This window comes from Curtobacterium sp. MCBA15_009, assembly GCF_001864895.1.
GTDB lineage: Bacteria > Actinomycetota > Actinomycetes > Actinomycetales > Microbacteriaceae > Curtobacterium.
Genome location: NZ_MJGO01000002.1, coordinates 1 through 55,356, shown reverse-complemented (window position 1 = coordinate 55,356; position 55,356 = coordinate 1). Strand labels below are relative to the sequence as shown.

The window sequence follows — 55,356 nt, the reverse complement described above, 5'->3', positions numbered from 1 at the left end:
CCGCCGCTCACCCACCGGAACTTCGGCTGCTTGACGTTCGGCGACCAGTAGTACAGCACCGCCACGACGAGGATCGCGATGACGAGCATGATCGGCCACTGCACGACGAGCAGCACCGTGGCGGCGACGCCGCCGAGGCCGATGAGGTCGCCGAAGCTGCGGGCGAGGGGTCCGCTCACGAGTGCGAGCAGACCGAGCACGAGCAGGACGACGGTGGTCACGGTGACGCCGAGCATGGTCGGGCGGAGCTTCCAGATCGGCCGGCCCTCGCGGACGTTGTAGATCCGGTTCATCGAACGGCCGAAGGCGCCGACGTAGCCGGAGGCCGACCAGAGCGCGCCGAGCAGACCGACGATGAACGTGACGGGTGCGGCGGGCGAGCGGACGAGGCCCTCCACCGGCTCCCGCAGCAGCTCGGCGACGTCCTTCGAGCCGACGTTGCCGATGATCGTCAACAGGGAGTCGACCGTGTCCTTCGGGTTCGACACCAGGCCGAGGATCGACACGACGGCCAGCAACCCGGGGAACAGCGCGAGCACCGAGTAGTACGTCAGGCTCGCGGCGAGGTCGGTGCACTGGTCGCTCGAGAACTCGCGGAGCGTCTTCTTCAACGTGTAGACGAGCGTCGGCTTCTTGAGGTCGGTGGGGCTGTCGGCCTTGCGGGGGTCGTCGGCCGGGGGCTTCTGCTGGTCGTCGCTCATCGTCTCAACCCTTCCGTGCGGCGAGGCGCTTCGCAGCCTGCTTCGACCGCTTCACCGCCGCCTTGCGGTTCTTGTCGGCCCGCCGCTGCACGGCGCTGATGCCGACCTGCTGCTTCACCCGTGCCTTGTGCGCCGGGTCCTGCTCGAGGGCTTCCTCGGCGGCCTTCCGCCGCGCCTTGCGGCCCTTCCGGCCGCCCTGCGCCTGCTCCTTCGCCGATGGGGCGTCGCCACGCGTGCCGAACGGCAGCAGCGCGGTGAACGCGGAGCTCGCGGGCGGGGTCGCCAGGTGCCCGGCGGGGCTGTTGCGCATCGAGATGCCGACGATGATCGCCGCGACCCCGGTGAGACCGGTGATGCCCATCGCCACGAGGGGCGTCGGGTCGCGGTGCCACCGCTGCTTGGTCTTCGCGACCGCGAGCCGGGTCCGGGCGGGCAGGTTCGCACGCCGCTTGAGTTCCGTCACGGTGTCCGTGATGCCCTCACGGGTGCGGACGTTGGCGAGTTCGAGCTCGGGCAGACTGTCCTTGGCCATTCACCATTTCCTACACGTCCGCAGCCGGGATCGTGCACAGCAGCACCTGGTTACCGTGCCGGTCATGCTCATCCGGGACGCCGCCGAGGGGATCCACCGCCTCGAGGTCGCACACACCAACACGTACCTCGTCGAGACCGGCGACCGACTGCTCGTCGTCGACGCCGGGCTGCCCGCCGCGTGGCCGCACCTGCAGCTCGCGGTGCACGACCTCGGGTACACGCCCGACCGCGTCGAGGGGCTCCTGCTCACGCACGGCCACTTCGACCACGTCGGCACCGCGGCGCGGATGCACCGGGACTGGGGCACGCCCGTCCACGTACACCCGGGCGACCGGGAGCTCGCCGCCCACCCGTACTCCTACCGCCCGCAGACGAACCGCCTCGGCTTCGTCGCACGGCACCCGGGCGGGTTGCGGCCGCTCGGGCGGATGCTGCTCGCCGGCGCCGCCACCGTGTCCGGCATCGACGACACCCTGCCCCTGGAGTCCCGCGCCGACGTCCCCGGCACCCCGTGGATCATCGAGACGCCGGGGCACACCGACGGGCACGTCGCGCTGCACTTCGCCGACCGCGACGCGGTGATCGCGGGCGACGCGCTCGTCACCCTCGACCCCTACACCGGCGGCATCGGGCCGCGCATCGTGGCGCCGGCGGCGACCTCGGACGTCGACACCGCCGTCGCCTCGCTCGACCGGCTCGCGGACACCGAGGCGAAGCACGTGCTGCCCGGCCACGGCCCCGGCTGGTCGCTCGGCGCGCGTCGCGCCGTGGCGCAGGCTCGGCGAGCGGCCGGCGTGGCCTGACGCGTCCGCGGGGTGGACGGACCCTGCGGCGCGGCGGACGGGAGGCACGGGTCGGGCCGGCACCGTGCCTCCCGTCCTGCACGGGGGCGCGACCGGACGCTGCCGGCGTTCAGCAGGGACCGGCGGCGGCTGCGCTCAGCTCGGGACGACGACGTCCTCGGGTCGGCCCGAGGCGGCGGAGCGGCCCGCCGCCTCCATGAGGGCGAGGCTCCGCAGGTTGTCGCGGCCGCTCGTCTCCGGCGCGGGACCGCCCTGCACCGAGCGCGCGAACGCCTGCAACCCGCCCTGGCGGTCGGTGTGCGCGAGGGTGGGCAGCTCGACCGGCTCGGCGTCGTCGTCCTGCGTGCGGCGGACCGTCACGCGGTCGCCCGCCACGGCGTTCGGGGCACCGGAACGGCTGGTGAACCAGAGTTCGCCGTCCTCGCCCTGGATGCTCCACTCCCCCGCCCAGGCGGTGCGCGGCGCGCGGCTCAGCCAGCTGCCGCGGTAGCTCACGACCAGTCCGTCGTCGAGCTCGATGACCATCGACGCGACGGCCTCGTCCTGGTACTTGCTGTACGACGGGTACGAGGACTTCGCGTAGACCCGCACCGCCTCGCGCCCGGTGACCATCCGGAGCAGGTCGAAGTGGTGGATCGCCATGTCGTTGATCATCGCGTGCGGGAACCGGTAGTGCGGGTGCTCCTCGAACGCCAGGTCGTTGTCCCACTGGCGGAAGTCGATCGTGATCGCGGAGAGCTCGCCGACGGCGTCCGCCTCGAGCATCTCCTGCACGACGCGGGGCGCCGGGTACCAGCGGTAGTTCTGGCTCACCTGGAGCACGAGGCCGAGCTCCTCGGCACGGCGGACCGCGGTGACGGCCTCGTCCGTGGTGTTCGCGAACGGCTTCTCGACCAGGACGTGCTTGCCGGCCTCGAGGGCCTCGAGCGCGAGCGGTACGTGCGTGACGGCGGGCGCGGTGATGACGACGGCGTCGGCCTCGACCGCGGCGAGGGCCTCGGTGAGCGAGGCGAACGCGGCCGACGCGGGCAGCCCGAGGTCCTGGCGGACGGCCTCGAGTGTCGGGGCCGTCGGGTCGACGATCCCGACCACCTCCACTTCGGAGACCTCTGGGATGGCGGTGCGGGCCCAGTTGCCGCCCCACCCTCCGAGACCGACGTGGATGATCCGGACCGTCATGCGCGCACTCCTTCGTGACTGCCGTCGTGGCTGGTGTCGCACCACGGACGCCGCGGTGCGTGCGTCCAGTCTGTCAGGCGCCGGTGACGGGCGGGGGGGGGCGTGGGTGCGGGCGGGCGTGGGTGGGCGGGCCCGGGTCGCCGCGGTCCACCGGGATCGCGCCCCCGGACACGCGTCGCGCCCCGGTGAGCCGGGGCGCGACGACCGCTGCGGGGCGCGGACGGCGGCCGTCGCGCAACGGTCAGCCCGAACCTCGGGCGGGGCGCACGCCGCGGGGCCCGTCGCGCGACGGCCCGCCCGGCCGTCGCCGGCCTCAGTGCGTGAACGCGTACGCGATGAGCGCCATCGTCACAATGAACCCGGCCAGGTAGTTGATCCAGAGGAACCGCTTCCACCCGGCGTTCGCGGCCTCGGCACCGTCGTCCGTCACGTTCCACCACGGCAGCACGTTGAGCGCGTAGGGCACGACGACGACCGCGGCGATCGGCCCGGGGAACGCCGAGAACAGCAGCGCGACGCCGGCCACCACGTAGGCCACGAAGGCCAGGCGGACCGTGGCCCGCGCCCCGATCACGGTCGCGACGGAGCCGATCCCGCCGGCGCGGTCGGCCAGGACGTCCTGCACGGCGCCGAACGCGTGCGAGGCGACGCCCCACAGGAAGAACGCCACGCACACGGCGACGAGCTGCCCGGTCCAGTGCGGGCCGGCGAGTGCCAGGCCGTAGACCGCCGGCGACACGAAGTGGGTGGACGACGTCAGGGAGTCGAGGAACGGCTTCTCCTTGAACCGCAGCCCCGGTGCCGAGTACGCGATGACCGCGAACACGCTGATCGCCAGCACGAGCCACGACCACGGGCCGTTGCCGCTCACCGCGCCGAGCACCACGAGCGCGACGAGGAAGGGGACGTTCGTGACGACGACGGCCCACAGCGTCGTGCGGTGCACGCTCTTGTCGAGCAGCGCCCCCTCGACGCCGCCCTTGCGCGGGTTGCGCAGGTCGGACTCGTAGTCGAAGACGTCGTTGATGCCGTACATCGCCAGGTTGTAGGGCACCAGGAAGTACACGACGCCGACCAGGAACGCGACGAGCGAGAACCCGCCACCGCCGTCGACCCCCACCCCGCTGCCGAGCAGGTACGCGGCGCCGAACGGGTAGGCGGTGTTCACCCAGCTGATCGGCCGCGACGACACGAACAGCGCACGCAGGGTCGACGGCCTGGAGGCGGTGCTGGCGTTCACGGGTGGTCCTCCGGTCGTGCGGTGGTCGGCTCGGGCGCGGGGCGCGCCGCGGTCGCGTCGGGCGGTCGGGTCGCGTCCCGTCCGCCGGAGCGGTCGAACAGCACCCAGAGGCTGGGCAGCAGCACGACCGCCGACATCGCGTAGGCGAGGTCCTCGACCGGGATCACCCCGATCTTCGCACCGCTGATGAGTCCGGCGTCGTAGTCGACGATGCCGAGCCCGACGATGACGTTGTCGAAGACGATCGTCATGACGAGCAGGGCGGCACCGGCGACGAGCGAGGTGGTCACCGCGACGCGGCGACCGTGACCCGGTCGGCGTCCAGCCGCCCGGGCACGACGTGCGGCGACGGCCCCGGCGGCCACGGCCACGACGGCGGTGACGGCGAAGAAGGGCAGCGCGAGCAGCGCGTACGCGCCGGTGCCGGTCACGGGCGCCGCCGTTCCGCAGCCCGGGCGACGACCGGCCGGACGAACCCGACCAGGTCCATCGTCGAGTAGCAGAGCAGCAGCAGGAAGAAGAGCTCCTCGAGCGGGACCTCGGGCGCCAGGAGCACCCCGGTGAGCAGGTCCTGCGGTCCGATGAAGAAGATGCCGGCCGCGACCCCGGCCACGTCCCACACCATGAAGAACGCGACGCCGACGACCATCACGGCAGCCGCCCGCCAGGGTGCCCGCCAGAAGAACAGCCGGAAGCGGGCGTCGAGCACGGTCATGCCGACCAGGGACACCACGAGGCCGGCGAGGTACACCCCCGGCATCAGGCGGCGCCGGTCCGGTCCCTCGGCGCCCGGAGCGGTGTCGGCAGCGGTTCGGTGCTCGTGTCGCCGTGGATGCGCTTGAGCAGCACCTCGGCGCTGATCAGGCACATCGGCAGGCCGATGCCCGGGATCGTCGAGGCGCCGACGTAGTACAGCCCCTGCACCTTCGTCGAGGCGTTCTTCTCGCGGAAGAACGCGCTCTGCTTCAGGGTGTGCGCCGGGCCGAGCATCGAGCCGTTCCAGGCGTTCAGGTCGTCGGCGAAGTCGCGCGGACCGATCGTCCGGCGCACCCGGATCCGGTCGCGCAGGTCCGGGACGCCGGCGCGTTCGGCGACGACGTCGATCGCGCGGTCGGCGATCCGCTCGACCTCGAAGTCGCCGGCGCCGTCGACGCCGCCCTTGCCGATCGACAGGTCGGCCGGCAGCGGCACGAGGATGAACAGGTTGCTCGAGCCGCGGGGCGCGACGGACGGGTCCGTCTCCGAGGGGGCGCAGACGTAGATCGACGCCGGGTCCGGCACGTGCCGGTCCTTCCCGAAGATGGCGCCGAAGTTCGCCTTCCAGTCCTCGGTGAAGACGAGCGTGTGGTGCAGCAGCCCCGGCGTCGGCCCGTCGATGCCGAGGTACACGAGCACGGCGCTCGGCCCCGGGTCGCGGGTCTTCCAGTGCTCGGCGCCGTGGGTGCGGTGCTCGCGGTCGAGCAGCTGCATCTCGGTGTGCTGCAGGTCGGCGGCGCTCACCACGAGGTCCGCCGGGGCGGTGTGCTGCACGCCGTCGCGGTCGCGGTGCACGACCCCGGTGGCGACGCCGTCCTCGACGACGATCCGCTCGACCTTCGCGCCGGCGATGACCCGGGCGCCCTCGGCCCGGGCGACGCGCTCGACGGCGCCGATGACCTCGGTGATGCCGCCCTTCGGGTACAGCACCCCGTCGGCGAGGTCGAGGTGGCTCATCAGGTGGTACATGCTCGGTGCGGCGTACGGGCTGGTGCCCAGGAAGACCGCGGGGTAGCCGAGGATCTGCCAGAGGCGCCGGTCCTTGACCGCCGAGGCGGCGCGGGACGACAACGGCTGCAGCAGGAGCCGGGCGAGCTTCGGCAGACGACGGAGCACGTCGGGGGCCGCGAGCTTCGTGAGGTCCTGGAACGTCGTGTACAGGAACCGGCGGATCGCCATCGCGTAGGTGTCCTCGGCCGAGGCGAGGTACTTCCGGATCCGCGCGCCGGCGCCCGGCTCGACGGACTCGAAGAGCGCGATGTTCGCCTCGCGGTCCGCCCGCAGGTCGATCGGCTCGTCGTGGCCCTCGGTGTAGACGCGGTAGCCCGGGTCGAGCTCCACCAGGTCGAGCTCGGCGTCGGCCGAGGTGCCGAGCAGCCGGAAGAAGTGGTCGAACACCTCGGGCATGAGGTACCACGACGGCCCGGTGTCGAACCGGAAGCCGTCGCGCTCCCACGACCCGGCGCGGCCGCCGAGCTGGGTGCGCTGTTCGAGCACCGTGACGGCGAAGCCGTCACGGGCGAGCAGGGCAGCGGCCGCCAGGCCGCTGATGCCGCCGCCGATCACGACGGCGCGGCGGGCGGGCACCTTGCGCCGGGTCGGGGACGCGGCCGTGTCCGGACGGGAGGCGCGGGGCGGGGTCACGCCGTGCCTCCCGTCCGACGGCTGGACGCCTTCGACCGCACGGGCGCACGTCCGGCGAGCACCTGCGCGGCCAGGCGGGCCTTCACCGGGTTCGGGACGCGCACGCGCGTCGTCACCAGGCGGTGCGCCGGCGTTCGTGCGATGCGGTCGTTGAGCTCCTGGAACAGGGCGTGCGCGAGGCCGACCGCGTTCCGGGCGTCGGCCGGCAGCAGCCGGATGGTCCGGGCGGCGTGGTCGAGGTCGTCCTGGACATCGGCCACCAGACGCTCCTTCGTGGTCTCGTCGAACGAGCGGATGTCGACCCCCGGGAAGTAGGAGCGACCGAGCACCTCGAAGTCGGCGTGCAGGTCGCGCAGGAAGTTCACCTTCTGGAACGCGGCCCCGAGGGCACGGGCCCCGGCGACGAGCTCGGCCTGGTCGAAGGTCGGTCGCCCGGCGCGGTACACGAAGGCGCGCAGGCACATGAGCCCGACGACCTCGGCCGAGCCGTACACGTAGGCGTCGAACGAGGCGTCGTCGTGCTCGGTGCGCTCGAGGTCCATCCGCATCGACGCGAAGAACGGCTTCGTGAGCTCCGCGCCGAACCCGGTGACCCGGGCGGTGCGGGCGAACGCGTGCACGACCGGGTTCACCGAGAAGCCGAGGGCGATCGCCCGCTCGGTGTCGGCCTCGAGCTCGTCGAGCACCGTGCGGGCGAGGTCGCGGTCGAGACCGGCCTCGGTCGCCGGGCCGTCGACGACCTCGTCCGCGACGCGGACCAGGGCGTAGACGTTGCGGATGTGCTCCCGCGTGTCCTTCACGAGCAGCCGGCTGGCCAGGCCGAACGACGTCGAGTACCGGTCGATGACGACGCCCGAGGCGGCCTCGGCCGTCGCGTCGTACAGGGGCAGGCGGCGCGACGGCGACGTGACGGTCGTCACCGGGCGCGTTCCACGAGTTCGGTCACGAGGCCCTCCAGGCGGTCGGCGAGGTCGTACGGCAGCCCGGACAGCTCGGCACGTGCGAGTGCGACGTGCTCGGCGATCCGGGACTCCGCGGCGGATCGGGCACCGCAGGTGACCAGGGTCGCACGGAGTTCGGCCGCGCGCTCCTCGGTCAGGTCGGGGTCGCCCAGGTACGGCGCCAGGTCCGGCCAGCAGTCGGTCGTCGCGGCGTAGGCGATGAGCATCGTGCGCTTGCCCTCGCGCAGGTCGCCGAGGACGCTCTTGCCGGTCGTCGTCTCGTCCCCGAAGACCCCGAGCAGGTCGTCCACGATCTGGTACGCGATGCCGATCTCGCGGCCGAAGGCGCCGAGCGCGGCGACGACGGACTCGTCGGCACCGGCGAGCACGGCGCCGGACTGCAGCGGGGCCTCGAACGAGTACACGCTCGTCTTCGCGCGCTCCATCTGCAGGACCTCGTCCACCGTCGGCATCACGCCGAGTGCGAGGTCGACGTCGGTCATCTCGCCGGCGGCACTGGCGAAGACGGCCTCGTCGAGGAGCTCGAGCAGGCGTGCGCGGCGGTGCCCCTCGGCGCCCGAGGCCTCGATGAAGCGGGGCGCGGCGGCGAGCGCGAGGTCGCCGGCGATGACCGCGGCGCTCATCCCCCGGTGCTCGGCGGTGGGCAGCGGCAGCCCACCCGTCGTGCCGGTGTCGCGGAAGGACCCGGCGACGTTCGGCTGCCCGCGGCGGGACCAGTCGCGGTCGATGACGTCGTCGTGCACGACGAGGGCGGTGTGCAGGAGTTCGTAGGCGGCGGCGACGTTCGCGGCGGCGGGCACGTCGGTGCCGCCCATGCCGGCGTACGCGGTGAGGACCATGCGCGGCCGGAAGCGCTTGCCGCCCATGCTCGCCTTGCGGAGCACGCGCCAGAGTTCCTCGGACGGTCGGCCGTAGCGCTCGGCGCGGGCCGACGACACAGCGAAGAAGCGCTCGAGGCATTCGTCGACGAGCGCGAGGTCGATGTGTGCGACGGTGGTCGCTTCCTCGCTCATCGGTCTAATCTATCGGTGCAGATGAATGCTTTCCCGGAAACCGTGGTCCTGCTGGCCGACGACCGTACCCCGGTCGGCACGGCGGACAAGTTCACGGTGCACACAGACCACACGCCCCTCCACCTGGCCTTCTCGTGCCACGTGCGGAACACCGACGGGGACGTCCTGGTGACCCGGCGAGCCCTGTCGAAGAAGACGTGGCCGGGCGTGTGGACCAACACGTTCTGCGGCCACCCCGGACCCGACGAGTCGTTCGAGGACGCCATCGCCCGCCGTGCCTCGCGCGAGCTCGGCATCACCGTGCGCGACGTCGAGGTCGTGCTGCCGGACTTCCGGTACCGCGCGGTCGACGCGTCCGGCATCGTCGAGAACGAGGTCTGCCCCGTCTTCCGTGCCGTGACCGACGACACCCCGGCCCCCGCCGACGACGAGGTCGCCGAGTGGGCGTGGGTCTCCGAGGACTCCCTGCACGAGGCCGTCGCCGGCGCACCGTTCGCCTGGAGCCCGTGGCTCGGGTGGCAGCTCGCCGAGCTCCGGACGGCCGGTCTGCGCGTCACGCGCTGAGGCCGACCGGTAGCCGCCGGGGCCGGTCGGACGGACCGGCTTGTCCCGTGCACACGGCAGGCGTACGCTCGTCCGTCGGCAGCCCCTCCGGGCACGGCCGGACGAGACGAGAAGGGCAGGTGAGGCGCGATGTCGGGTGACCATCCTCGATCGGGCCGACCGCCCCTGGTGGTCGTCGCGCCCGTTCGCTGACCCGCCCTGCCCCGGTGCTGACCGGGGCACCACCGCGCCTGCCTGCTCCCGACCCGAGGAGCACGCACATGGCACTGATCGACAACGCGATCTACGTCCGGGGACGCCGCGTGGAGTCGCCGGCGTCGCCGTCGCGACCCGTCGGCGGCGACCTGACGTGGATCGGCCTGCTCCGTCCCGACGCACGTGAGCTCGACGCCGTCGCCGCGGAGTTCGACCTGCACGAGAACGCCGTCGAGGACGCCGCGAAGGGACACCAGCGGGCGAAGCTCGAGCGCTACGGCGACACCCTGTTCGTCGTGCTCCGGCCCGCCTGGTACGAGCCGACCGCGGGTGCGGTCGCGTTCGGCGAGGTGCACCTGTTCGTCGGCGACCGGTTCGTGGTGAGCGTCCGGCACGCCGACCGGCCGGACCTGGGGGCGCTCCGGGCCCGTGTCGAGCAGGACCCCGACTTCCTCGCGCGGGGATCCGAGGCGGTCACCGCCGCGGTGCTCGACGAGGTCGTCGACGGCTACGCCCCCGTCGTCGAGGTGCTGCAGGACCAGATCGACACCATCGAGGACCAGCTGTTCGCTGGCCAGGTCGACCCGGGCGTCTCGAAGCGCATCTACCAGGTGCTCAGCGAGGTGCTGTCCTTCCAGCGCGCGACGAAGCCGGTGCCCTCGATGGTCCGCGGGCTGCTGCGCGGTGCCGACAAGTACGGCGTCGACGACGAGGTCCAGCACCGCCTGCGGAACGTGCTCGACCACGCGCTGCGCGTCTCCGAACGGATCGACTCGTTCCGCGCCCTGCTCGAGAACGCCCTGACCCTGCACGCCACGCTGGTGTCCCAGGAGCAGAACGAGGCGATGCGCCGGATGACGAGCGCGAGCCTGGCGCAGGGCGAGGAGAGCCGCCAGCTCGCCCGCGCCGCGCACCGGCAGGGCGAGGAGGTCAAGAAGATCTCGTCGTGGGCGGCGATCCTGTTCGCGCCCGGGCTGATCGCCGGTGTCTACGGCATGAACTTCGACCACATGCCGGAGCTGCACTGGCGGTACGGGTACCCGGTGGCGATCGTCGGCATGCTGGCGCTGATGGGCGTCCTCTGGCTGGTGTTCCGAAAGCGCAACTGGCTCTGACGAACCGGACACACCGCCCGGCCCGTGGTGAGCGTCATCGCCATGAGGCCCAGTCGGATCCGCGGCGTCGCCACACGCCGTCGGCCGCCGCGCCGTGCTGCCTGCACGCACCGGAAGCCGCGGCGGACGGCGTCCGGCTGGCGCGCAGGGCACGGGCGTGCATAATGATCTGGCTCGGAATGTGAACGTGCACATCGATGTGCCACGGCCCCGAGCGGAAACGAGCAGCAATGGCGTCATCGCGGACACAACAACCGCGTTCGCCCAGCATCCGTGACGTCGCACGGGTCGCGGGCGTCTCGCACCAGACCGTCTCGCGGGTGCTGAACAACTCGGACGCGATCCGGGCGGAGACCCGCGACAAGGTCGTCGCAGCGATGGAGCAGCTGCAGTACCGCCCGAACCGTGCGGCACGGGCCCTGGTGACGAGTCGCACCCACACGATCGGCGTCCTGACGGCACGGCGGGCCCACTACGGACCGGCCGTCGCCCTGCAGGCGATCGAGGACGCCGCGATGCTCCGTGGGTACTCCGTCACGACGGCCAACATCGCCGAGGCGACCGACGCCGCCGTGCGCGAGGGCCTCGGGCACCTGCTCGACCTGGACGTCGAGGGCATCGTGGTGATCGCCCCCCAGCAGCGCGTGTTCGACCTCATCGCGGAGCTCGGCATCCGCACCCCGTACGTCACCATGCGCGCCAGCGTCGGCGAGGACCCGACGGCGCTCTGGGTCGACCAGATGGAGGGCGCCCGGCTCGCGACCGCGCACCTGCTCGACCTCGGGCACGAGTACGTCCGGCACATCGCGGGGCCGCAGGACTGGATCGAGGCGGACGCACGGATGCAGGGGTTCCTGCGCGAGATGTCCGACCGGGACATGGCGGTCGCCCCGCCGATCCTGGGCGACTGGACCGCCGACTTCGGCTACCACGCAGGCCGGGAGCTGCTGCGGTGGCGGGACTGCACGGCGATCTTCTGCTCGAACGACCAGATGGCACTCGGGGTCATGCACGCGGCGCGGTCGTACGGGCTGGACGTGCCCGGCGACCTGTCTGTGGTGGGCTACGACGACATCCCCGAGGCGAAGCACTTCTGGCCACCGCTCACGACGGTGCAGGTCGACTTCGCCGAACTCGGGCGGCGGTGCGTGGACCTGCTCCTGCCGAGCGAGGGCGAGCTGCTCCGCCCGATCGACATCGTCCCGCAGCTCGTCGTGCGCGCGTCCACGGGGGCTCCGCGCAGCCGCTGACGCGCGGGCCCCTGGGTGCAGTTCCGCGCGTGGCAAGCAGGTTCGCGCGTGGGCAGCGGTTCCGCGCGTGGGCAGCAGGTTCGCGCGTGGGAGGCCAGAACTTCCGGCTGCCCACGCGCGGATCAGCCTCCGACGTGCGATCCGCCACCTTCCGCCGCACACCTACGGCAGGTTGCAGTTCCGCGCACGGAGAGCACTTCCGCGCGTAGGAGGCCAGAACTTCCGGCTGCCGACGCGCGGTTCGCCTCCCCACGTGCGGAACACCCTCCGACGCGCGGAACAGCACCCTCCACGCCCGAAGACCGCCACCACACCCCCAGCCCGGGGGACGCGCCCTCCGGATCACGCAGGCCGTTACAGAACTGCGACCAATCCGAATTGACAGCCGCACCGGGGCTGTGCGTAAATTGCCTCCGTCCTGCCGATGTGACCGTTCACATGAGCGTCACACCAGCCGGACACCGGACGCGACAACGAAGTCCACACAGGCCCCCTGTGCCGACTCGCTGCCGCAGCAGAACCACTCGAACAACTGCCGCGTCGAGGCGGCAGAAGGAGATGCACTGTGGCGTCAACCCCGATCGGTACCGGTCTCGAGACCCGGTCGATCACCGCACCCGAGACGATCCTCGAGATGCGATCCATCACCAAGGAGTTCCCTGGTGTCAAGGCACTCTCGGATGTCTCCCTCCAGGTCCGCGCCGGCGAGATCCACGCGATCTGCGGCGAGAACGGCGCCGGCAAGTCGACCCTGATGAAGGTCCTGTCGGGCGTCTACCCGTACGGCACCTACAGCGGCGAGATCGTCTACGAGGGCGAAGAGGTCCGCTTCGCGAACATCAAGCAGTCCGAGCAGGCCGGCATCGTCATCATCCACCAGGAGCTCGCGCTCGTGCCGGAGCTGTCGATCACCGAGAACCTGTTCCTCGGCAACGAGCCGAGCCGCGGCGGCGTCATCAACTGGACCGCCGCGCAGCTCCGCGCGCAGGACCTGCTCGCCCGCGTCGGCCTGAACGACGACCCGGACACCCAGATCAAGAACATCGGTGTCGGCAAGCAGCAGCTCGTCGAGATCGCGAAGGCCCTGCACAAGGACGTCAAGCTCCTCATCCTCGACGAGCCGACCGCCGCGCTCAACGAGAACGACTCGCAGCACCTGCTCGACCTGATCGTCGGCCTGAAGGCCAAGGGCATCGCGAGCATCATCATCAGCCACAAGCTGAACGAGATCGAGCAGATCGCCGACGAGATCACGATCATCCGCGACGGCAAGACCATCGAGACGCTCAACGTCAAGGCGGACGGCGTCAACGAGGACCGCATCATCCGCGGCATGGTCGGCCGTTCGCTCGAGTCGCGCTTCCCCGACCGCACGCCGAAGATCGGCGAGACCTTCTTCGAGGTCCGCAACTGGACCGTGCAGCACCCGCTCGACTCGTCGCGCCTGGTCTGCAAGGCGTCGAACTTCCACGTCCGCCGCGGTGAGATCGTCGGCTTCGCCGGGCTCATGGGCGCCGGCCGCACCGAGCTCGCGATGAGCCTGTTCGGTCGCTCCTACGGCACCTGGCTCGACGGCCAGATCATCAAGGACGGCCGCGAGATCAAGGTCACGAACGTCCAGCAGGCGATCGAGAACGGCATCGGCTACGTCTCCGAGGACCGCAAGGCGCTCGGCCTCAACCTGCTCGACACCGTGAAGCGCTCGACGGTCGCCGCCGACCTGCAGAAGATCTCGAAGGTCGGCGTCGTCGACTCGCTCGAGGAGTACTCGGTCGCCGAGAAGTACCGCAAGATGCTCCGCACCAAGGTGCCGAGCGTCGAGGACAACGTCGGCAAGCTCTCCGGTGGCAACCAGCAGAAGGTCGTCCTGTCGAAGTGGATGTTCACCGACCCGGACATCCTCATCCTCGACGAGCCGACCCGCGGCATCGACGTCGGCGCCAAGTTCGAGATCTACGGGATCATCCAGCAGCTCGCGGCCGAGGGGAAGGGCATCATCCTCATCTCCTCCGAGCTCCCCGAGCTGCTCGGACTGTCCGACCGGATCTACACCATCTTCGAGGGTCAGATCACCGCTGACCTGCCGGCCGACCAGGCCGATCCCGAATCGCTCATGCGCAGCATGACCTCCGCGCGGAAGGGCGCCAACGCCTCATGAACAACCTGAAACTGCTCTTCGGCAAGGGCAACAGCATCGGCCAGTACGGCATGGTCATCGCGCTCATCGCGATCGTGATCTTCTTCTCGATCACGACGAAGGGGCTCATCCTCGAGCCCACGAACGTGATCAACCTGTTCCTGCAGTACTCGTACATCCTGATCCTGGCGCTCGGCATGGTCATGGTGATCATCGCCGGCCACATCGACCTGTCGGTCGGTTCGGTCGCCGCCGTGGTCGGCATCGTCGTGGCGCAGTCCATGGCCGTGTGGGACTTCCCGGTGTGGGCCGCGATCATCCTGGGCCTGGTCTGCGGCGCCCTGATCGGTGCGTGGCAGGGCTTCTGGGTCGCGTTCGTGAAGGTCCCCGCCTTCATCGTGACCCTGGCCGGCCAGCTCATCTTCCGCGGTGTCAACCAGATCATCGGTGGCTCGACCTCGGTCCCCGTGCCGGACGCGTACACGCCGATCGGCGCCGGCTTCCTCGGTGACTTCGGTCCGGACTTCGGCTACAGCAACGGCACGCTGCTCATCGGGCTCGTCACGATCCTCGCGCTCATCATCATCGAGGCGCGCGGCCGTGCCCGCCGCAAGAAGATGCAGGCCGAGGTCCCGCCGCTGTGGGTCTCGATCGTCCGCACCGGCATCCTGGTCGCCGTCACCCTCGTCGCCACGTACCTGTTCGGCGCCGGCCCGGTCGGCACCTCGGTCCCGATCGTCGCGATCATCCTCGGCGTCCTGACGATCGTCTACGGCTTCGTCACGAAGAACACGATCTTCGGTCGCCAGGTCTACGCCGTCGGTGGCAACGCGAACGCCGCCGTCCTGTCCGGTGTCTCGGCGCGGAAGGTCAACTTCTTCGTCATGATGAACATGTCGGTCCTCGCCGCGATCGCCGGCATGGTGTTCGTCGCCTACTCGGGTGCCTCCGGCCCCGCGGACGGCACCGGCTGGGAGCTCGACGCGATCGCCGCCGTGTTCGTCGGTGGTGCCGCCGTCGCCGGTGGCGTCGGTACGATCTCCGGGTCGATCATCGGTGGTCTCGTCATGGCGCTGCTGTCGAACGGTCTGCAGCTCATGGGCCTCGAGTCGAACAAGGTGCAGATCATCCGCGGTCTCGTCCTGCTCGTCGCCGTCGCCTTCGACGTCTACTCGAAGTCGCAGGGTCGACCGTCGCTCATCGGCGGGATGATGCGCCAGTTCCAGCGCAAGGACACCGAGCAGAACACGGTGGCCGCCCAGCAGCCGCGGTCCATCGAGGACCAGCCGGACAAGGTCACCCTCCCCTAGAACCCTCACTCCCACAGCGGGGCCCCGGCCCCACACCTCCTCAACGAAGAGAAAGCAATCCACATGCGCAAGAAGATCGTCGCCGGCCTCAGCCTGGCGCTCATCGCGGGCCTCGCCCTCAGCGGCTGCTCGGCCCGTGGCACCTCTGGTGACACCGGCAGCGATGGTGGCAGCTCCATCAAGAAGGGCGACCTGATCGGCGTAGCCCTGCCCGCCAAGACCTCGCAGAACTGGGTGCTCGCGGGCGCCGCGTTCAAGAAGTCGATCGAGGACGCCGGCTTCAAGGCCGACATCCAGTACGCCAACGCCGGCAACCCGGTCCCGGACCAGCAGTCGCAGATCTCGGGCATGATCACCAAGGGCGCCAAGGCCGTCATCATCGGTGCCGCCGATGGTTCGCAGCTCACCGCGCAGGTCAAGTCGGCCAAGGACCGTGGCGCCACCGTCATCGCCTGGGACCGCAACATCCTGAACACGAAGAACGTCGACTACTACGTGGCGTTCAACAACTTCAAGGTCGGCCAGCTCCAGGCCGAGGCGCTGCTCAAGGGCCTCGAGGAGAAGAAGGGCGACAAGCCGTACAACGTCGAGCTCTTCGCCGGTTCGCCGGACGACGCCAACGCCACCGTGTTCTTCAACGGTGCGATGGACGTCCTGCAGCCGAAGATCGACGACGGCACCATCAAGGTAGTCTCCGGCCAGACCACCTTCCAGAAGGTCGTCACGCAGGGCTGGCTCGCGCAGAAGGCGCAGTCGCGCATGACCGACCTGCTCGCGCAGTACTACACGGGTGACACCGAGCTCGACGGCGTCCTGTCGCCGAACGACACCCTCGCCCGTGCGATCCTCACCGCGACCAAGGCCGCTGGCAAGGACAACCCCGTCGTGACGGGCCAGGACTCGGAGACCGCTTCGATCCCGCTCATCATGAAGGGCACGCAGTACTCGACGATCTACAAGGACACGTCGAAGGAGGCCCAGGCCGCCATCGACCTCGTCTCGACGCTCTCGAAGGGTGACAAGCCCGACACGAAGATCGACAAGACGAACAACTACAACGGCGTGAAGACGGTCCCCGCGATCGAGCTCACCCCGGTCCTCGTCACGAAGGACAACGCGGTCGAGGCCTACAAGGGCAACGACACCCTCGAGGCGCTCGCCGAGAAGGGCTGATCACCTCAGCGCACCACGGACGGCCCCGTCTCGCCTCGGCGAGACGGGGCCGTCCCGCGTTCCACGGGGGCCGCCACGGGGCGGACGGGAGGCCCGGGGCACGTCGTGCGCCGAGCCTCCCGTCCGCTCCGTGCGTGCCCACACGACGTGGGCCGGGTCAGCGGAGGCGGGCACGCAGGCGACGTGCCGCCTCGGCGAGGTGCGGCACGTCCGTGCGTGCTGTGCCGGACACCACGGCGCGGGTGGTGTCGAAGTAGCGGCGGGTCAGCCGTTCGCCGAGGTCGGCGACCCGCGCCCAGGGGATGCTCGGCTCCCCCGCGGTGAGGCTGCTCGGCAGGACCCGGACCGCCTCGCCGATCTCGACCAGGCGCATCCGGACGGCGTCGTGCACGAGGTCCTCGGGCAACTGGTCGTCGTCGACGTAGCGTCCGATCGCCTCGCACGCACCGATGACGTCGTCGAGGCGGTCGCGGACGTCGCGCTGGGTCACGGACCCGGGGCTCACAGCGGGACCGCTCGGCGCACGATCTGGGCGCTCATGCCCGCCGCGTCGACGACGTCGACCCGCACGCCGAGGATGCGCTCGGCCTCGTCCTGGATCCGCATGAGCGCGAAGATGCCGAGCCCGGGGTCGACGTCGATCATCAGGTCGACGTCGCTGCCGGGGCCGTCCTCACCGCGGGCGACGCTGCCGAACAAACGGGGGTTGTGGCCGCCGAAGCGCTCGACCACGGCGATGAGGTCCTGCCGGGCCGCGGTGACGCGCTCGCGCAGGGGCGGCGGCTCCTCGACCGGGTGCAGGTCGATCGTCGTCGTGAAGCCCGCCGCGCGCAGCATCCGCTGCAGTGCGGCGAGCGACGGCTCCCGGCGACCGTTCTCGTACGTGCTGATGACGCTCTGCGTGACCCCGGCGCGGCGGGCGAGCTGGACCTGCGTGAGTTCGGCTCGGTCGCGGGCGTCGCGGATGAGCGCGGCCGCGGACACCACGGGCTCCGGTCGAGAGGGGACTGCGGACATGCTGCAACGATACACAGCATGCGACATTTCGTACCGCTTGTGACGGAAGCTGCTCCGGTGGTGCCGTGGGGGCGCTGGGTGCGTCGTTGGGGATGGGTGTCCGGGCGGCCGTGCCGACGTGGGGCGACGAGGTCGATGTCGTGCGACAGCGACGTTGTCGCGCCCGCGGCCGGTTGAGTCCGCCTGCGTCTGTCTGGGTCTGCCTGCGTCGGCCACGACAAGGTCGACGTCGTACGACGACGATGACGTCGCGTCCGCGGCCGGCTGAGTCCGCCTGCGTCTGCCTGGGTCGGCCACGACAAGGTCGACGTCGTACGACGACGATGTTGTCGTGCCCGGGCCGCGTCCGTTCACCGCGACAAGGTGGACGTCGTGCGACAGCGATATTGTCGCGCCCGCGGCCGCGTCGGCCGACCGCGACGAGGTGGTCGTCGTGCGACAGCGATGTTGTCGCGCCCGGACCGGCGGGTCGCCCGGCCCCCGGGTCAGTCGCGGACCGACACGTCCGCCCGGTGGAAGTTCAGCGCGGAGCGCGACGGGGTCGGCCCGCGCTGCCCCTGGTAGCGCGACTGGTACTCGGCCGAGCCGTAGGGCTTGTCGGCCGGGCTCGACAGCTGGAAGAAGCAGAGCTGCCCGATCTTCATCCCCGGCCACAGCTTGATCGGCAGCGTCGCCACGTTCGACAGCTCGAGGGTCACGTGCCCGGAGAACCCGGGGTCGATGAAGCCAGCGGTCGAGTGTGTCAGCAGCCCGAGGCGCCCGAGCGAGCTCTTGCCCTCGAGCCGCGCCGCGATGTCGTCCGGCAGCGTGACGACCTCGAAGGTCGAGCCGAGGACGAACTCGCCGGGGTGGAGCACGAAGGCCTCGTCCGGGTCGGTCTCGACCAGACGGGTCAGGTCGGGCTGGTCGACCGCGGGGTCGATGTGCGGGTACTTGTGGTTGTCGAACAGCCGGAAGTACTTGTCGAGCCGGACGTCGATGCTCGAGGGCTGGACGAGCGAGGCGTCGTGGGGGTCGAGGCCGATCCGGCCCTCGGCGAGCTGGGCGGTGATGTCGCGGTCGGAGAGCAGCACGCGCAGCAGCCTAGCGGGACCAGCAAACGCACGGCCTCGTTCGCAGGCCGAACGCCTACCATTGGACGGTCATGACCGTCACGTCACCCGAAACCCAGCCCGCCGGTCGGACGCCGGACTCCGCGCCGACCACCGCGCGGTCGTCCACCGTCGCGACGGTCCTCGTCGTCGCCGTTCCGCTCGCCGCCGCGTGCGCCGTGCTCGGCATGACGCTGACCGGCGCGTTCTCGGCCGGACAGCAGCTGGTGTCCGCCGGTGACCTCGTCGAGTACGGCCTGCCGATCGCCCGCGTCGTGCACGACACGATGGCGGCGCTCACCGTCGGGCTGCTCATCGTCGCAGCGTTCGCGCTGCCGGCCCAGAAGCAGGACCACGGAGCGGTGTCGAGCGTCCAGCACCGTGCTGCACGCTGGGCGGCGGTGACCGGTGCCGTCTGGTTCCTGGCAGCCATTGTGGGCCTCGTGTTCACCGGTGCGAACACGCTGGGCGTGCCGCTGACGAGTCCGGTCTTCGCCCGCAACTTCATGCTCTTCGCGTTCCAGGTCGAGATCGGTCAGGCGCTCGTCGTGTCGGCCGCCGCGATCCTCGCCGCCACCGTGCTCGCTGCGGCGGCGACCCGGGTCACGACGCTCGCCTTCGCGACGGTCGCCGGGCTGTTCGCCCTGCTGCCCCTGGCCCTCTCCGGGCACGCCGCCGGGTCGCTCGAGCACGCGAACGCCGTCAACTCGCTCGCCGTGCACCTCATCGCGGTGTGCGTCTGGGCGGGCGGGCTCGTCGCGGTGGTCGCGCTCCGCACCCGCACGAAGGGGGCGACCGGCCGCGTCGTCGCCCGTTACTCGACCCTGGCCGGCTGGGCGTTCGGCGCCGTCGCGTTCTCCGGCATCGTGAACGCCTCGCTGCGTCTGACCGGTCCGCTCGACCTCGTCACCACGACGTACGGCTGGCTCATCACGGTCAAGGCCGCGATCCTCGTGCTCCTCGGCGTCGCCGGGGTCATCCAGCGCCGACGGCTCGTGCCCGGGCTGCTCCGCGCGCCGCTCGACCGTGCGGCGTTCACCCGCTTCGCCCTCGCCGAGATCGTCTTCATGGCCGTCGCGATCGGTGTCTCCGTCGCGGTGTCGCGCTCGCAGCCGCCGATCCCGCAGACCCCGGAGACCGGCGAGGACACCCGCTCCGGCCTCATCGGGTTCCCGTTCCCGCCGGCGCAGACGGTGCACACGTACCTGACCCAGTGGCACATCGACTGGATGTGGCTCGGCCTCGCCGTCGTCGGGGCGGTCTGGTACCTGCTCGCGGTGCGGAAGCTCCGGCAGCGCGGCGACGCCTGGCCGGTCGGGCGCACCATCGCCTGGGTGATCGGGTGTGCGCTGTTCGCCTGGACCACGTCGGCCGGCCCCGCGGTCTACGGCATGATCCACTTCTCGTCGCACATGCTCCAGCACATGCTGCTGATGATGTTCGTCCCCTTGCCGCTCGTGCTCGGGGGTCCGGTGCTGCTCGCCATGCGCACGCTGCCGGTGCGGAACGACGGGTCCCGCGGCACCCGCGAGTGGCTGATGGCCTTCGTGCACTCGCGGTGGATGCAGTTCCTGGCGCAGCCCGCCGTCGCGGGGGTCATCTTCGCCGGCTCCCTCGTCGTGTTCTACTTCACGCCGGCGTACCAGGCCGCGATGCAGTCCCATGAGTGGCACGTCGCGATGATCGTGCACTTCGTGCTGAGCGGGTACCTGTTCTTCTGGGTCTTCGTCGGCGTCGACCCGGGTCCGAAGCGCCCGCCCTACCCGATCCTCATCATCGCGCTGCTCGCGACCCTGGCGTTCCACGCGTTCTTCGGCGTCGCGGTCATGACGTCGCAGTCGGTGTTCGCCGTGGACTGGTTCCACGCGCTCGGCCAGACGAACGACGCCGCGCTGCTCGACGACCAGCACACCGGCGGTGGCATCGCCTGGGGCGCGTCCGAGCTGCCGATGGTGTTCGTCGCCCTGCTCGTGGTCAAGAACTGGATCCGCACGGACGGCCGCGAGGCGAAGCGCCTCGACCGCAAGGCCGACCGGGACGGCGACGCCGACCTCAAGGCGTACAACGAGCGGCTCGCCGCGATGCGCGACCGCGACTGACGGCCCGCGACGACGGTCGCGTCAGTCGCCGTGCACGATGCACACCGCGTCGAGGTCCAGCGCGGCCTCGAGCGCGGCGGAGATGCCGGACTCACCGTCCGGGCCCGCCGGGGTCACCGTGTCCACCCACCACAGCGGGGTGGCGATCGGTGGGGCGTCCGGCAGGATCCGTTCGACCTCGTCCGGGGCGTCGACGCGGCGCACCCCGAGCACCGTGATGACCGGGTGCCCGGCGTCACGGCACACCTGCATCATCGGACCGTCGTCGAGGGCGCGCACGCCCCACGTCTCGTCGTGCAGCAGGAGCGCCTCGGCGACCTCGCGCGTCTCCACCGGCTGTCGGCAGAGGATCGTGACGTCACGCGGCACCGCGACCGCCCGCCACCCGGGACTCGCGGACGTGGCCGTCGAGGGCGCCCTCGTCGTGTGCGGGGTCGAGCGGCGCTCCGCCGACGAGCCGCAGGAAGCGGTCCTCGTCGATGCGGTCGAGGAACGACTCGAGGGCTTCCCAGCCGTCCTCGAACCGGATGATCATGCCGCCGTCGTCGGTGCCCGCGCCGGTCCGCGTCCCGAAGGACGCGATCGTCGTGCGCGGCGGGGGCCAGGTGCCGTCGCGGTCGAGGAAGGCGACGGCCTCCGGACCGACGACCACGGCGAGCGGCGTCGGTTCACCGTGCGAGACCGCCCGCACCAGGTGGTCGGCGTCTCCGCGACGCTGCATGACGACGCCGAAGACCGGGACGACCTGGTCGGCGACCTGCTGCACGGCGGTGAACAGCCGGTCCGCCAGGTCGGGGTCGGCGTCCGCCTCGGGGACCGTGAGGGCAGCCGACATCGTCTCGACGACCACGCCGTCCACCAGGTGTGCGGTCATCGTCGCCGAGAACCCCTCGCCCACCGCGTACGACGTGGAGACCCCGGGGGCCTCGTGCTTCGCGTACTGCGTCACGACCCAGCGGTCCCACGGCACCGCGAGCGGCTCCGCCGTGCCCCAGCGCGTCGGGCAGGTGCCGACCGTGTGGCACAGGGCCTCGATCGCGGAGCCCATGTCCACCGCGCGTTCCGGGTGGTGGCGCAGGGTCAGGTCGATGCTGATCTGGCGGACCGAGCCGTCGGACACGGGGTGCTCCGGTGCGGGCGCACCCACGAGCTCCGGGGCGACGTGCACGAAGTCCTCGACGCCGGAGGCGGCGACCCCCGTCCGCCCGTCCCGCAGGCGTCCGTCCGGGCCGGCCACGACCCACGCGGCGCCGTACGCGCCCAACGCGTGCCGCAGGGCGGGGGTGATGGCTGCCTCCTGGCCGGTGCGGAGCACGACCGTGCGTCCGGCGTCCGCAGCGCGGCGGAGCAGCGAGGCGAACGCCTCGGTCAGCCACACGACGGGCGAAGCGGAGTCGACCACGAGGGCGGTGCCCACCACGTCGTCGATGAGGGGATGCCTGACCATCCGGGTCCTCCTCGGTCTGCTGGCGCTCGGACTCCCTGGACGGTACACACGACGACGACACGTGTCCGTCGGACCGGCGGGCTCACAGCGGAGACACGGGAGGCCCGGATCGCCTCGGCAGGACGGCGCACGGTGCGCGCTCGGCTGGCTTCCAGCGGAGAATCCGCTAGGCTTGCCACGTCCCGCTCGGCGGGGTGCGCGAGTGTAGTTCAATGGTAGAACTCCAGCTTCCCAAGCTGGTAGCGCGGGTTCGATTCCCGTCACTCGCTCTGGATCGAAGGGCCGCCCGGTGGGCGGCCCTTCTGCGTTGCCGGGTCGTGCTGCCGGTCCCCTCGGCGCAGTGCGGCCGGACCGCGTCGATCGCCTTCGACGGGAGCGCTCCTCGTCGCCGCTCCGCCGGCGCTCCGGCTGTCTCGGTGACCGATCGCTCACCGGTCCCGCAGGGGTGCCGTTCGTCGTGGCTCACTTCTTCTCGTACGTGCTCCAGTAGCGGGCGAGCGCCGCTCGGCTCGGTCGCGCCGTGGTGGACACGACGAGAGCGAACCCGATGAAGACGACGAGGAACGCCGCCAGACGGTCGAGCCTGCCGCCCGAGTGGGCCATCACGACGAAGCCGACGACGATGACCAGTGCACCCAGTGTCACGAGCACGACGCGTCGAGGGGTCATGCGTGCGAACCCACCGTCACCGTGGTGCGGCTGCCCCCGACCCTCCCCGACGGGCGATGGCAGCTGCAGCACCATCTGGCGGTGGCGGGCTCCTCGACGACCACGGTCGGCGGCGACCGGTACCAGGGACCCGTGACGAACGTGTCCGCGGTCCTGGTCCTGCTGGTGACGGCTCGGTGCCGGCTCGGTGACGGCCGCCGGGCCGGGCGCTGCCGTCCCCTCGGCGCAGTACGGTCGGACCATGTCGACCGATTTCCCCGCCTCTGCGACCACGCTGACCGACGACGACCACGCGCTCATCGAGGTCGCCCGCTCGACCATCGACGCCACGACGGACGCCGGCCCCGACGAGGACGGCGTGCACACCATGGGCGCGGCCGTGCGCAGCGCCGACGGGCGGGTCTTCGCCGGCGTGAACGTGCACCACTTCACCGGGGGTCCCTGCGCCGAGCTCGTCGCCATCGGTGCCGCACGGGCCGGTGGCGCGACCGAGCTCACCGCGATCGTCGCGGTCGGCAACCACGGTCGGGGTGTGACGAGCCCCTGCGGTCGCGATCGCCAGGTCCTCGTCGACCTCCACCCGGACATCCGCGTGGTCCTGCCCGGGCCGGACGGGCTGGTGAGCGTCGCCGCACGCGACCTGCTGCCGCTGGCGTACGACCACCGCGCCGAACAGGTCTGACGGCACCCGGAGCGGAAACGGCCGTTCTGCCTGAGGGGTCTTGCAGCATCGGCCGAGCGCGGCGCACACTGTGACGGCGGAGGAGAGGCTCGATCGAGTGCCGATCTGACACTCCTCGCCCCGCCCCGTCATCCAGTAGTTCCGCATCGAAGCGACTCAGGAGACCACGATGAACCATGTATTCGTCGTCGGGAACACGATGACCTCGGGAACGCCGAGCGGCCCGACCCGCCGGCCGAGGAAAGACGGGCGGCTGCGACCGCCCGTCGACGACCACCACGGACCCGGCAGTGCCGCGGCCGGGCAGAACGCGACCGGAGGCCCCCGGTGAGGGCGGCATCGGCCGGAGCCGTGGCGCTGGCCGTCGCGAGCGGAGCGGCGGTCCTCGTCGAGCGGCACCGGTTCCGGTCGGCGTCCCGAGCGGGTGGACCGTCGGGGCACGGGTCCGAGTCCCGGTGGTACGCGGTCACGGTCAACCGTGCACGCCACGAGGTCTGGCCGGACGGCGAGGTCCCCGCGCCGCTCCGCTCTGCGGGACCGGACGTCGAGATCGAGCTGCGTGCCGCACCCGGTGACAAGGGGACCGAGGTCCGAGCGCGCTTCCGCGACCCCCGCGGCTCCGACGGGACGACCCGCGGGCGGGCGGCTGCGACCGAACGCGTGCGACGGCTGCGGCGAGCGCTCCGCGAGGCGAAGCAACTCGTCGAGGTCGGCGAGGTCCTGCGCGTCGACCCGGTGCCCCACGGGGAACGGAAGCGCACACCGTTCGGAGCGGCCGTCGAGTGGGCGACCGACCGAGGGCCAGAGGAGGGGTTGCTGTGAAGGCGTTGTGCTGGGAGGGCGTGAACGAGGTCGGCGTCGAGACGGTCGACGACCCACGCATCCTCAACGACCGGGACGTGATCGTCAAGGTGCGACTGAGCACCACGTGCGGCTCGGACCTGCACCTGCTCGGCGGCTACATCCCGACCATGCGGTCGGGGGACGTCCTCGGGCACGAGTTCATGGGCGAGGTCGTCGAGGTCGGTTCCGCTGTGCGGAAGCACCGCGTGGGCGACCGGGTGGTGGTCTGCTCGTTCATCGCGTGCGGGCAGTGCTGGTACTGCGAGCACGAGCTGTTCTCGCTCTGCGACAACGGCAACCCGAACCCGGCGATCACGGAGACGCTCTGGGGCTCGTCGATCGGCGGGTGCTTCGCGTACAGCCACGCACTGGGCGGGTACGCCGGCAGCCACGCCGAGTACATCCGCGTGCCCTACGCCGACCAGGGAGCGTTCAGCGTCCCGGACGGTGTGTCGGACACGGCAGCGCTGTTCGCGTCCGATGCCGCTCCGACCGGCTGGACGGGAGCGGACCTCGCCGGCATCACGCCGGGTGACACGGTCGCGGTGTGGGGAGCGGGCGGGGTCGGGCAGATGGCTGCGCGGGCCGCGATGCTGCTGGGCGCCGAGCAGGTCGTCGTGATCGACAGCCTGCCCGAACGTCTCGAGCAGGTCCGTCGGTACATCGGCGCGGAGACGCTCGACTCCTCGGAGGGCGAGGTCCTCGTGGACCTGCGGGAGCGCACGGGGGGCCGCGGCCCCGACGTGTGCATCGAAGCCGTCGGCATGGAGGCGCACGGGACCGGACCGCTGGCCCTGTACGACCAGGTCAAGCAGCAGCTCCGTCTCGAGTCCGACCGACCCACGGCCCTGCGTGAGGCGATCTACGCCTGCCGCAAGGGCGGCAGCCTGTTCGCGCTCGGTGTCTTCGGGGGCCTGGTGGACAAGTTCCCGTTCGGAGCGGTCATGAACAAGGGCCTGACCGTCCGCGGCGCCCAGCAGCACGGACACCGCTACATCCCGACGATCCTCGAGCGCATCGCGGCCGGGGACATCGAGACCGAACACCTCGCGACGCACCTCTTGACGCTCGACGACGGTCCGAAGGGCTACGAGATGTTCAAGAACAAGGAAGACGGCTGCGTCCGCGCCGTCTTCCAGCCCGGCGCATGAGCCCGGACTCCTCGAAGCAGTGACACTGAGAGTGAGGAAGCACCATGAAGGCAGTCGTGTACGACGGTCCACGGACCGTGGAGGTCCGGGACGTCCCTGACGCCCGGATCGAACGCCCCACCGATGTCCTGGTCAGGATCACGACCACGAACATCTGCGGCTCCGACCTGCACATGTACGAGGGCAGGACCGACTTCGAGACCGGACGCTGGTTCGGTCACGAGAACATGGGGCAGGTCGTCGAGGTCGGTGACGCGGTCGACAAGGTGAGGATCGGCGACTACGTCGTCATCCCGTTCAACGTCGCCTGCGGGCACTGCAAGAACTGCGAGCGGGGGCTGACCAACTACTGTCTCACCGCGCAGCCCGAGCCCGCGTGGGCCGGTGCCGCGTACGGCTTCGCCGACATGGGCCCGTGGGCGGGTGGCCAGGCCGAGCTGCTCCGGGTCCCCTGGGGCGACTTCAACTGCCTGCGGCTCGGTGAGGACGCGGAGGAGAAGCAGACCGACTACGTGATGCTCTCCGACATCTTCCCGACCGGGTACCACGCGACCGAGATGGCCGGTGTGCGTCCGGGCGACCAGACGGTCATCTACGGCGCGGGGCCGGTGGGCTGCATGGCCGCCTACTCCGCCATCCTCAAGGGAGCGAGCAAGGTGATGGTCGTCGACCGCCACCCGGACCGACTGCGGAAGATCGAGGAGATCGGTGCGGTGCCGATCGACGACTCCGCGGTCGACCCGGTGGAGGCCGTGAACGAGCTGACGATGGGCCTCGGAGCCGACAACGGGTGCGAGTGCGTGGGCTACCAGGCGCACGATCCGGACGGGACGGAACACCCGGACGCGACCCTGAACCGCCTCGTGCAGTCCGTGCGCTTCACGGGCCGCATCGGGGTGGTCGGGGTGTTCGTGCCACAGGACCCGGGCGGGCCGGACGAGCTGGCGAAGTCCGGCCGGGTCGCGTTCGACTTCGGGCAGTTCTGGTTCCGCGGTCAGACGATGGGCACGGGGCAGTGCCCGGTCAAGCGGTACAACCGGCCCCTCCGCGACCTCATCGCGGCGGGGAAGGCCACGCCGTCGTGGATCGTGAGCCACGAGCTCTCCCTCGACGAGGCACCCGACGCGTACGAGCACTTCGACAGCCGCGAAGCAGGCTGGACGAAGGTCGTCCTGCACCCCTGAGGCCTGTCGTGTCCGATCGGATCCTCTCCGCCCGGCGCGCAGGCGCGTGCGTCGCGGTCGGCGTGGTGGCCGGCGTCCTCGTGGGTGTCACCGCGTCGCCCGCGCTCACGCCACTCGTGGCGTGGTGCGCGGCCGGCACCACCGCCCTCGTGGGGGTCTGGGCGCAGTGCTGGCGGCAGGACGCCGCCGGCACGCGACGACTGGCAGAGGAGGAGTCCTCGTCGCGGGTCACCGACGACGCCATCGTCATCGCCTGCCTCGTGAGCATCGTCGCCGTCGTCATCGCGCTCCTGCGGTCCCGCGACCAGAGCGGCCAGCCGGAGTCGGTCGCCCTGGTGGTGCTCGGTGTCCTCGGCACGATGGTGGCGTGGGCACTCGTGAACACGGTCTACGCCCTGAAGTACGCCCGCATGTACTACCTGGACCACGACCACGACGGGTTCGACGTCCGACAGGAGGCACCTCCGACGTACAGCGACTTCGCGTACTTCGCCTTCACGGTCGGCATGTCGTACACGGGACCCGAGATCGAGGCGACGGCCACCGCGGTCCGCCGCAAGGTGCTCCCGCACGCGCTCCTGTCGTACTTCTTCGGCACCGTCCTCATCGCGGTCGCGATCAACCTCGTCACGAACCTCGGACAGGGCTGACCGCGACCGTGGCACGGGTCCCGAGGGTCCGACCGGGCCCTCGGGACCCGTGCGCTCAGACCGCGATCCGCCCGCCGTCGACCGGCAGGACCGCGCCGTGCACGAACGACGCCGCGTCGGTGGTCAGGAACACGACGGCCTGGGCGACCTCGTCGGCGGTGCCGGGGCGTCCGGCGGGGCCGGCCGCGGCGAGCTGGTCGAGGGCTTCACCCATGGCTGCGGTGCCCTCGGTCCGGGTCGGGCCGGGGCTCACGGCGTTGACCCGCACGCCGGCGGGCCCGAACTCGGCGGCCCACGACTTCGTCAGCAGCACGAGTGCGGCCTTCGTCGAACCGTAGAGGCCCATGCCGGCGGCGCCGAACTCGGCGACCATCGTGGTGACGTTCACGATCGCACCCGTGCCGCGCTCGGCCATGCCCGGGGCGAGCGCGGCGACGAGGAAGTACGGCGCCTTGACGTTGGTCGCGTAGACCTCGTCGAACCCCTCCGGCGTCGTCTCGGCGGTCGGTCCGAAGGGGAAGATCCCGGCGCTGTTCACGAGGACGTCGATCGTGCCACCGCCGATCTCGAGGGCCGCGGCGGCGAGGGCCTGCGCGCCGGCGGCGTCGCGCAGGTCGGCCTGGACGAAGTCGGCCTGCCCGCCGGCGGCACGGATCGAGCGGACGACCTCGTCGCCCCGTTCGGCGCTGCGTCCGGAGACGACGACGTGCACCCCCTGGGCGGCGAGGAGGTCGGCGGTGGCGCGGCCGATGCCGCTGGTGGCGCCGGTGACGAGAGCTGTGGTGGTCATGAGCGGTCCTGTCTGAACAGATCGGTTCGGTTACGTGGTGCTGGAAACTGTACAGATCGGTGCAGTAAAGTCAAACCATGACCGACTCGACGGCACCGCGCACCCGACGACGTCCCGCGTACGAACGTGCCGTCGCCACCGCGGACCGGCTCTTCTACGAGCAGGGCATCCAGGCCGTGGGGGTCGACCAGGTCGCCGCCGCGGCGAACATCTCGAAGGCGAGCCTGTACACGCACTTCCGCACGAAGGACGACCTGGTGCTCGGGTACCTGCGCGGCCGCAGCGCCTCGTGGCAGGCGCACGTGGCCGAGGAACTCCCGCGGCGCGGCGCGACCGCGGCGGAGCGGGTCCTCGCCGTGTTCGACCTGCTCGGCGAGTGGTTCGACGAGCCCGGCTACCGCGGTTGCCCGTTCATCAACGTCGAGGCGGAGTACGGCACCGACCGCCCGACGCACGCGGTGACGCTCGAGCACCGCGACTGGGTGCGCGACCTCTTCACCACACTGCTGACCGACGCCGGGCACGACGACCCCGCGACGACGGCCCTGCAGCTCTGCCTGCTCTACGACGGGGCCATGGCGAGCGCACAGGCCGATCCGTCCCGCCCCTGGGCCGCCGCGGCGCGCCGGGCCGCCGAGGGGATGCTGCGCTCCGAGCGGTGACCTCCGAGCGGTGACCTCCGAGCGGTGACCTCCGACCTGCTGCGCAGGTGCGTGCGCCAGGGTGCGGACATGCGCCTCCACCTGCCCCGCGTGCTCGTCGGGACGATCGCCGCCCTCGCCCTGACCGGGTGCACGGGCGGCGGCACCCCGGCCGCGAGCGGTCCCGCGACCCCGACCACCTCCCAGCCGACCACGTCCGTGCCCACGGCGAGCGCCGCACCCGTCGACCAGGACCGGGTGGACCGGGCGCTCGCCGCCCTCGAGCAGCGGTACGACGCCACGGTCGGCGTCGTCGCGACCGACACCGGCACGGGTGCGACCGTGTCGTACCGGGCGGACCGGCGGTTCGGCTACGCGTCGACGATCAAGGTCCTGGCGGCAGCGGCGTTCCTGCGGTCGGTCCCCGTCGCCGAGCGCTCCGCGGTCGTGCACTGGACCGCGGCGGACGTCGCCGCTGCCGGGTACTCCCCGGTGACCGAGCAGCACGTGGCCGACGGGCTACCGTCGGACGAGGTCGCCGAGGCAGCCGTCCGGATGAGCGACAACACCGCGCTGAACGTGCTGCTCGACCGCATCGGCGGCCCGGCTGCCCTGGACGCCGCACTCGCCGACCTCGGCGACACGACGACCGAGGTGGTGCACGGCGAACCCGACCTCAACACGATCGAGCCCGGCAGCACCGAGGACACGACGACCCCGGCGGCGTTCGCGGCGGTCCTGGCTCGGGTGCTCGACGGTCGCACCCTCGGCCGGGCGGACACGGCCCTGCTCACCGACTGGATGAGCGGGAACGCCACGGGTGACGCGCTCGTCCGTGCCGGTGCCCCGGACGGCAGGGTCGTCGCCGACAAGTCCGGTGGCGCCGGTCCGATCCGGAACGACGTCGCCCGGGTGACCCGGCCCGACGGCGACCCGGTCGTCATCGCGGTGCTGACCACCCGGAACGACCCGGACGAGCCGTACGACGACGCACTCGTGGCCGAGTCCGCGCGCGTCGCGCTCGCCGCCCTCGACCACTGACGTCGGCGGGACCGGCAACTACGCTCGGTGCATGCCCCACGAAGACGGAACCCACGGCGACGGCGGCCACGTGGTCGTCGGCGGTGGCGTGCTCGGCGCCGCGACCGCGTACGCCCTGACCGCCCGGGGCGAGCGGGTGCTCCTGCTCGAGCAGCACGGACGTGGTCACGAGCACGGGTCCTCGCACGGGGCGACCCGGATCTTCCGACAGGGCTACGCGGACGCCGAGTACGTCGCGCTGACCACACGGGCCCTGGAGCGGTGGGAGGCGCTCGAGGCCGCCGCGGGACAGGAGCTCGTCGTGCGCACGGGCGCGGTCGACCACGGCCGCCCCGAGGTCGTCGACGCCATCGCCGCGGCGCTGGCGGACGCGGGCATCCCGCACGAGCGGCTCTCCCCCGAGGCCGCGGCGGCGCGCTGGCCGGGCATCGCGTTCGAGGGGCACGTGCTCGCCCACGCCACCGCCGGTCGGATCCGGTCGGCCGCGGCGATCGAGGCCCTGCTCACCCTGGCCGAGCGGACCGGCCTCGCCGAGCTGCGCTTCGGGACACGGGTCACCGACGTCGAGGACCACGGTGACACCGTCTCGGTGACGCTGTCCGACGGCTCCGCCCACCGCACCCGGTCCCTGGTGGCCGCGGTGGGCTCGTGGGCCCCCGCGCTGGTGGGCGACCTGCTCGCGGCTCGCGGGGCGGGCCTCCCGGCCATCCGCGTCACCCAGGAGCAGCCGGCGCACTTCCCCAGCCACCTGCCGGACGCGGCGTGGCCGAGCTTCGTGCACTGGGCCGACGGCGACGACGTGTACGGGCTGCTCACCCCGGGCGAGGGCGTCAAGGTCGGTTTCCACGGCACCGGCCCCGTCGTCGACCCCGACCACCGGGACACCACCCCGGTCGCGGCGGAGGCGGAGCGACTGCAGGCGTACGTCGCACGGTTCGTCCCGGGCGTCGACGCGACGAAGCCGACCTTCATCAGCTGCCTGTACGACAACTCCCCCGACGAGGACTTCGTCATCGACCGGCGGGGGCCGGTCACGGTGGCGACCGGGTCGTCCGGGCACGGCTTCAAGTTCGCGCCGCTGCTCGGCGAGGTGCTCGCCGACCTCGCGACCGGTGGGGCGACGCACCCGCGGTTCGCGCTGCCCGTCAGCTGACGCCCGGCAGCACGCCGACCGCCGCTACGGTGGAGGTCGTGCGCATCATCGTGGCTCCGGACTCGTTCAAGGGCACCGCGTCCGCGGCGTCCGTCGCAGCGGCGGTCGCCGACGGGTGGCGGACCGAGCGCCCGGAGGACGACCTCGTGCTCGCGCCGATGGCCGACGGCGGCGAGGGCACGCTCGACGCCTTCGCCACCGCGTTCCCCGGAGCGGTCCGGGTGCCCGTCACGGTCACCGGTCCGGCGGGCACCCCCGTCGACACGACCTGGCTGCGGCTGCCCGACGGCCGCGCGGTCGTCGAACTCGCGGCGACGAGCGGCCTGCCCCTGTTGACGGAACCGCTGCCGGACACCGCGACGAGCCGGGGCTTCGGCGAGGCCATCGCCGCCGCGCTCGACGCCGGGGCGACCGGCCTGGTGCTCGGCATCGGCGGCAGCGCCTCGACGGACGGCGGCGCCGACGCGCTGGTCGCGCTCGGGGCGATCGTCCACCGCGAGCCCGCGGTCGGTTCGCCGCGGCGGCTGCGACAGGGTGCGGAGCTCCTCGACGACGTCACCGCCGTCGACACGACCCACCTGCACCGTCTCCCGGAGGGCGGTGCCGTCGTGCTCACCGACGTCACGTCGCCCCTGCTCGGACCGGACGGCGCGGCGGCGGTGTTCGGCCCGCAGAAGGGCATCACGCCCGACCGGGTCCCCGTGTTCGCGACCCGGTTGGCCGACTGGGCACGGTGCTTCCCCGACGTCGACCCGACGACCCCCGGAGCGGGCGCGGCCGGCGGTGTCGGCTTCGCGCTGCTCGCCTGGGGTGCGACGCCGTCGTCCGGGGCCGAGGGCATCGCCGAGGTGCTCGGGCTGCCGGCGCTCCTCGACGGCGCGGACGTGGTGGTCACGGGCGAGGGCCGGTACGACGCACAGTCCGCCGCCGGCAAGGTGCCGAGCGTGGTGCGCGCGCTCGCGACCACCCACGCGCCGGAGGCCCGGGTGCTGCTCGTCGCCGGGGACATCGACGCCCCGCTCGACGACTTCGACGCCGCGGCCTCGCTCACCGTGCTGGCGACGCAGACCACCGGCGAGCCGGACGACGCCCTCGCCGACCCGCTGCGCTTCGCCCGGATCGCCGGTCAGCGGCTGGCCCGACTGGCCTGACCCCGGCCGCCGGTCAGCGGCTGGCCCGGCTGGCCTGACCCCGGATCGCCGGTCAGCGGCTGGCCCGGCTGGCCTGACGCCGGTCACCGACGCGCCCGACCGCGGCACGAGGGGTGCCCCACCTGGGCCTCCCTCCGGATGGCGCGCTCCACCAGACTGGAGACGGGCCGCACCCGGTCCGCTCCCCCTTCCCCCACGAGGAGACCCATGCGCACCGTCAACGCGTACGCGGCACCGTCCGCCACCGAGCCGCTCGTCAAGACCACCATCACCCGTCGTGACGTCGGACCGAACGACGTCGAGATCGACATCGCCTACGCCGGCATCTGCCACTCGGACATCCACACCGTCCGCGGCGAGTGGGGCGAGATCCAGTACCCGCAGGTCGTCGGCCACGAGATCGTCGGCCACGTCTCGGCCGTCGGCGACGCCGTCACGAAGCACAAGGTCGGCGACCGTGTCGGCGTCGGCTGCATGGTGAACTCCTGCGGCGAGTGCGAGCAGTGCCTCGCCGGCCAGGAGCAGTACTGCCTCAAGGGCAACATCGGCACCTACACGAGCGTCGACCCCGCCGACGGCTCGATCACCCAGGGCGGCTACTCGCAGGCGATCGTCGTGGACCAGGACTTCGTCCTCCGCGTCCCAGAGTCGCTCGACATCGAGAAGGTCGCGCCGCTGCTCTGCGCCGGCATCACCACCTACTCGCCGCTGCACCACTGGAAGGCCGGCCCCGGGACGAAGGTCGCCGTCGTCGGCATGGGCGGCCTCGGCCACATGGCCGTCAAGATCGCCGTCGCGCTCGGCGCCGAGGTCACCGTCCTGTCGCAGACCACCTCGAAGCAGGAGGACTCGCTCCGCTACGGCGCGAAGGCCCACTACGCGACGAAGGACCCGGAGACGTTCGAGAAGCTCGCGAACTCGTTCGAGCTCATCATCAACACCGTCTCGGCGAAGATCCCGATGGGCGCGTACCTCGGCCTGCTCAAGGTCGACGGCACGCTCGTCAACGTCGGCGCCCCGTCCGAGCCGCTCGAGGTCCCGGCGTTCGCCCTCATCCCGCGTCGGCTCAGCTGGGCCGGTTCGGCGATCGGCGGCATCCGCGAGACCCAGCAGATGCTCGACTTCTGCGCCGAGCACGACATCCTGCCGGAGACCGAGCTCATCAGCGCCGACCAGATCAACGAGGCCTACGAGCGCGTCCTCAGCTCGGACGTCCGCTACCGCTTCGTCATCGACGCGGCCACGCTGGCCTAGTCGGTACCACCTGACGGACAGGAGGCCCGGTACCAGCTGGTACCGGGCCTCCTGTCCGTCGTCTCCGCGTCGGACCGTCAGCTGATCTCGTCACCGGACGGCAGCGCGCCGCACCAGTCCACCAATGCGGCGTCGATGCTCGCCTCGAGCGCACCGGAGGTCGCGTCGACGATGCTCACCAGCTCGTCGCTCGCCGACTTCGTCGCGACCGCGACGAACTGTCCGTTCGGCGACGGGCAGACCGCCGTGACGCTCGCGTCCTCGGGCAGGGTGACGGCCAGCCGGGAGGCCCGTGTCCCGTCCACGCGCACGATCCGTGGCGAGATGGTCCCGTCCGACCGCACGTCCCCCAGCACGCGCAGGTACGTGTCGTCCGTCAGTTGGGCGATCCGTCCGAGGTAGGGCGCGTCGGTGCTCGCGGCCGGCGCCTGCAGCGCCGACTCCGCCCCGTCGGTCAGGTCGAGCCGGACGATGCCGGTGCCGGTCTCGACCACGGCCGTGGTGCCGGTGCCGACGAACCCGTGCAGGTAGGTGGCGCTGCCGAGCCGCACCGGGTCGGCACGCCCGCTCATGTCGACGAGCACGAGGTCGTCGGAACCGGTCCGGACGAGCGCGCTCTCGGTGCGCGGCACGTAGGCCCACTGCCCCACGGTCATCGGCACTGCGCCGGTCGTCGGCTTGCCGTCCTCGGCGATCGCCGTCGGCATGTGCGTGCCGGTCATGTCGACGACGTAGAGCCCGGTGTTGCGCGACTGCCCCGTCGAGGTGTCCGCGTACTCGAACCCGAACGAGGCCCCGTCGTCGGCGACGTGCAGCGCGGTGACCCGGCCCCGGGCGGTCGGCAGGGTGATGTGCTCGATCTCCGACGACGCGTCCTGCACCCCGCCGCGCAGCGGGACGACGTCGACGGAGGAACTCGCGTCGCTCCCGCTGACGACCACCAGCGAGCGGCCGAGCCGTGCGTACTCGGTGATGTCCGCCGCCTGGTGCACGGTGGTCACGCCACCGGCGTCGAGCGACCGCCGGACGATGCGGTCCGGGGTGCCGTCACCTCCGGGCACCAGGGCGAGCACGTCGGTGCTGCCGGTCCGGATCGACGCGGTCAGGTCCGCCGTGGCACGCTGCCCCGGCGCCCGCACCCCGGCCACCGTCACCGTGTAGTCCCGGTCGTAGGCCAGCGGTCCGGTGAACTCGACGGCGATCGTGTTGCCGCTCGAGGTCACGGTGTGCGCCGCCGACGGACGCACCCGGACGTCGTCGGCGCTCACCCGCTCGAGCGCCTGGTTCGCCGTCAGGATCACGCGCTGCGCCGGTCGGGACACCAGGCCGGAGGCGTCGTAGGACACGTCGCGCAGCCGTGGGCCCTGCTGCGCCCCGACGACGGCGGCGAGCGCGGCGACGACGGCGAGGACGAGCACCACCGCCGTGTACCGCCGGTGGAACCGGTGCGCGACCGGGCGGCGGTCGCGCCGCTCAGTACTCATACGGGTCCTCCGGCTGCGCGATCGCCGTGACGTCCGCGGCGCGGATGACGATGCGGGCGTCGGCGGACTGGTCCGGGTTCGCCGCGAGCGCCCCGGTCACCCGCACCCACTGCCCCTGCTCGGGTGCGGTCCCGCCGCCGGCCTCGGCGGGGACCACCCCGAGGCCGACCGGTTGCGCGTCCACGGCGCAGCAGCTGATGACGAAGCGCGTGAGCGTGAAGGAGCCGCCGTCGCCGGGCACCACGAACCCGGTCAACCGGACCTGCTTGCCGACGAGGGCCGTGGTGTCAGTGGTCTGCCGGATGAGCGCCGCCCAGTCCTTGACGCCGTACGCCGAGGTGTCGACGCCCTCGCTGCCGAGGAGCGAGACCGCGGCCTCGGACCCGGTCGCGTTCGACAGGGTCGCCGAGTCCACGCTCCGCTGCTGCGCGGTGCGGGCGGACAGCGTCGTCGGGGGCAGGACCAGCATCGACACGGTGACCCCGATCGTGACGACCGCCGCGGCCGTCCCGAGCACGATGCGGACCGCGCGGCCGCGGCCTCCGCGCCGACCACCGTGCTCGTGGTCGTGGTGGTCGTCGTCGCCGTCGGCGTGGTCGTCGTCGCCGTGCGTGTGCCCGTCGCCGCGGGCCGTGACGACGAGGCCGGCGACCGCCGCGGGCACGGCGACCGCGGCGAGCACGATCGTGAAGACCGCGTAGCGCGGGTTGATGTACAGGTCGAGGTGCCCGACCAGGGCGAGCCACAGCGTGCAGACGGCGACCGCCAGCACGGACCCGAGGCCCAGGTACGCGTGCGCTCGGCGCCCGGTGTCAGACGAGGACATTCATCACCAACCCGACGGTTCCGGCGAACAGGACGCACACGACGGCGAGCAGCACCAGGAAGCGGACCCGGAACGTCGTGCGGAGGAGCGCGATCATCTTCACGTCGATGATCGGCCCGATGATGAGGAAGGCCGTGATCGACCCGGGCAGGAACGTCGACGCGAACGACAGCGCGAAGAACGCGTCGACGTTCGAGCAGAGCGAGACCGTCATCGCGAGCAGCATCATCGCCGCGACGGACAGCACCGGGTTCGCCCCGATCGCGACCAGGGTGGACCGCGGCACGGCCACCTGGATCGCGGCCGCGAGCCCCGCGCCGACGAAGAGCGCCGGCATCATCGTGGCGGTCTCGCCGCCGAACTGCGCGGCGCTCTCCCGCCAGCGGTTGCGCGCCCAGGGCGCCCCGACCGTGGCACGGCAGCGGGCCTCGAACGCTGGGAGCAGCAGGTCGGCCGGGCGGCGGTGCGCGGCGACGATCCAGCCGACCAGGTTCGCGACGACGAAGCCCCCGACGATCCGCACCGGCAGGATCCACCCGGACCACCCGAACGCCTGCGCCGTGCTGATGATGACGAGCGGGTTGAGGATCGGTGCGGCGACGAGGAACGTGACGGCCTCGGCCGGGGTGAACCCGCGCAGCATGAGGCCGCGGGCGAGCGGCACGTTCCCGCACTCGCACACCGGGAAGAGCATGCCGATGAGCGAGATCACGGCGCGGCGCCCGAAGGGGTTCTGTGGCAGGACCTTCTCGAGGGCGCCGGCCGGCACCCAGACCTCGACGACGATCGACAGCACGATGCCGAGCACCACGAACGGCAGCGACTCGACCACGACGCTGATCGCGAGCGTCAGGAAGTCCTGCACGACGTCCGGCAGCCCCGCGGTGCCGACGCTCGGCGCGGCGATCCGGATCCCGAGCAGGACGACGACGGCGAGCAGCACGAGGCCGGGGCCGGTCAGGGTCCGGGAGCGCTGCGGCGGCGGCGTGGTCGTCGTCACCGGGACAGGATAGGCGACGCGCGTGGGTCGGCAGTTTCGCGCGTCGGAAGCAGAACCGCGCGTGGGGAGAAGAATCGCGCGTGGGCGGCAGGAAAAAAGGACCCCCTACGCGCGAAACGGCTTCCCATGCCAGGCGCGATGGGACGGAACGTCGGAGTCAGGCCGGGGTGAGTTCCGTGAGGTGCCGGTCGACCACGTCGATCGCCCAGACGCCGGACTCCCCCGGAGCGAGCCGAACCACCTGCATCGCGAGTCCGTCGAGGAGCGCGTGCAACCGGCACGCCTCGTACTCGTGGTCCCCCGGCGGGACGCCGAGCAACCCGAGGGCCTCCTCGCACCACGCCCGCACCTGACCGACGACGCCGTCGAGCGTGGGACGGAGAGCGGCGTCCGTGAGGGCGGCGTTGCCGAGGGCGAGGTAGACGTCGAGTTCGATGACGCGTTCGGCATCGAGGGGCAGCAGCTCGACGACGATCCGTCGCGCCCGCTCCGGTGCGGGGAGGTCGGCGGGCAGCGCCTCGATGCGCTCGCACATCCGGTCGAAGACGAGGGTGATGGTGTGCTCGCGCATGCTCGCCTGCGTCGGGAAGACGTAGCGCACGGTGCTCGGCGGCAGGCCCGCCGCTGCCGACACGTTCCGGACGCTCAGGGCGCCGAGGCCGTCCTCGGCGAGCACCCGGCAAGCGGCCTCGGAGACCACCCGGCGCCGGTCCTCGATGTCGATGCTCCTGGCCACACCTCATACTCGCACGATCGTACGACTTCGTGCTACCGTGGGCGCCGATGTCGCACAGTCGTACGACATCCACAGATCGAGCACGGAAGGGGATCTGTCATGGCATGGGTCGTCCTCGTCCTCTCGGGCGTCCTCGAGGCGGTGTGGGCCACCGCGCTGAGCGCCTCGAACGGCTTCAAGAAGGTCGTCCCGACGATCGTGTTCGTCGCCGGCATGGTCGCGAGCATGGTCGGCCTGGCGTTCGCGATGCGGTCGATCCCGGTCGGCACCGCGTACGCCGTCTGGGTCGGCATCGGTGCGTCACTGACCGTGGTCGTCGCCGTCCTCCGGCGACAGGAGGCCGCCTCCCTCGCCCGCATCGGCCTCGTGCTGGGCCTGGTCGCCTGCGTCGTCGGCCTCAAGGTGGTGAGCTGAGTGGCCTGGGTCGTCCTGTTCGTCAGCGCGGTGCTCGAGACCGTCTGGGCGACCGCGCTCGGCCGCAGCGACGGCTTCACCCAGCCGGGCCCGACCCTGGTCTTCGCGGTCACCATCGTCGTGAGCCTCGTCGCGTTCGGGTACGTGCTGCGCCACATCCCGATCAGCACGGCGTACGCGGTGTGGACCGGCACCGGCGCCGCCCTCACCGTCATCTGGGGCATGGCCACCGGCGCCGAACCCGTGACCGCCCTGCGCGTGCTCTTCATCGCCGGCATCGTCGGCTGCGTCGTCGGTCTGAAGCTCGTCCCCGCCCGCCCCGCTCCCCCGCGCGGCCCTGCGCCGGGGGAGCAGCAGAACCGCGCGTAGGCAGCAGTTCCGCGCGTGGGTAGCAGTTCCGCACCCGGTGAGGTGATCCGCGCGTAGGAAGCCAGGCGTTCCCGCCACCTACGCGCGGGAAGCCTTCCCACGACAGCCGCGATGGGTGAGAACGTCCGCGCACGCCGGACGGGAGGCCCGGCACGGGACGTGCGCCGAGCCTCCCGGCCGTCACCGGTCACGACCACCGCCAACGGCGAGCAGTTTCGCGCATGGTGAGGTGATCCGCGCGTCGGAAGCCAGGCGCTCCCACCTCCCACGCGCGAAACAGCCTCCCATGTCGGCCGCGATGGGTGAGAACGTCCGCACGCGCCGGACGGGAGGCCCGGCACGGGACGTGCACCGCGCCTCCCGCCCGTCGCCGGTCGCGGCCACCGCGCACGGGCAGTAGTTCCGCGCATGGTGAGGCGTTCCGCGCGTAGGAAGCCAGGCGTTCCCGCCACCTACGCGCGAAACGGCAACCCATGTCAGGCGCGATGGGATGGAACACCTGCGACTCCCCCGCACCCGCACACCCGCACACCCCCACCCCCGCACGCAACAACGGCCGGGCCACCCGAGGTGACCCGACCGTTGCTGCTCAGCAGGAGGACGTCAGACGGACGCGCCCGTCCACTCGTCCTCGGCGGCGACGTGGTCGCTGCCGACCGTGCCGGCGGCGAGCGCCGCGGCGGCACGCGAGGCGTGCGACGGCGGGTCGGAGGGCACGTCTGCCGGGCGCCCCTCGTCGTTCAGCTGTCGGAGCTGCGGCACGATGTCCTCGGCGAGGATGTCGATCTGCTCGAGCACGGTCTTGAGCGGCAGGCCGGCGTGGTCGATGAGGAACAGCTGGCGCTGGTAGTGCCCGACGTGGTCCTTCATCGCGGCGTAGCGGTCGACGACCTGCTGCGGGGAGCCGACGGTGAGTGGGGTCTGGGCGGTGAAGTCCTCCAACGAGGGGCCGTGGCCGTAGACCGGGGCGTTGTCGAAGTAGGGCCGGAACTCGCTCCAGGCGTCCTGCGAGTTCTTGCGCGCGAAGAACTGCCCTCCGAGCCCGACGATGGCCTGGTCGGCGCGGCCGTGACCGTAGTGCTCGAAGCGCTGGCGGTACAGGCCGACCATCTGCTCGGTGTGCTGGATGGGCCAGAAGATGTTGTTGTGGAAGAAGCCGTCGCCGTAGTACGCGGCCTGCTCGGCGATCTCCGGCGTGCGGATCGAGCCGTGCCAGACGAACGGCGGGACGCCGTCGAGCGGGCGCGGGGTCGAGGTGAAGCCCTGCAGCGGCGTGCGGAACTTGCCCTGCCAGTTGACGACGTCGTTCTCCCACAGCTGGCGGACGAGCGCGTAGTTCTCGATGGCCAGGTTGACGCCCTGGCGGATGTCCTGTCCGAACCACGGGTAGACGGGGCCGGTGTTGCCGCGGCCCATCATGAGGTCCATGCGACCGTCGGAGATCACCTGGAGCATCGCGTACTCCTCGGCGATGCGCACCGGGTCGTTCGTGGTGATGAGGGTCGTCGACGTGGACAGCGTGATGTCCTTCGTCTTCGCCGCGAGGTAGGCGAGCAGGGTCGTCGGCGACGAGGCCACGAACGGCGGGTTGTGGTGCTCGCCGGTCGCGAAGACGTCGAGGCCGGCCTGGTCGGCGTGCTCCGCGATCGTCAGGATGTCCCGGACGCGCTGGGTGTCGTCCGGCGTGGTGCCGGTCGTCGGGTCGGTCGTGACGTCGCTGACCGTGAAGATGCCGAACTGCATGGTGTACCGCCTTCCGCGATATCGATGCGTTTGCATCGACTTGCTGGGTACAACGTACCGCACGCCTCGGCATTCCCGCCAGGCTCGCATCCGTCGCGGCCCGGCCGGTCGGCGCGGTCGTCCGGACAGGAGGCCCGGCCCGGCTCCCCGGGTCAGCGTGCGGTCGGCAACGTGTCCGGGTCGGTACGCGCGGCGTGGTGCATCCCGTCGAGGAACCACACCACCGTGACCACGGCCAGCACGCTCGCACTCGAGGCCATCCGCCCCGCCACCAGGATCGCCTCGTGGTCGTACGCCCCGCCCCCGGTCACGCCGACGACGAGCGCCGCGACCCCGACCGCCAGGGTCACCCCGGTGGCGGCGAGCAGCAGGACGCTCACGACCCGGCGCGGACCCCGACGGCCGTCACGGTCACCTCGTTCGCCGCGGTCGACCCGCGGCCCGAGTGCCCGCACGAGTCCGAGCCAGCAGAGCGCGACCGCGCACGCGCCGACGATGTCGCTCACCCGGTGCCAGCCGTAGACGACGGTCTGGTTCGCCACGAAGACCGCGTACGCGGCGCCGACCACCGTGACGACCGGACGGAAGCGCCGCGGGGTGACCAGGAGCACCGCGAACAACGCCGCCAGGGCGACGGTGGCGTGCCCGGACGGGTACGAGTTCGGGGTCGTCGACTGAGCGATCTCCGGGCGCACGGCGATACGCTTGACGAGCGTTGAGGTGGCCGCCGACGCGAGCACCACGGCGGCGGCGCCGAGCCCCACCGCGAGCCGCCGCCGAGCGAACGCCACGGCGACGATCACGACGACGAGCAACGAGATCACCGGCACCGAGATGACGTTGAGCGCAGTGTCCGACCCGAACAGGTCGGAGTCCCGGACCCCGCCCAGAGCGGCGTCCTCGGCCCGCTGCCCCACCGGCGTCAGCACCGCAGCCACGTAGACGAGAGGCACGATCACGAACCCCAGAGCCGCCACCACGCCCCACCGCAACCGTCGTGAGACCGTCGGTCCGCGCGACTCGGGCGCGCTGCGTTCGGGCGTGCGGGTCACCGGCGTGGTCCTCCTCGGTGTGGCGATCATCGGCCTCCTCGTGCGGCTCGTCCCTCGGGGACGATTCGGACGGTCGGGGTCCGACACGATACCGTTGGTCCGCCGGTCCGCGCCTGTGAACGGGGGGCAAGCCTCCTCCGGATCCGTCGGCCGCACCGCTCGTGCACCACGGGCGGACGCACCGGCTCCCTTCGCCGGCACGTCCGGTGCGACCACCCTGTACCAGGAGGAGACCGAAGTGGCCATCAAGGAACCGGGCATCACCGCCTCGCCGAACCGCGGCCTCGCGCTCACGGCCGGCTCGCTCCTCGCACTCTGGGGTGGCCTCGGCTTCTTCTTCGCCGCCGACGGCGACCCCGGCTTCTTCAACCGCCAGGGCGGCATGCTGTGGAACGCGTTCGGCGTGAACCCGGCGCTCTGCTTCGTCTGGGTGCTCCTGGCCGTCGTGCTGCTCATCACCGGCCTCGGCAACACCGTCGGCTCCCGGAACGGCAACCTGCTCGTCGGCGCCCTGCTCGTCGTGTTCGCGGTGTACGGCTTCGTGTTCGTCGACACCTCGGCCAACGTCTTCGCGCTCAACACGACGGACAACGTCTTCCACGCGATCGTCGGTGTCGTCCTGCTGCTCACCGCGGTCGGGGCCGACAAGGAGAACCTCCGCGCGATCCGCGCGTCCGCTCGCGCCTGACGAACCCCTTCCACGACGCCCGTCTGCCGCTCCGGCAGGCGGGCGTCGTCGTCCGTCCGGCGGCCAGCGGGTCTGGCGGGTCGGCGGCGACTGGCTCGGCCCGGGTCGGCGGGTACCGGTCACCACACCCCGCGCAGGTCCGGCGACCGGCCACGAGCCGGCGGCGGCCAGCGAAGCCGGAGCGCCGACGAGAGACCGCCCAGCAGCGGTCCGACGGGTCGGCGTGACCGGTCGGAGGCGTCAGGTCAGTCCGCGTCGGGCTCGGTCCGCTTCGGAGCCTCGAGCGCGGTCGCCACGATCCGGGGTGCCTCGGACATGAACCGTCGGACGTCGGTGTCGACGATGATGTCCTGCGGGCGCAGCGGCCGGGTCAGGTACAGCCCCTCGAGCGACGTCAGCCGGGACAACGCGACGTACGTCTGCCCGGCGCTGAACACCCGGTTGCCCAGGTCGACGACGGCCCGGTCGTACGTGCTGCCCTGCGACTTGTGGATCGTGACCGCCCAGGCGAGCCGCAGCGGGAACTGCTGGAACTCCCCCACGGTGTCCTTCTTGAGTTCCTTCTTGTCGGCGTCGTAGGAGTACTTGAACTTCTCCCACACGGACGGCTGGACCTCGAACGACTCGCCGTCGACGTCGACCCAGACGGTGTCGCGGATGGCCGTCACGATGCCGAGCGTGCCGTTCACCCAGCGTTGGTCGGCGTCGTTGCGCAGGAACATCACGTGGGCGCCGGGCTTGAGCTCGAGGGCCTCGTCAGCCGGGAAGTTCCGCCCGCCGAAGTCGCCGTTCACGTCGGCCTTCGCGGTCTTCACCTTGCCGGGCAGCCGGTCGAGGGCGGCCTTGTTGATCCGGGCGACCGTGTCGTTGCGGGTGGCCAGGGTGATGGCGTCGTCGGGCGCCGGTCGCGCCCCGGCCGTGTTGAGCTGCCCGGCGATCTCCGCGGTCACCCGACCGTGCCGGACCGCGGTCAGCATCGCGGCGAACGCGTCGTCCCGCTGCCGGTGCACCGTGGCGAGCTCGATGATGTTGAGCTTCGTCTCGAGCCAGACCTTTGCGTCGAAGAACCACATCGACCGGTAGTGGTCGGTGAAGTAGGCGCGCTCGTCGGCGTCCCCCGGCACGGGCGGCAGCTGGTACGGGTCGCCGAACATGACGACCTGCACGCCGCCGAACGCCTCGAACTGGCGGCCGCGGGCCTTGCGCAGCGAGCGGTCCATGCCGTCGAGCAGGTCGGCGTTGACCATCGAGACCTCGTCGATGACGAGCGTGTCGATGGTGTTGAGGAGCTTGCGGGTGTCCGGCCCCTGCCGCAGTTCAGCGTCGGCGATGAGCCCGATCGGCAGGCGGAACAGCGAGTGGATGGTCTGCCCACCGACGTTCAGCGCGGCGACGCCGGTCGGTGCGCAGATCACCACCTGCTTCTCGGTGTTCCACGACAGGTGGTTGAGCAGCGTGGACTTGCCCGTGCCCGCGCGACCCGTGATGAACACGTGGTCCCGCGTGTGCTCGATGTACTCGAAGACGGCGCGCTGCTCGTCGCTCAGCTCGACGGTCACCGCGGCTCCGCCCCGTCGTCGGGAGCCGGACGGGAGGCACGGATCGCCTCCGCCCCGTCACCACCGTCGAGTGCGTGGCCGGCCGGTCCGTCGTCGCTGCCGTCGTCGAAGTCGAGGTCGATCTCGTCGTCGCCGTCAGGGTCCGCGCCCGCTGGGGGTCGTTGCGCCCCGGCAGAACGGGGCGCGGTGCCCGCCGCCGGGTGCGGTGCGCGCTCGCCGTCGACGCCGTCGGCACCCGCACCCGCACCCGTACGAGCACCCGCGCCCGCGTCCGCACGAGCACCCGCGCCCGTGCCCGCGCCCGCGCCCGCACGAGCACCCGCGCCCACCGGCCCCGCACCCCCGCGGAGCCGCACGGCGACCACGACCACGACCGTCAGCACGAGCAGGATCCCCGTCACGACGAGCACGAGACCGGCCCGTGCCTGGTCGACGACCGGGTCAGGCCCCCAGGACCGCCCCATCGCACCGAACCACGACGCCTGCAGCAGCCCGAGCGGACCCCGCATCGCGATGCCGAGGGACACGACGCCGGCGGCGACGACCACGGCGCCGACGACCCGGACCGCCGCCGCAGCGCGTGTGGGCCGCTGCTGGCCGACCGGCACCGGGGTGAGCAGCGTCGGTACGGCGAGCAGCCCGACGAGCAGGAACACGACGTCGAGCACGGTCCGACCGGTCGAGTCGCTGACCGACCACCGGACGGCGTCGGTCGCGTAGAACGCCCACCAGACGGCAGCGGCCAGCACGAACGCGGGGAACGGCTGCACGAGGTACCGCACGGCGGCGTTGTCGACGAGGATGCCGGTCCACTCCCGCACGCCGGTGCTGTCGTCGTCGCGCGGGTGCACGGCGGCCCGGATGAGCGCCACGGGCGCGGCGGCCCAGACCAGGGCCGGGACGACGAGCCCGAGCACGACGTGCGCCCCGACGTTCGCGGAGACGAGGAACCGGTCGTACTGGTGCAGCGCCCCCGAGGTGGCGACGACGAGCGAGACGAGCGCGACGGCCGCGGCGACCGAGCGCCGGACCGGCCAGCCCGTCCCCCGGCGGCGCAGCCGGACGACCCCGGCCGCGTACGTCACCGCGAGCAGTACGGCGGCCATCAGCCAGAACAGGTCGATGTTCCACTGCGTGAGCCACCCCCAGGCTCCGGGGGCGTGCGGCAGCGGGTCGTCGGTCAGGAGTTCGGCGGGGCTCGGGTCGGCCGTCTTGCTCGGCGCGATCTGGTCGATCGGGGTCGCCGTGCGCCCGAGGGCCGCGGCGAACCCGGACGCGATGCCCATCACGGCGAGCTCGACGAGCACGAGGGTCCAGAACGGCCGACGGCGGGCGGGCGTCGCGGTCAGCGCACGGATGGTCCGTCGACGCTGCACGGCGCCGATGACCCCGATGGCCACGATCGCGCCGGTCTTGACGAGCACGAGCGTGCCGTACGGCGAGGCCAGGTTCGACAGCACCCCGACGCGGATCTGCGCCGACGCGACGCCCGACACGGCGACGAGCACGAAGCAGCCGAGGGCGACGCTCGAGTAACGGGAGACCACGGCCCCGAGCCGGTGCCCAGGCACGACCCCGCGGAGCAGCACGAGGGCGGTCAGCCCACCGACCCAGAGTGCGGCGCCGACCAGGTGCAGGCCGAGCGCCGTGACGGCGGCGTCGTGGCTCGCGGTCCCGGCGGCGTGGCCCTGCTGCGCGAGCGGGAGCAGGCCGATGAGCGACACCCCGGCGGTCACCGCGACCATGCCCCGGGAACGGACGGCGAAGCACAGCACGGTCGCGACCGCGGCGATGAGCACCGTGACGAGCCAGGCGAGACCGAGGTCCGTGCCGGTGAGGAACACGCCCATCGACTGGCCGAACTGCTCGTCGAAGCTGATCCGCGAACCGGCGACGCTGAGGAACGTGAAGAACGTCGCGACGGCGGCGGACACCGCCCACACCCCGCTGGCGGCCGCGGCGACGTCGATCGCGCGGTTCCACTCCGGTCCGGTGCGGGACAGCCCGATGGTCGCCAGGGCGAGCGCGCCGATGGCGAGCGACGCGGACAGGTCCACGACGAGCCGGGCGATCGGCAGCCCGAACCGCACCACGGCGCCCGGGTCGGCGATGAGCGCGGCGTCGGCGCCGCCCCCGACGACGAGCGCGACGAGCAGCGACAGGAACCCGACGAGCAGCAGCACGGCGGGACCGGCGGTGCGCGCGATCCGATTCACCCGTCAAGCCTAGGCGGTGCCCACCCGGCCGCCGAACGGGGCGGGCCGACCTGTGGAGAGCGGGGCGGGCCTCCCGGCCGACGGGGTGCGCCCACGCGACGGGGCCTGCGCGCCCCGACCCCGGGAACGACGGAAGGGACGGCCGAAGCCGTCCCTCCCGATGCGCGGACGAGTCTTACTTGACCGCAGCCTTGAGCTTCGAGCCGGCGCTGACCTTGACCGAGTCGCTCGCGGCGATCTCGATGGCGTCACCGGTCTGCGGGTTGCGGCCGGTGCGGGCGGCGCGGTGCGTCTTCTCGAAGGCGATCCAACCGGGGATCGTGACCTTCGTGCCGTCGGCGACGGACGACGAGACGACGGAGAAGAGTGCGTCGACGACGCCGTTGACGGTGGCCTGGCTCTGGCCGGACTCGGCGGCGACGGCAGCGACGAGCTCGGTGCGGTTCAGTGACTTGTCAGCCATGGATGTCCTCCTCGGACTTCTTGCAGTATCGGTCGGACGGACGAGCCGTCCGGCGCCCGGAGCGGTTGCCCCGTGCCACGGTGCCAGTGGGCCGAGGGCCCGGCGGAACCGGAGTTGAACCTACCAGCCACATCGGACGAACACCTCCGACTCGCCCGGATTTCCGGGGTTGTCGCGGGTCCGGAGGGGCGGATGTGACCAGAGTTGCGCCGTTGTACCCCACTCACGACGAACGCCCCGTCACCGAGGTGACGGGGCGTTCAGCAAGCGATTGCTTACCAGGAGCTCTTCGTGATGCCGGGGAGCTCGCCACGGTGGGCCATGTCGCGGAAGCGGACACGGCTGATGCCGAACTCACCGAGGTGGCCACGGGGGCGGCCGTCGATGGCGTCGCGGTTGCGGTAGCGGACCGGCGACGCGTCGCGGGGCAGCTTCTGCAGGCCGACGCGGGCGGCCTCACGCGACTCGTCGGAGCCGTTCGGGTCCACGAGGGCCTTCTTCAGCTCGAGACGACGCTCGGCGTAGCGCGCGATGACCTCGGCACGCTGGTTGTTCTTCGCGATCTTGCTCTTCTTCGCCATGACTCAGCGCTCCTCACGGAAGTCGACGTGCTTGCGGATCACCGGGTCGTACTTCTTCAGCACGAGACGGTCGGGGTTGTTCCGACGGTTCTTCTTGGTCACGTACGTGAACCCGGTGCCCGCCGTCGAGCGGAGCTTGATGATCGGACGGATGTCCTGACCCTTTTTCGCCATCAGATCTTCTCCCCACGGGCGAGGAGATCCTTGACGACGGACTCGATGCCACGTGCGTCGATCACCTTGATGCCCTTCGCGCTGAGCGTGAGCGTGACGTTACGACGAAGCGAGGGCACGTAGTACGTCTTCTTCTGCACGTTCGGGTCGAAGCGACGCTTCGTCCGGCGGTGCGAGTGCGAGATGTTGTGTCCGAAGCCGGGGGTGGCTCCGGTCACCTGGCACACTGCTGCCATGGTTTCCTCCTGAGGTACCGTGCGACCGGACGGCCGCACCCAAGTTCACTTGCCTGGTGCACACGCGCTCGGTCACCGGGGTGACGTCGCGAGGGGGTTGTGCGCACCGCCCAGACCCGGCACCCCTGTCGAAGGGGGACGAGCACCGCGCGACCGCGGCGTTCGCGACGGTCGGAGGGCTTGGAACAACGGGTCCCACCGCGCGAGCGCGGAGGACCAGGGGGCAACGTTACGCGAGCACCGGGCGTGTCGCAAGCCGGGGCTCCGGGCCGGGAGGCACGGCGCGGCCGGGCAGGACCGCTCACGCCGCCGTGGGGTCACCGCCGCCGCGGGGTCGCGGGAGCGCGGCCGCCGTGTGCCGCTCCGACGATCGTGAGCAGAAACGGTCGAGTGAGCGCGCGCGAGGCGACCGTTCCTGCTCACCAAGTGGGCGCGGGCGGGCGCGAGCGGGCTCGGACGGGTGCGAGCGGGCTCGAGCGGCCGCGGGCACCGCGGCGGACGCAGGCGCGCGCCGCGCGCCGCGCGCCGCGCGCCCTACCCCCGTGCGGCGAGGGCGCGGACCATGAGCTCGCCGAGCTCGTGCGGCGCCGAGAACATCGGCCAGTGCCCGGTGTCGAGCCCGAGGATCTCGAGTTCCTCGGTCGCGACGAGCTCCTCGGCCCAGACCTGGTGGTCGGCCACCATCGTGGCGAGCTCGGTCGCGGGGATCTCGCACGTGATGACGGTCGCCGGGATCGTGTGCCGGGCCGCGTCGGCGTAGTGGAACCGGTCCGACGGCACCGCCGCCGGCTCCGGGATCGCCCGGTGCTCGAAGGCCTCGCGGAGGGCCGGGGTCATCCCGCGCAGCGTCGCCGGCTCCCAGACGTCCCACGACGGCAGCGGCACGACACCGTCGACGACGGGCAGCTCGTCGTTCACGCAGCCGCCGGCCGGCCCGGGGAACGTGTCGACGTAGAGCAGGTGCGCGACGAGCGAGGGTCGCTGGTCGGCGGCCATGTACGCGATCGGCCCCGCCCCGGAGTGCCCGGCGAGCACGACCGGCTCCTCCGGGCTGGCGACGTCGTCGAGCCGCGCCACGAGCGAGGCGACCTGCTCGTCCAGGGTGTCGCCGTCGCGGGTGACGGCCTCGACCGTGTGGCCGGCCTGCAGCAGCAGTGGGGCGACCTCGTCCCACGCGCTCGCGTCGAGCCAGAACCCGGGGACCAGGATGACGTGCATGGCGCGGAGGTTACTCGCCGCCGGCCGGTGCCGTGCGTGCCGCCGTGCACACCGCGCACTCGCCGAAGACGTCGACGACGTGACTGGCGTTGGTGAACCCGTTCGCGGCGGCGACGTCCTGCGCCCACTGCTCGACCGGGGCCGCCTCGATCTCGACGGTGCGTCCGCAGTTCCGGCAGATGAGGTGGTGGTGGTGGGTGTCGGTGGTGCACGCCCGGTAGAGCGACTCGCCGTCCTGCTGGAGCGAGTCGGCGTCACCCTCGGTCGCCAGGTCGGCGAGGGCCCGGTAGACGGTGGCGAGGCCGATCGTGGAGCCCTCGTCCCGCAGGTGCTGGTGCAGCGCCTGCGCGCTGACGAAGCCCTCGGTGGAGTCGAGGGCGCCGCGCACCGCTTCGCGCTGCCACGTGTTCCGCTTGACCTTCTGCACGGCGTTCATGCTGACGCACCCACCTTCGTTTCGGCTGACGTTCCGGTTCCGCTCGCCCCGGACGGGAGGCCCGGCGCACCCCCGCCACGGCGGTCGCGGCCGGCCGTTCGGTCGCGCCCACGGCGGTCGTGCCGCGCGCCGACGATCCGGCACACGACCCAGATCGCGAACGAGATCGTCGTCACGTAGGGGCTGATCGGCAACCCGCCCCCGAGTGCGAGCAGGATGCCACCGACGACCGACACCACGGCGAACACCGTCGACAGCACGGGGACGACGACCGGGTGCGAGCTGAGCCGCAGGGCCGCGGCCGCGGGGGTGACGAGGAGCGAGAGCACGAGCAGTGCACCCACGATCTGCACGGACACCGCCGTCGCCAGCCCGAGCACGAGCATGAACACGATCGCCAGCGTGCGCACCGGGATGCCCGCGGCGGCCGCGACGTCGGGGTCCACCGACGCGAACATGAGCGGGCGCCAGATGACGAGCAGGGTCGCCACGACGACCGCCGCGACGACGACGAGGAAGGTCAGCTGGGGGTTGTCCACCGAGACGATCTGCCCGGTGAGCAGCCCGAACTTGTTCGCGGCCCGGCCCTTGTAGAGCGCCAGGCAGAGGATCCCGAGGCCGAGCCCGAAGGGCATGAGCACGGCGATGATCGAGTTCCGGTCGCGCGCCCGCGAGCCGAGCAGCCCGATGAGCAGCGCCGCGACGACCGACCCGACCAGCGAGCCGGAGACGACGTTGACGCCGAGCAGCAGCGATGCGCTCGCCCCGGCGAAGGACAGCTCCGAGATGCCGTGCACGGCGAACGGCAGGTTGCGGGCGACGACGAACGGCCCGATGAGCCCGCCGACGATGCCGAGCACCGCGCCGGCCCAGATCGAGTTCTGCACGAGCACGAGCAGCTCGCCGTAGTCCTGGAACGAGAAGACGGTCGACAGCAGGTCCATCAGATCCGTCCCTCGTCCGACGCCGGCGCGTGCGGGTCGGGGTCGCAGTGGTGGTCGTGCGCGTCGTTGGCGCCGACGATGACGATGCGCCCCATCGTGCGGACGACGTCGACGGGCGTGCCGTACAGGTCACTCAGGACGTCGGCGCGCAGCACCTCGTCGGGCGCGCCGATGCGGAAGCGTCCGCCGGCGATGTAGAGCACGCGGTCGACGACGTCGAGGATCGGGTTGACGTCGTGCGTGACGAACAGCACGGCCGCGCCCTGCTGGCGGCGCTGGCGGTCGATGAGCTCGGTGACGCCGCGCTGGTGCCGCAGGTCGAGCGAGATGAGCGGTTCGTCGCACAGCAGCAGTGCCGGGTCGGCGGCGATCGCCTGCCCGACGCGGGTGCGCTGCTGCTCGCCGCCGGAGAGCTCCGCGACGGGCGCGTCGGCGAAGCCGGTGGCGCCGACCTCGTCGAGGATCCGGTCCACGCGGGCGCGGTCGGCCCGGGACGCCGGCAGGACGCCCCAGCGGTGCCCGGTCACGCCCTGCGCCACCATGTCGCGTGCGCGGAGCGGGGTGCCGGACTCCATCAGGCGCTGCTGCGGAATGTACCCGATGCGGCGGTGGCCACGGCCGACCGGCTGGCCGAGGAACGACATCGTGCCGCTCGTCAGCCGCTGCTGCCCGAGCACGGTCCGGAGCAGCGACGTCTTGCCGGCACCGTTCGGACCGAGTACGGCCACGAACTCGCCCGGGGCGACGTCGAGGTCGAGGTGGTCCCAGAGCCGCCGCGCGCCGTACGACAGCCCGGCGTCGCGGAGCGTCAGGACCGGACGGCCGGTGGCCCGGTCGTCCACCGTGGTGGTCGCCGGGCCGTCGGTCTCCGCTGGTGCGGTCGTGGTCGTCACTTCTGGAGTGCCGCCTGCACCGCGTCGATGTTCGCCTGCTGCCACGAGACGTAATCCTGCCCCTCGGGGAGCGTTTCCGTGACACCGACCACCGGGACGTCGGCGTCCTCGGCCGCCTGCTTGACCTGTTCGGTCTCCGGGCTCGACGTCTGGTCGTTGTAGGCGAGCAGCTTCACGTCACCCGAGGTGAACAGTGCGAGGGTGTCGCGGAGCGCCGCCGGGGGGACGTCGTCGTCCTCCTCGATCGCCTCGGCGAAGTCCTCCGGCGTCTCGTTGTCGAGGCCGATCGCGTCGAACAGGTACCCCGGCACCGGCTCCGTGTAGGCCACGGCGTCGCCGTCGTACTGCTTCTTGAGGTCGGCCGTCTGCGACTCGAGGTCCTGCAGCTTCGTGGTGAGCGCGTCGGCGTTCCGCTCGAACGTGTCCTGCTCCCCGTCGTCGAGCGCGGAGAGGCGCTTCGTGACGTCGGCCACGAGCTTCACCATCGTCGGGTAGCTGTAGAACACGTGCTCGTTGAACTCCGCGTCGCCACCCTGGTCGAGACCGGACAGCTCCACGACGTTGATCGTGTCGGCCTTCGTGTCCGAGGCGTCTGCGAGCGTGGTCATGAAGTCGTCGTAGCCGCCACCGTTCTCGATGAGCAGGTCGGCCTTCGACACGGCGAGCTGGGTGCGGGCGCTCGACTCGAACGAGTGCGGGTCCTGCGACGGGTCGTCGAGGATGCTCGTGACCGACACGTGGTCCCCGCCGATGGACTCGACGATCGAGCCGTAGACGTTGGTCGAGGCGACGACGGCGATCTTCCCGTCGCCGTCACCGGCGTCTCCGGACGTCGAGGAGGACGCACACCCGGCCAGGGCGAGTGCGGCGGCACCGGCGACGAGCGGGAGGGCGAGGAGGCGCTTCTGCATGCCCCCGACGCTACTGCTTCCTGATAACGATTGTCAAAACCAACCCAGCGCCCGGGGTGCTGTTCCGCGCATGGTGAGCGGTTCCGCGCGTGGTGAGGCCGAAGTTCTGGCCACCTACGCGCGATTCGGCTTCCTACGCCACGCGCGATGGGAAGGAACGTGCGCACGGACGGACGGGAGGCCCGGTGCCAGCTGGCACCGAGCCTCCCGTCCGTCACGTGGTGACGTCTACGGCTTGGTGGCCGCGTCGATCGTGTTCTCGGCGATCGTGTCCTCTTCACGCCCGGGCGTGCGGAGGTTCCACTTCTTGATCACGAAGCTGAACAGGAAGTAGTAGACCGCCGCGTAGCCGAGGCCGATCGGGATGAGCCAGATCGCCCCGTCCGCCTTGCCGAAGTTGAGCACGTAGTCGATCGCACCGGCCGAGAACGAGAAGCCGTCGTGGATCCCGAGCGCGTTCACGAGGGCGAGCGACGTGCCGGTGAGCAGCGCGTGGATGATGTACAGCGGGAACGCCACGAACATGAACGAGTACTCGAGCGGCTCGGTGATGCCCGTGACGAACGAGGTGAGCGCGGCGGAGATCATGATGCCGCCGACGAGCTTGCGGTTCTGCGGCTTGGCGTTGCGCCAGATCGCCAGGGCACCGGCGGGCAGCGCGAACATCATGATCGGGAAGAAGCCGGTCTGGAAGATGCCGGCCGTCGGGTCGCCCGCGAGGAAGCGCGCGATGTCACCGTGGTAGGTGACGCCGCCGGTCGTGAAGCTGCCGAGCTGGAACCACGGGAAGAAGTTGAGCAGCTGGTGCAGACCGATCGGGATGAGCATGCGGTTGACGAACCCGAAGATGCCGCCACCGATCACGGCGTTGTCCGCAACGGCGGTGCCGGCTGCGGTCAGCGCGATGTCGAAGTAGCGGTAGAAGAACGACATGACGACGGCGATGAGCAGACCGGCGACCGCCGTGAGGATCGGGACGAGACGGCGACCCGAGAAGAAGCCGAGGAAGTCGGGCATCTTCGTCCGGTGGAACCGCTCCCACAGCACCGCGGAGACGAGACCCATCACGATGCCACCGAGGACGCCGAAGTTGATGGTGGCCTGGTCGCCGTTCGCGTCCTTCACCCCCGCGAGGACGATCGGGGACATGGCCGCGAACACCTGGTACATGACCATGTACCCGACGACGGCCGCGAGCGCGGTCGTGCCGTCGGACTTCTTGGCCCACCCGATCGCGATGCCGACCGCGAACAGGAGCGGCAGCCACGTGAAGACGCCGTTGCCCGCGGCGGCGATGATCGTCGCACCCTTGTCGAAGCCGGGGATCGCACCGAGCATGTCGGCCTGACCGAGGCGGAGCAGGATACCCGCAGCGGGCATGACCGCGATCGGCAGGAGCAGACTCCGGCCGAGCCGCTGGGCTTGTGCGAAGAGCCTGGACTGCTTCTTCGGCTTCTTCTTCTCCGGCACGTCCGTGGCAGTGGTGGCGCTCATCGGAGTTCCTCTCGTCATCGGGTGGAGCTGTCGGGGTGAGTTGAGTCGCGCAGCCGGCGCAGGTAACCTCGGCGGTGTCGCCAGGCCCGGTCCTGTCCGGTCATGACCAGTTCCGTAGTCTGATCCGAGACCGGTCCCGTGTCAACCTGGTACGAAAACCCTTAACGAGGAGGAAACGATGGCCGACATCAAGGCAGCCGACATCATCGCCGCGCTCGGCGGTGCCGACAACATCGAAGAGGTCGAGGGCTGCATCACGCGCCTCCGCGTCGAGGTCGAGGACGGCGACCTCGTCGACAAGGCCGCACTGCAGGCTGCGGGCGCCCAGGCGGTCGTCGGCGGCGGCACCGGCTGGCAGGTCATCGTCGGCACGGTCGCCGACAACCTCGCGCAGGACATCCAGGACGAACTGTGACGGTCGTCCGCACCCCCTTCGCCGGCCCCGTCGTCGGTCTCGCCGACGTGCCGGACCCGGTGTTCGCCGGTCAGCTCGTCGGAGCGGGCGTCGCGGTGGACCCGACCGGTGTCGAGGGTGCGATCACCGCCGTCGCCCCGGTCGACGGCACCATCGTCAAGCTGCACCCGCACGCCTTCGCGCTGCAGGGCGCTGCGGGCACCGACGTCCTGGTGCACGTCGGGATCGACACCGTGAAGCTCTCGGGCGAGGGCTTCGAGCTCCTCACCACCGAGGGCGCGACGGTCACGGCCGGCGACCCGGTCGTCCGCTTCACCCCCTCGGTGATCAGTGCGGCCGGCTACTCGCCGATCTGCCCGGTCGTCGTGCTCGGCTCTGCGCCGGACACCGTCGACCAGGGCACGGTGGGCACGTCGGTGCGCGACGGCGACACCCTGTACGAGGTCTGACCCGGCTCCACCCCGGTTTCCTCCCGGTCCTTCCCGCCGAAGCGACTGTGTCCCGCGAACTGTTCGCGGCACACAGTCGCTTTCGCGTACCCGGCCGGGGATTCAGGCGACCGCGGGGGTCGCGGTGACCTCCATCTGCACCCGGTACCGGTCCGACCGGTACCAGCTCCGGGTGTGCTCCACGGGGCGCTCCCCCGCGTAGGACACCCGGTCGAACTCGAGCACCGGAGCACCCGTCTTCGTGCCGAGCAGCGTCGCGACGTCGTCGGCGGCGGGGTTCGCCGCCACGGTCTGCTGCGCCCGGTCGATCGGCGTGCCGTACGCCGTCGCGATGATCGAGTACACGGAGCCCGACAGGTCGTGGTCGAGCAACCCGGGGAACGCGTCGGCCACGAGCCAGGCGTCGTCGATCGACACCGGGGCGCCGTCGGCCATCCGCAGTCGCTTCACGTGGTACGCCGACGCCTCGGCATCGAGTCGCAGCGCCGCGACCGTGTCGCTCGGCGGCACGCGTTCCTCACGCACGAGCACGACCGTCGTCGGCACGTGGCCCATCGCGCGCATCTCCTCGGTGAAGGACGCGAGGTGGAGGGTCGACTGCACCGGTCGGTGCGCCACGAACGTGCCCTTGCCGCGGACTCGCTCGAGGTAGCCCTCGTTGACCAGCTGCCCGAGGGCCTCGCGCACCGTGATCCGCGAGACGCCGTACTCGGTGATGAGCTGCCGCTCGGACGGGATCGCCGCACCGGGGGCGAGCCGCGTCGTCACCAGGTCGAGCAGGATCCGGCGCAGTTGCTGGTGCTTGGGCTCGGCACCCTCGGTGATGTGAGACGTCATCGGCTCCTCGTGCTCCGTCGCTGGTCTGCGGGGTGGTCATGCGCGGACATGACCAGTTCCCATCACAGTAGCGATCGATGCCGGGAACGCCAATGCACGTGTCACCGCACGGCGTCGCCGTGAGTGCTCAGGCGTTCGCGACGAGCCAGGCGAACTGCGCGTCGGAGAGGGCACGATCCGCCCAGACCTGGCCCTCGACGCCGGACTCGGTGCGCACGCTGGCGGGTCCATGCCACACGAGGGACAGCCCGGCTCGACGGAGCACCGCGGCCGAGGCGGGGTTGTTCGTGAGCACGCGCCCCGTCACCGGGACGTCGCACGCCGTCTCGGCAGCGGCCCGGACGGCGGCGAGTGCGATCTCGGAGGCGAAGCCCTGCCCCCACGCGGCCGGCGCCAGCCGGTACCCGAGGTTCCACACTCCGCCGGCGGTCATGTCGACACCGCCGACGCCGACGAACGCGTGGTCCGATGCGGTCCGGACCGTCCACGACCCCAGCCCGTGCCGTGCCCGACCGCCGATCTTCCGCTGCACCATGTCGACGCTCGAACTGCGGGCGACGTGCCGCCCCGACGGCAGGTGCTGCCAGGTGCCGGCGTCCGAGAAGAGCGCGTGCACGTCGTCGATGTCGGCCGGGGACAGTGCGGTGAGCATGAGGCGATCCGTTCGGATCTCCTGCGACGGGGTCAGGAGCTGGTGGACCATGCACCGATCATGCCGCCATCCACCGACATCCGCGTGAACACCACGCGACGAGTCCGCGAGTGAGCAGAAGACGCCG

At 71.6% G+C, this 55,356-nt stretch carries 59 protein-coding genes and 1 tRNA gene (1 of these 60 only partly in view); 24 read left to right on the top strand and 36 right to left on the bottom strand.

Annotated elements, in window-relative coordinates; all coding sequences use genetic code 11:
• Both BIU97_RS00935 and BIU97_RS00930 read right to left on the bottom strand, forming a co-directional pair.
• Nucleotides 1-701 carry the 5' portion of a YihY/virulence factor BrkB family protein gene (locus BIU97_RS00935; protein ID WP_071296806.1) on the bottom strand. Its footprint begins 331 nt before the window's first position, so only the first 701 of its 1,032 coding nucleotides appear in the window; its start codon is at nt 699-701; its stop codon lies beyond the left edge, outside the window.
• Nucleotides 702-705: 4 nt separating this feature from the next.
• On the bottom strand, nt 706-1,233 hold the full coding sequence (locus BIU97_RS00930) for a hypothetical protein (protein WP_071253056.1): 528 nt from the start codon (nt 1,231-1,233) through the stop codon (nt 706-708).
• 64 nt (nt 1,234-1,297) lie between these two features.
• On the opposite strand from BIU97_RS00930, the gene BIU97_RS00925 reads away from it, so the two are divergent.
• A complete protein-coding gene (locus BIU97_RS00925; RefSeq protein ID WP_071296906.1) occupies nt 1,298-2,038 on the top strand; it encodes an MBL fold metallo-hydrolase in 741 nt (246 codons plus the stop codon).
• Between the two features lie 135 nt (nt 2,039-2,173).
• On the opposite strand, the gene BIU97_RS00920 is transcribed toward BIU97_RS00925, so the two are convergent.
• From BIU97_RS00920 to BIU97_RS00890, 7 genes are all read right to left on the bottom strand, one after another.
• On the bottom strand, nt 2,174-3,217 hold the full coding sequence (locus tag BIU97_RS00920; RefSeq protein WP_071296805.1) for a Gfo/Idh/MocA family protein: 1,044 nt from the start codon (nt 3,215-3,217) through the stop codon (nt 2,174-2,176).
• A gap of 313 nt (nt 3,218-3,530) precedes the next feature.
• A complete protein-coding gene (locus tag BIU97_RS00915) occupies nt 3,531-4,457 on the bottom strand; it encodes a prenyltransferase (protein ID WP_071296804.1) in 927 nt (308 codons plus the stop codon).
• Nucleotides 4,454-4,888, bottom strand: a complete 435-nt coding sequence (locus BIU97_RS00910; RefSeq protein ID WP_071296803.1) for a lycopene cyclase domain-containing protein — start codon at nt 4,886-4,888, stop codon at nt 4,454-4,456. The genes BIU97_RS00915 and BIU97_RS00910 overlap by 4 nt, the downstream gene beginning before the upstream one ends.
• Nucleotides 4,885-5,217 carry a lycopene cyclase domain-containing protein gene (locus tag BIU97_RS00905; protein WP_071296802.1) on the bottom strand — a complete coding sequence of 111 codons (333 nt, stop codon included), beginning with the start codon at nt 5,215-5,217 and terminating at the stop codon, nt 4,885-4,887. Before BIU97_RS00905 ends, BIU97_RS00910 begins: the two co-directional genes overlap by 4 nt.
• Nucleotides 5,217-6,857: a phytoene desaturase family protein gene (gene crtI, locus BIU97_RS00900; RefSeq protein WP_254782812.1), complete on the bottom strand. Its 1,641-nt coding sequence runs from the start codon at nt 6,855-6,857 to the stop codon at nt 5,217-5,219. The genes BIU97_RS00905 and crtI overlap by 1 nt, the downstream gene beginning before the upstream one ends.
• Nucleotides 6,854-7,777 carry a phytoene/squalene synthase family protein gene (locus tag BIU97_RS00895; protein WP_083420756.1) on the bottom strand — a complete coding sequence of 308 codons (924 nt, stop codon included), beginning with the start codon at nt 7,775-7,777 and terminating at the stop codon, nt 6,854-6,856. The genes crtI and BIU97_RS00895 overlap by 4 nt, the downstream gene beginning before the upstream one ends.
• The gene (locus BIU97_RS00890; RefSeq protein WP_071296801.1) at nt 7,774-8,832 is read right to left on the bottom strand and encodes a polyprenyl synthetase family protein; all 1,059 of its coding nucleotides are present in this window, start codon (nt 8,830-8,832) and stop codon (nt 7,774-7,776) included. Before BIU97_RS00890 ends, BIU97_RS00895 begins: the two co-directional genes overlap by 4 nt.
• A gap of 21 nt (nt 8,833-8,853) precedes the next feature.
• Here BIU97_RS00890 and idi point away from each other — a divergent pair, with 21 nt between their 5' ends.
• The 6 genes from idi (at nt 8,854) to BIU97_RS00860 (ending at nt 16,576) form a co-directional block, all read left to right on the top strand.
• Nucleotides 8,854-9,396, top strand: coding sequence for an isopentenyl-diphosphate Delta-isomerase (idi, locus tag BIU97_RS00885; protein WP_071253070.1), 543 nt, complete (start codon nt 8,854-8,856; stop codon nt 9,394-9,396).
• Nucleotides 9,397-9,656: 260 nt separating this feature from the next.
• Nucleotides 9,657-10,706: a magnesium and cobalt transport protein CorA gene (locus BIU97_RS00880; RefSeq protein WP_071253072.1), complete on the top strand. Its 1,050-nt coding sequence runs from the start codon at nt 9,657-9,659 to the stop codon at nt 10,704-10,706.
• A 230-nt stretch (nt 10,707-10,936) separates the two neighbouring features.
• Nucleotides 10,937-11,956 (top strand): LacI family DNA-binding transcriptional regulator, encoded by a 1,020-nt coding sequence (locus tag BIU97_RS00875; protein WP_071253074.1) that lies wholly within the window; start codon nt 10,937-10,939, stop codon nt 11,954-11,956.
• 634 nt (nt 11,957-12,590) lie between these two features.
• Complete coding sequence (gene mmsA / locus BIU97_RS00870) at nt 12,591-14,114, top strand: multiple monosaccharide ABC transporter ATP-binding protein (protein ID WP_071253197.1); 1,524 nt, start codon at nt 12,591-12,593, stop codon at nt 14,112-14,114.
• On the top strand, nt 14,111-15,403 hold the full coding sequence (mmsB, locus tag BIU97_RS00865; RefSeq protein ID WP_071296800.1) for a multiple monosaccharide ABC transporter permease: 1,293 nt from the start codon (nt 14,111-14,113) through the stop codon (nt 15,401-15,403). Before mmsA ends, mmsB begins: the two co-directional genes overlap by 4 nt.
• A 63-nt stretch (nt 15,404-15,466) precedes the next feature.
• Nucleotides 15,467-16,576, top strand: coding sequence for a substrate-binding domain-containing protein (locus BIU97_RS00860; protein ID WP_071253078.1), 1,110 nt, complete (start codon nt 15,467-15,469; stop codon nt 16,574-16,576).
• A 157-nt stretch (nt 16,577-16,733) separates the two neighbouring features.
• Here BIU97_RS00860 and BIU97_RS00855 read toward each other — a convergent pair whose 3' ends face one another.
• The 3 genes from BIU97_RS00855 to dcd all read right to left on the bottom strand — a co-directional run bounded on the left by BIU97_RS00855 (nt 16,734) and on the right by dcd (nt 18,666).
• The gene (locus BIU97_RS00855) at nt 16,734-17,066 is read right to left on the bottom strand and encodes a HepT-like ribonuclease domain-containing protein (RefSeq protein WP_071253199.1); all 333 of its coding nucleotides are present in this window, start codon (nt 17,064-17,066) and stop codon (nt 16,734-16,736) included.
• An 11-nt stretch (nt 17,067-17,077) separates the two neighbouring features.
• Nucleotides 17,078-17,593 carry a helix-turn-helix domain-containing protein gene (locus BIU97_RS00850; protein WP_071296799.1) on the bottom strand — a complete coding sequence of 172 codons (516 nt, stop codon included), beginning with the start codon at nt 17,591-17,593 and terminating at the stop codon, nt 17,078-17,080.
• Between the two features lie 485 nt (nt 17,594-18,078).
• Nucleotides 18,079-18,666 carry a dCTP deaminase gene (dcd, locus tag BIU97_RS00845; protein ID WP_071253081.1) on the bottom strand — a complete coding sequence of 196 codons (588 nt, stop codon included), beginning with the start codon at nt 18,664-18,666 and terminating at the stop codon, nt 18,079-18,081.
• A 71-nt stretch (nt 18,667-18,737) separates the two neighbouring features.
• Between dcd and BIU97_RS00840 the strand changes: the two genes are divergently transcribed.
• Entirely contained in the window at nt 18,738-20,783 is a 2,046-nt protein-coding gene (locus BIU97_RS00840) for a cytochrome c oxidase assembly protein (protein ID WP_071253083.1), read from the top strand.
• Nucleotides 20,784-20,804: 21 nt separating this feature from the next.
• Here BIU97_RS00840 and BIU97_RS00835 read toward each other — a convergent pair whose 3' ends face one another.
• Nucleotides 20,805-21,116: a hypothetical protein gene (locus BIU97_RS00835; protein ID WP_139195832.1), complete on the bottom strand. Its 312-nt coding sequence runs from the start codon at nt 21,114-21,116 to the stop codon at nt 20,805-20,807.
• 25 nt (nt 21,117-21,141) lie between these two features.
• Nucleotides 21,142-22,230: a DUF6177 family protein gene (locus tag BIU97_RS00830; protein WP_071253086.1), complete on the bottom strand. Its 1,089-nt coding sequence runs from the start codon at nt 22,228-22,230 to the stop codon at nt 21,142-21,144.
• A gap of 198 nt (nt 22,231-22,428) precedes the next feature.
• Here BIU97_RS00830 and BIU97_RS00825 point away from each other — a divergent pair.
• Nucleotides 22,429-22,499, top strand: a tRNA-Gly gene (locus tag BIU97_RS00825).
• A gap of 193 nt (nt 22,500-22,692) precedes the next feature.
• Here the strand turns inward: BIU97_RS00825 and BIU97_RS00820 are convergent.
• Entirely contained in the window at nt 22,693-22,899 is a 207-nt protein-coding gene (locus BIU97_RS00820) for a hypothetical protein (RefSeq protein WP_139195831.1), read from the bottom strand.
• A 241-nt stretch (nt 22,900-23,140) separates the two neighbouring features.
• Between BIU97_RS00820 and BIU97_RS00815 the strand changes: the two genes are divergently transcribed.
• The 5 genes from BIU97_RS00815 to BIU97_RS00795 all read left to right on the top strand — a co-directional run bounded on the left by BIU97_RS00815 (nt 23,141) and on the right by BIU97_RS00795 (nt 27,409).
• A complete protein-coding gene (locus tag BIU97_RS00815; protein ID WP_071253201.1) occupies nt 23,141-23,581 on the top strand; it encodes a cytidine deaminase family protein in 441 nt (146 codons plus the stop codon).
• A gap of 327 nt (nt 23,582-23,908) precedes the next feature.
• Complete coding sequence (locus tag BIU97_RS00810) at nt 23,909-24,403, top strand: hypothetical protein (RefSeq protein ID WP_139195830.1); 495 nt, start codon at nt 23,909-23,911, stop codon at nt 24,401-24,403.
• Nucleotides 24,400-25,575, top strand: a complete 1,176-nt coding sequence (locus BIU97_RS00805; RefSeq protein WP_071253093.1) for a zinc-dependent alcohol dehydrogenase — start codon at nt 24,400-24,402, stop codon at nt 25,573-25,575. Before BIU97_RS00810 ends, BIU97_RS00805 begins: the two co-directional genes overlap by 4 nt.
• 44 nt (nt 25,576-25,619) lie before the next feature.
• Nucleotides 25,620-26,759: a glutathione-independent formaldehyde dehydrogenase gene (locus BIU97_RS00800; RefSeq protein WP_071253095.1), complete on the top strand. Its 1,140-nt coding sequence runs from the start codon at nt 25,620-25,622 to the stop codon at nt 26,757-26,759.
• Nucleotides 26,760-26,767: 8 nt separating this feature from the next.
• The gene (locus BIU97_RS00795; RefSeq protein WP_071253098.1) at nt 26,768-27,409 is read left to right on the top strand and encodes a DUF1345 domain-containing protein; all 642 of its coding nucleotides are present in this window, start codon (nt 26,768-26,770) and stop codon (nt 27,407-27,409) included.
• A gap of 55 nt (nt 27,410-27,464) precedes the next feature.
• Here BIU97_RS00795 and BIU97_RS00790 read toward each other — a convergent pair whose 3' ends face one another.
• The gene (locus tag BIU97_RS00790) at nt 27,465-28,199 is read right to left on the bottom strand and encodes an SDR family NAD(P)-dependent oxidoreductase (protein WP_071253100.1); all 735 of its coding nucleotides are present in this window, start codon (nt 28,197-28,199) and stop codon (nt 27,465-27,467) included.
• Between the two features lie 77 nt (nt 28,200-28,276).
• Between BIU97_RS00790 and BIU97_RS00785 the strand changes: the two genes are divergently transcribed.
• The 5 genes from BIU97_RS00785 (at nt 28,277) to BIU97_RS00765 (ending at nt 33,439) form a co-directional block, all read left to right on the top strand.
• A complete protein-coding gene (locus BIU97_RS00785; RefSeq protein WP_071253102.1) occupies nt 28,277-28,861 on the top strand; it encodes a TetR/AcrR family transcriptional regulator in 585 nt (194 codons plus the stop codon).
• Between the two features lie 69 nt (nt 28,862-28,930).
• Nucleotides 28,931-29,881 carry a class A beta-lactamase gene (gene bla, locus BIU97_RS00780; protein ID WP_071253203.1) on the top strand — a complete coding sequence of 317 codons (951 nt, stop codon included), beginning with the start codon at nt 28,931-28,933 and terminating at the stop codon, nt 29,879-29,881.
• A 31-nt stretch (nt 29,882-29,912) separates the two neighbouring features.
• Complete coding sequence (locus tag BIU97_RS00775; protein ID WP_071253104.1) at nt 29,913-31,034, top strand: FAD-dependent oxidoreductase; 1,122 nt, start codon at nt 29,913-29,915, stop codon at nt 31,032-31,034.
• A 38-nt stretch (nt 31,035-31,072) separates the two neighbouring features.
• Nucleotides 31,073-32,185 (top strand): glycerate kinase, encoded by a 1,113-nt coding sequence (locus tag BIU97_RS00770; RefSeq protein WP_071253205.1) that lies wholly within the window; start codon nt 31,073-31,075, stop codon nt 32,183-32,185.
• A gap of 207 nt (nt 32,186-32,392) precedes the next feature.
• A complete protein-coding gene (locus BIU97_RS00765) occupies nt 32,393-33,439 on the top strand; it encodes an NAD(P)-dependent alcohol dehydrogenase (protein WP_071253106.1) in 1,047 nt (348 codons plus the stop codon).
• 77 nt (nt 33,440-33,516) lie between these two features.
• On the opposite strand, the gene BIU97_RS00760 is transcribed toward BIU97_RS00765, so the two are convergent.
• The 4 genes from BIU97_RS00760 to BIU97_RS00745 form a co-directional block, all read right to left on the bottom strand.
• Nucleotides 33,517-34,923, bottom strand: a complete 1,407-nt coding sequence (locus tag BIU97_RS00760) for a hypothetical protein (RefSeq protein WP_139195829.1) — start codon at nt 34,921-34,923, stop codon at nt 33,517-33,519.
• Entirely contained in the window at nt 34,913-35,749 is an 837-nt protein-coding gene (locus BIU97_RS00755; RefSeq protein ID WP_083404481.1) for a TIGR03943 family putative permease subunit, read from the bottom strand. Before BIU97_RS00755 ends, BIU97_RS00760 begins: the two co-directional genes overlap by 11 nt.
• A complete protein-coding gene (locus BIU97_RS00750) occupies nt 35,736-36,749 on the bottom strand; it encodes a permease (RefSeq protein ID WP_071253110.1) in 1,014 nt (337 codons plus the stop codon). The genes BIU97_RS00755 and BIU97_RS00750 overlap by 14 nt, the downstream gene beginning before the upstream one ends.
• A gap of 157 nt (nt 36,750-36,906) precedes the next feature.
• Complete coding sequence (locus BIU97_RS00745; protein ID WP_071253112.1) at nt 36,907-37,485, bottom strand: TetR/AcrR family transcriptional regulator; 579 nt, start codon at nt 37,483-37,485, stop codon at nt 36,907-36,909.
• A 99-nt stretch (nt 37,486-37,584) separates the two neighbouring features.
• Between BIU97_RS00745 and BIU97_RS00740 the strand changes: the two genes are divergently transcribed.
• Nucleotides 37,585-37,899 (top strand): DMT family transporter, encoded by a 315-nt coding sequence (locus BIU97_RS00740; RefSeq protein ID WP_071253114.1) that lies wholly within the window; start codon nt 37,585-37,587, stop codon nt 37,897-37,899.
• Entirely contained in the window at nt 37,900-38,268 is a 369-nt protein-coding gene (locus BIU97_RS00735) for a DMT family transporter (protein ID WP_071253116.1), read from the top strand.
• A gap of 603 nt (nt 38,269-38,871) precedes the next feature.
• Here BIU97_RS00735 and BIU97_RS00730 read toward each other — a convergent pair.
• Nucleotides 38,872-40,011 (bottom strand): CE1758 family FMN-dependent luciferase-like monooxygenase, encoded by a 1,140-nt coding sequence (locus tag BIU97_RS00730; protein ID WP_071253118.1) that lies wholly within the window; start codon nt 40,009-40,011, stop codon nt 38,872-38,874.
• A 152-nt stretch (nt 40,012-40,163) separates the two neighbouring features.
• Entirely contained in the window at nt 40,164-41,063 is a 900-nt protein-coding gene (locus tag BIU97_RS00725; RefSeq protein ID WP_071253120.1) for a phosphatase PAP2 family protein, read from the bottom strand.
• Nucleotides 41,064-41,301: 238 nt separating this feature from the next.
• On the opposite strand from BIU97_RS00725, the gene BIU97_RS17845 reads away from it, so the two are divergent.
• Nucleotides 41,302-41,751 (top strand): DUF4383 domain-containing protein, encoded by a 450-nt coding sequence (locus tag BIU97_RS17845; protein WP_175472177.1) that lies wholly within the window; start codon nt 41,302-41,304, stop codon nt 41,749-41,751.
• 245 nt (nt 41,752-41,996) lie between these two features.
• On the opposite strand, the gene BIU97_RS00715 is transcribed toward BIU97_RS17845, so the two are convergent.
• From BIU97_RS00715 to BIU97_RS00660, 12 genes are all read right to left on the bottom strand, one after another.
• Nucleotides 41,997-43,310: an ATP-dependent DNA helicase gene (locus tag BIU97_RS00715; protein WP_071253122.1), complete on the bottom strand. Its 1,314-nt coding sequence runs from the start codon at nt 43,308-43,310 to the stop codon at nt 41,997-41,999.
• Entirely contained in the window at nt 43,307-45,526 is a 2,220-nt protein-coding gene (locus BIU97_RS00710) for a cytochrome c oxidase assembly protein (RefSeq protein WP_071296797.1), read from the bottom strand. Before BIU97_RS00710 ends, BIU97_RS00715 begins: the two co-directional genes overlap by 4 nt.
• Nucleotides 45,527-45,701: 175 nt before the next feature.
• Nucleotides 45,702-45,989, bottom strand: a complete 288-nt coding sequence (locus tag BIU97_RS00705; RefSeq protein WP_017886454.1) for an HU family DNA-binding protein — start codon at nt 45,987-45,989, stop codon at nt 45,702-45,704.
• Nucleotides 45,990-46,264: 275 nt separating this feature from the next.
• On the bottom strand, nt 46,265-46,570 hold the full coding sequence (gene rpsN / locus BIU97_RS00700; protein ID WP_071253126.1) for a 30S ribosomal protein S14: 306 nt from the start codon (nt 46,568-46,570) through the stop codon (nt 46,265-46,267).
• A 3-nt stretch (nt 46,571-46,573) separates the two neighbouring features.
• Nucleotides 46,574-46,744, bottom strand: coding sequence for a 50S ribosomal protein L33 (rpmG, locus tag BIU97_RS00695; RefSeq protein ID WP_017886456.1), 171 nt, complete (start codon nt 46,742-46,744; stop codon nt 46,574-46,576).
• On the bottom strand, nt 46,744-46,980 hold the full coding sequence (gene rpmB / locus BIU97_RS00690) for a 50S ribosomal protein L28 (RefSeq protein WP_022903747.1): 237 nt from the start codon (nt 46,978-46,980) through the stop codon (nt 46,744-46,746). The genes rpmG and rpmB overlap by 1 nt, the downstream gene beginning before the upstream one ends.
• 534 nt (nt 46,981-47,514) lie before the next feature.
• Nucleotides 47,515-48,198, bottom strand: coding sequence for an alpha/beta fold hydrolase (locus BIU97_RS00685; protein WP_071253128.1), 684 nt, complete (start codon nt 48,196-48,198; stop codon nt 47,515-47,517).
• Between the two features lie 10 nt (nt 48,199-48,208).
• Nucleotides 48,209-48,634, bottom strand: coding sequence for a Fur family transcriptional regulator (locus BIU97_RS00680; protein ID WP_071253130.1), 426 nt, complete (start codon nt 48,632-48,634; stop codon nt 48,209-48,211).
• Nucleotides 48,631-49,578: a metal ABC transporter permease gene (locus BIU97_RS00675; RefSeq protein WP_071253132.1), complete on the bottom strand. Its 948-nt coding sequence runs from the start codon at nt 49,576-49,578 to the stop codon at nt 48,631-48,633. The genes BIU97_RS00680 and BIU97_RS00675 overlap by 4 nt, the downstream gene beginning before the upstream one ends.
• Complete coding sequence (locus tag BIU97_RS00670; RefSeq protein ID WP_071253211.1) at nt 49,578-50,420, bottom strand: metal ABC transporter ATP-binding protein; 843 nt, start codon at nt 50,418-50,420, stop codon at nt 49,578-49,580. The genes BIU97_RS00675 and BIU97_RS00670 overlap by 1 nt, the downstream gene beginning before the upstream one ends.
• A gap of 47 nt (nt 50,421-50,467) precedes the next feature.
• Nucleotides 50,468-51,382, bottom strand: a complete 915-nt coding sequence (locus BIU97_RS00665; RefSeq protein ID WP_071253133.1) for a metal ABC transporter solute-binding protein, Zn/Mn family — start codon at nt 51,380-51,382, stop codon at nt 50,468-50,470.
• 228 nt (nt 51,383-51,610) lie between these two features.
• Complete coding sequence (locus tag BIU97_RS00660; protein WP_071253135.1) at nt 51,611-52,876, bottom strand: PTS transporter subunit EIIC; 1,266 nt, start codon at nt 52,874-52,876, stop codon at nt 51,611-51,613.
• Nucleotides 52,877-53,054: 178 nt separating this feature from the next.
• On the opposite strand from BIU97_RS00660, the gene BIU97_RS00655 reads away from it, so the two are divergent.
• Together BIU97_RS00655 and BIU97_RS00650 are read left to right on the top strand one after the other, a co-directional pair.
• Nucleotides 53,055-53,291, top strand: a complete 237-nt coding sequence (locus tag BIU97_RS00655) for a PTS transporter subunit EIIB (protein WP_071253138.1) — start codon at nt 53,055-53,057, stop codon at nt 53,289-53,291.
• Nucleotides 53,288-53,740 (top strand): PTS sugar transporter subunit IIA, encoded by a 453-nt coding sequence (locus BIU97_RS00650; protein WP_071253140.1) that lies wholly within the window; start codon nt 53,288-53,290, stop codon nt 53,738-53,740. Before BIU97_RS00655 ends, BIU97_RS00650 begins: the two co-directional genes overlap by 4 nt.
• 102 nt (nt 53,741-53,842) lie before the next feature.
• On the opposite strand, the gene BIU97_RS00645 is transcribed toward BIU97_RS00650, so the two are convergent.
• Both BIU97_RS00645 and BIU97_RS00640 read right to left on the bottom strand, forming a co-directional pair.
• On the bottom strand, nt 53,843-54,577 hold the full coding sequence (locus BIU97_RS00645; protein WP_071253142.1) for a GntR family transcriptional regulator: 735 nt from the start codon (nt 54,575-54,577) through the stop codon (nt 53,843-53,845).
• 127 nt (nt 54,578-54,704) lie between these two features.
• Complete coding sequence (locus tag BIU97_RS00640) at nt 54,705-55,280, bottom strand: GNAT family N-acetyltransferase (protein ID WP_071253144.1); 576 nt, start codon at nt 55,278-55,280, stop codon at nt 54,705-54,707.
• Nucleotides 55,281-55,356: the final 76 nt, after the last annotated feature.

Bases quoted from the DNA above. Each gene is read 5' to 3' on its own strand.
- mmsA (WP_071253197.1), top strand. From the start codon at position 12,591: ATGCGATCCATCACCAAGGAGTTCCCTGGTGTCAAGGCACTCTCGGAT.
- BIU97_RS00730 (WP_071253118.1), bottom strand. From the start codon at position 40,011: ATGCAGTTCGGCATCTTCACGGTCAGCGACGTCACGACCGACCCGACG.
- BIU97_RS00680 (WP_071253130.1), bottom strand. From the start codon at position 48,634: ATGAACGCCGTGCAGAAGGTCAAGCGGAACACGTGGCAGCGCGAAGCG.
- BIU97_RS00645 (WP_071253142.1), bottom strand. From the start codon at position 54,577: ATGACGTCTCACATCACCGAGGGTGCCGAGCCCAAGCACCAGCAACTG.
- idi (WP_071253070.1), top strand. From the start codon at position 8,854: ATGAATGCTTTCCCGGAAACCGTGGTCCTGCTGGCCGACGACCGTACC.
- BIU97_RS00830 (WP_071253086.1), bottom strand. From the start codon at position 22,230: ATGGTCAGGCATCCCCTCATCGACGACGTGGTGGGCACCGCCCTCGTG.
- BIU97_RS00785 (WP_071253102.1), top strand. From the start codon at position 28,277: ATGACCGACTCGACGGCACCGCGCACCCGACGACGTCCCGCGTACGAA.
- BIU97_RS00675 (WP_071253132.1), bottom strand. From the start codon at position 49,578: ATGGACCTGCTGTCGACCGTCTTCTCGTTCCAGGACTACGGCGAGCTG.
- BIU97_RS00740 (WP_071253114.1), top strand. From the start codon at position 37,585: ATGGCATGGGTCGTCCTCGTCCTCTCGGGCGTCCTCGAGGCGGTGTGG.
- BIU97_RS00875 (WP_071253074.1), top strand. From the start codon at position 10,937: ATGGCGTCATCGCGGACACAACAACCGCGTTCGCCCAGCATCCGTGAC.
- rpsN (WP_071253126.1), bottom strand. From the start codon at position 46,570: ATGGCGAAGAAGAGCAAGATCGCGAAGAACAACCAGCGTGCCGAGGTC.
- BIU97_RS00890 (WP_071296801.1), bottom strand. From the start codon at position 8,832: ATGAGCGAGGAAGCGACCACCGTCGCACACATCGACCTCGCGCTCGTC.
- BIU97_RS00860 (WP_071253078.1), top strand. From the start codon at position 15,467: ATGCGCAAGAAGATCGTCGCCGGCCTCAGCCTGGCGCTCATCGCGGGC.
- bla (WP_071253203.1), top strand. From the start codon at position 28,931: ATGCGCCTCCACCTGCCCCGCGTGCTCGTCGGGACGATCGCCGCCCTC.
- BIU97_RS00655 (WP_071253138.1), top strand. From the start codon at position 53,055: ATGGCCGACATCAAGGCAGCCGACATCATCGCCGCGCTCGGCGGTGCC.
- BIU97_RS00775 (WP_071253104.1), top strand. From the start codon at position 29,913: ATGCCCCACGAAGACGGAACCCACGGCGACGGCGGCCACGTGGTCGTC.
- BIU97_RS00760 (WP_139195829.1), bottom strand. From the start codon at position 34,923: ATGAGTACTGAGCGGCGCGACCGCCGCCCGGTCGCGCACCGGTTCCAC.
- BIU97_RS00905 (WP_071296802.1), bottom strand. From the start codon at position 5,217: ATGCCGGGGGTGTACCTCGCCGGCCTCGTGGTGTCCCTGGTCGGCATG.
- BIU97_RS00765 (WP_071253106.1), top strand. From the start codon at position 32,393: ATGCGCACCGTCAACGCGTACGCGGCACCGTCCGCCACCGAGCCGCTC.
- rpmG (WP_017886456.1), bottom strand. From the start codon at position 46,744: ATGGCGAAAAAGGGTCAGGACATCCGTCCGATCATCAAGCTCCGCTCG.
- BIU97_RS00815 (WP_071253201.1), top strand. From the start codon at position 23,141: ATGTCGACCGATTTCCCCGCCTCTGCGACCACGCTGACCGACGACGAC.
- rpmB (WP_022903747.1), bottom strand. From the start codon at position 46,980: ATGGCAGCAGTGTGCCAGGTGACCGGAGCCACCCCCGGCTTCGGACAC.
- BIU97_RS00660 (WP_071253135.1), bottom strand. From the start codon at position 52,876: ATGAGCGCCACCACTGCCACGGACGTGCCGGAGAAGAAGAAGCCGAAG.
- BIU97_RS00925 (WP_071296906.1), top strand. From the start codon at position 1,298: ATGCTCATCCGGGACGCCGCCGAGGGGATCCACCGCCTCGAGGTCGCA.
- BIU97_RS00685 (WP_071253128.1), bottom strand. From the start codon at position 48,198: ATGCACGTCATCCTGGTCCCCGGGTTCTGGCTCGACGCGAGCGCGTGG.
- BIU97_RS00880 (WP_071253072.1), top strand. From the start codon at position 9,657: ATGGCACTGATCGACAACGCGATCTACGTCCGGGGACGCCGCGTGGAG.
- BIU97_RS00920 (WP_071296805.1), bottom strand. From the start codon at position 3,217: ATGACGGTCCGGATCATCCACGTCGGTCTCGGAGGGTGGGGCGGCAAC.
- BIU97_RS00800 (WP_071253095.1), top strand. From the start codon at position 25,620: ATGAAGGCAGTCGTGTACGACGGTCCACGGACCGTGGAGGTCCGGGAC.
- BIU97_RS00705 (WP_017886454.1), bottom strand. From the start codon at position 45,989: ATGGCTGACAAGTCACTGAACCGCACCGAGCTCGTCGCTGCCGTCGCC.
- BIU97_RS00755 (WP_083404481.1), bottom strand. From the start codon at position 35,749: ATGTCCTCGTCTGACACCGGGCGCCGAGCGCACGCGTACCTGGGCCTC.
- BIU97_RS00790 (WP_071253100.1), bottom strand. From the start codon at position 28,199: ATGACCACCACAGCTCTCGTCACCGGCGCCACCAGCGGCATCGGCCGC.
- mmsB (WP_071296800.1), top strand. From the start codon at position 14,111: ATGAACAACCTGAAACTGCTCTTCGGCAAGGGCAACAGCATCGGCCAG.
- BIU97_RS00640 (WP_071253144.1), bottom strand. From the start codon at position 55,280: ATGGTCCACCAGCTCCTGACCCCGTCGCAGGAGATCCGAACGGATCGC.
- BIU97_RS00665 (WP_071253133.1), bottom strand. From the start codon at position 51,382: ATGCAGAAGCGCCTCCTCGCCCTCCCGCTCGTCGCCGGTGCCGCCGCA.
- BIU97_RS00930 (WP_071253056.1), bottom strand. From the start codon at position 1,233: ATGGCCAAGGACAGTCTGCCCGAGCTCGAACTCGCCAACGTCCGCACC.
- BIU97_RS00820 (WP_139195831.1), bottom strand. From the start codon at position 22,899: ATGACCCCTCGACGCGTCGTGCTCGTGACACTGGGTGCACTGGTCATC.
- BIU97_RS00840 (WP_071253083.1), top strand. From the start codon at position 18,738: ATGACCGTCACGTCACCCGAAACCCAGCCCGCCGGTCGGACGCCGGAC.
- BIU97_RS00850 (WP_071296799.1), bottom strand. From the start codon at position 17,593: ATGTCCGCAGTCCCCTCTCGACCGGAGCCCGTGGTGTCCGCGGCCGCG.